Source organism: Macrococcus psychrotolerans, from assembly GCF_038095555.1.
Taxonomy (GTDB): domain Bacteria; phylum Bacillota; class Bacilli; order Staphylococcales; family Staphylococcaceae; genus Macrococcoides; species Macrococcoides psychrotolerans.
Map to the genome: position 1 here is coordinate 1960833 of NZ_CP124591.1, position 57671 is coordinate 2018503.

Here is a 57671-nt window from a genome sequence, read left to right on the forward strand (position 1 = left end):
GTCAGAACCCAGCTGATACCTTTTTCTTTTGCAGTCCACTCAAAAAAAGCATAGCGGAGTTTCCTCGCTTTGTGCTGAATACTTTTGCTTAAATCGAAAGTTCCTTGTGGTATCGTATAGACGATAAGTTCGAGTCCATGTAATGTACAATATCGTTGCAACATCTCTTGTTCTTCTTGCGATATATCACGTAACTGATGATTAACATGCAGTACATATAACTGCTTAAAGCACCCTGATTGTCTTATTTTATCGAGTAATACCATACTATCAACACCGCCCGAAACAGCAACGCCAATGTTCTCATCTTTTTTCCAGAAACGTTCCATTTCATCACCTTTTATCAATAAAATAAAACAATCTCACTAAAGTAATATTTAAGTGAGATTGTTTAATGCTAAAAAATAATATTAGCGTTTTGATCCACGACCACCACGACGAGATTCTGATTGTCGCTTAATTGAAGTTTGTCTGTCTTCACTGTCTTTTAGGAAGTTTGATAATTGTTTCTCAAAATCTTCCGGTTTTTTTTCAACTTTAGGGGCTACAGGTTTTTTAGGACGCTCTTTTGCTTTCTTAATAGAAAGACTAATTTTACCATCCTGACCAATCGTCAATACTTTAACTTCTACTTCATCGCCGACTTTTAAATGATCTGCAACATTCTCTACATAGCTATCTGCAACTTCACTGATGTGTACAAGACCACTTTTTCCTTCAGGTAATTCAACGAAAGCACCGAAATTTTTAACACCTGTAACTTTACCTTTTAATTTGTTTCCAACTTCAATTGACATAAGATTAATAAATCCTCCTGATAAAATTCTTCATAATATACCATTATATGCTTACTCACTACTTTTTACAACGCTATAAATCTAAATAGTCAGTGAATTCTTTATTGCCCTTCACTATCTGACTTCGAATCTTTATTATCCGGTAACTTAAAGATTACTTCTCCATCATTGCTCAGGAAATATTCACTTCTTGCTATTTTCTCAATATATTCTTTACTATTGAGTTGTTTTAGCTTTTCTCTAAGTACAATCTCTTTTTCCTGCAATTGCTTATATTCTGCACGTTGCTTAGCATGCTCTTCTTTTAGGTGGTTATTGACACTTATCTGATATAACAACACTCCCGTTAGAAGTAGCAAGATACTCAATAATCCTCCACCGAATACGAACAACCTTTTCTTTATTACTCGATTATTTTTTCTTTTCCTTCGTTCTCGCAACGCTTTTTCTGAAATATAGTCATTGTCCAGATTACTCACTTTTTTTGCCACGCATAACACCTCTATTCATCAGCGTGTATTTTTTCTTCTGACACCACTTCAAACATACCTTTTGCATTATCTTTTGTTGCATGCTCTTTTAAATCAGTCACTTTAACCGTGATAACACGTTGTCCAAGCCTTACTTCCAATACGTCATCAATCGTTACATTGCTTGAGGCCTTAGCCACATTGCCATTGATTTTAATGCGTCCCTGGTCACTGACTTCCTTTGCTAAAGTACGTCTTTTTATCAACCGTGATACTTTTAAATATTTATCGAGTCTCATTCTCTTCACCTACCAATACTTTAAGTGCTTGCTGAACTGTCATTTTCTGATTGTTAACCAAATCATATAATTTTAAATATAAATCTGCAAAAATTTTCTCTTGTTTTATCTGTTTTTCTTCTTTACCTTCTGATTGCTTTGCATTTTTCCACACTTGATTTAATTCTTCAATGCTGTTTACTTCTACTCCTTCTCCAAATATATGCGGATGACGTCTAATCATCTTTTCGCTAATAGCCTGGACAATTTCACGTGTATCAAACATCATTGACTTCTTGCCAATCGCACCATGGAACACTACTTGAAGAAGTATATCTCCTAACTCTTCAAGTATATGGTCGATATCATCATTATCAATCGCTTCAAATAATTCATATGCCTCTTCCAAAAGGTAACGTTTCAAGCTAGAATGGGTTTGAACTTTATCAAATGGACATCCGTCATCTGCAACTAATCTATCCATAATGGATGTTAAATATTCAAAATCTCCAGCATAATGTTCTTGACTTAACGCAGGTACAAAAAGCGAAGTTAAATTAGATAGCTCAAAGTCATGATCCATCTCATATAAAGGGCACCACTTAACTGCTGATCCTTGCCCTCTGGCACCTGTAACTATAGCAACTTTGTGATCGTCAGGGTATTTCTCCATCAATGTAACTTTCACATCTCCTGCTATCATCTGATCGTATACTTGCGTGATGATTAATGCATTTCTAATATTAATCGCTTCACTTGTCATCATCGTCCCGTCCAGCATTTGAAATCCATTATTAGGATCAAATGATACTGCCTGGAATAAGTCATCGATAAAGCTTTTCCCACCTAACACTTCTATATCGATAGCTTTATCCTGTAATAATAACTCCGTTGTAGATTCTGCCACCATTGGATGTCCAGGAACTGCATAAACAATATCATCATCCATCGCTTTTTCTTTTAAAGTCTGAACAATTTCTGCATATACTTCGCTAAATTGATCATGCTTTTCATACACTTCATCGAAACTGATCCACTCGATATCTTCTAAATCTTCTACTACCGGATGCGTTAATGTACGAACATATACTTTATCTACTTTATTTAAAAAGCGATAAATACCAAACGGTAGTTCATCTAACCCATAGTTCCCTAATCCTACCACTGTTATCTTACCCATCAAATCATCCTTTCATTAATTTTATCATTATATTTCCAAACGGTAGATGATACCACTCTTGTACACTGATAATCTTCCATTTCACCATAGCATACAATACAACAGTCAATCCTATAACCACACCCATAATAGATACACCCATAGCTGTAAGTCTTGTACTATAAGGAATCACTAATATGCATTGAATGGCGATACTCATTACAGTAAGTGCTAGCAACCAGCGTTTTATAAAGGTATTTAATTTTAGTTCATATATTTTTTGTACTTTGTAATAAAGACATAGTGTATACATTACAAGTCCAGCCACAGTAGCTATTGATGCCCCTGTGATGTCGAACTGTGGTATTAACAACAAGTTAAGCAGAAACTTCGTCATGATTCCGGCTATGACAGCTACCAACTGAATACGAAATGCGTTATAGATTTGTAGCATGGCTGTAAACATAATAATCAGTGATACGAATATTACAGATAACATATATATGGCTAACGCTTCATATCCCGTTATCGTTTCAAATAAAAATAAATTTAGAGGACGAATTAAATTCATCAATCCTACAGCAGCTGCACTACTGAAAACGATCGTTATCTTCAAAGCACTATCCGCATAAGATTTCATTTCAGTTAATGCATTCTTAGCTCTGCACTCTGCTAATACTGGAATGAGCACGAGCGAAAATGACGTTGTTACTATAAGCCCCACTTGAATTAACGAGCTGCCTCGGTCATAAACTCCTTTTAGTTCTTTTGCTCCATCTAAACTCATTATTTGTTTCAGTTGATTAATCATCGTAAAACTGTCAACCAGCTGCCATAAAATGAGTACTAAATAACTTAAGCTATAAAAAAATATTAAAGTAAAGAAATCGAGATAATAGGTTCGTACCTCATTGTTTTGATAATTACTTTCAAGATGCGTAAATCCTTTTACCTTTAAATAGATATAAGCAGCACTCAAACCTAAAAACGATCCGAATATACTGATGCTACCACTTTCATACACTGAAAAATCAGCTTTTACAAACAAGGTAATTGCAAACAATATCGTTGTAACCCTAACAATCTGTTCAATAACCTGACTGACAGCAATATGCTCCATTTGATGTTTTCTTTGAAGCTGTCCACGCGCCAAAGCCACAAATGGAAATGGTAGGAGTACTAATGCAGATACTTGCAACATGCGCTCAAGCTCTGTATCTCCCATAAGAAATGCAATATGTTTACTAAATACAACAATTAACACTAAACTCAGTAAACTAACCATCGCCAGTATACTTCTTAACTGTTTCATAAATAAAGTGTCATACTGCGACTGACTGACAACGGAGGGAATCGCATTTAAAGATAGCACTGAGACAATTGCAATTAGCGGATACACTTGTTGATAAGCATATAACCCGGTATCCCCTAATACATTTTGGTATGGCACTCTATATATTGCACTTAATACCTTTACGAATAGCATTGTAAGCGTTAAGATAATTACGCTATTAAAGACTGGCTTATTCTCCATCCATCATAATTCCTTCCTGAATTCGATGAGATAGCTGCACAAGTGCAGATAACCAATTTGATTGTTTCTTTAATATAAATGTCAGTTTATTATCTTTATATTCAATCTTCAAATCTCTGCCAAAAGATTCTGTCGCTTTAAATAAACGCTCACCATTAACTTTAGTCGTTGTTGCTTCTGAAGCTTCCAGTTCAATCGATTTTCCTGTGTCTCTCACTTGTACAATACCGAAGCTTAATGCATTTACTTTAATTTCAACAATTTTCATGAGGTGATCTACGGCTTCTGGATATTCCCCGTAACGATCGGTCATTTCGTCTTGGACATCGATCAGTTCCTGCTCTGTCGTAACACTACGTAATTTCTTATAAAATTCAATCTTTGCCTGTTCTTCTCTTATATATTCTGCCGGAATATATGCATCTATTTCTACATCAATCTCTAATTGTGGCACCGCTTCTTCCTCTTTAATCCCCCGTTTTTCATTCACTGCTTGCTGTAGCATTTCTGAATACAGGTCATATCCCACTGAATCAATGAATCCGTGCTGTTGTTTTCCTAGTAGATTCCCTGCACCACGAATATTTAGATCACGCATCGCAATTTTAAAACCTGAACCAAGTTCAGTAAATTCCTTAATCGCTTGTAGTCTTTGCTCTGCAACTTCAGTGAGTACTTTATTCGGCGCATGAAGGAAGTATGCATAACTAATTCTATTACTACGACCAACACGTCCGCGCAGTTGGTACAGCTGACTTAATCCGAAACGATCTGCATCTTCAATTATCAATGTATTTGCATTCGGCACATCCACCCCTGTTTCGATAATCGTAGTTGTAACAAGAATATCATATTCGCCATTAATAAAGCCGAGCATCGTTTCTTCCAATTCTCTTTCAGACATTTGTCCATGTGCTACCGCAATCCTCGCATCAGGCATCATCATCTCGAGCTGTTCTGCCTTTTGATAAATGGTAGCAACGCGATTATAAAGGTAAAACACTTGTCCATTCCTTGATAATTCTCTTTCCATCGCTTCTTTTATGAAGTTATGCTGGTACTCAAGTACGTAAGTCTGCACTGGGAATCTATTTTCTGGCGGCGTCTCAATCACCGATAAATCTCGTACACCTAACAAACTCATATGCAATGTTCTTGGAATTGGTGTCGCTGTTAGAGTTAATACATCTACATTCGTCTTTAATGCTTTAATCTTTTCTTTATGCGTCACGCCGAAACGTTGCTCTTCATCTACAATCAGCAATCCCAGATCTTTGTATACGATATCTTTCCCGAGTAATTTATGTGTTCCGACAACGATATCTACAAACCCTGATTTGAGTCCTTTCTTTGTTTCATTAACTTCTTTCGTCGTTCTAAAACGACTCATCATCTGCACTTCTACCGGATAATCCTGCATACGCTCAATAATTGTTTCATAATGTTGTTGGGCTAAGATTGTTGTAGGTACCAAGAACGCAACTTGTTTCCCATCCATAACAGCTTTAAATGCCGCGCGAATTGCAACTTCCGTTTTACCGTATCCAACATCTCCACATAACAGACGATCCATCGGCTTACTTTTTTCCATATCACCTTTAATTTCGATAAGACTTTGCTTTTGATCATGCGTCGGTTCATACGGAAAGTCCATTTCAAAGTTTTCTTGTTCTTCAGTATCCGGACCAAATTGATACCCTTCTATGCGTTCGCGTTCTTGGTAGAGCTTTAATAATTCTTCCGCAATATCCTCAACGTTCTTTTGAACACGCGCTTTCGTTTTTTTCCACTCTGTTCCGCCAAGTTTATTGAGCTTTGGATCCTTATCTTCTGAACCAACGAATTTTTGTACTTGGCTCATCTGATCAACAGGGACAAACAGTTGATCCGTACCTTTATATTGAATCTTAATATAGTCTTTATGCAGTTTATTAACGAGCAATGTCTCTACACCAAGATAACGGCCAACACCGTGATGTGTATGAACAACATAATCACCTATATTTAGTTCTTGATACGATTTTATTTTCTCAGCATTTGATAATTTTTTTTGAGTACGTTTTGGTTTTTCTTTACGTAACTTAAACAGTTCTCGCTCCGTTATAACAACTAGTTTCATATAAGGAAGTTCGAGCCCTTCTGAAAGATCCCCTTGTACAATTGTAGATATACCAGGCTTGCTTTCATCGATATTAAATGTTACTGGAAGATTCATATCAGTGAGCATCGACTTAATCTTTTCTTTTCGCGTATCATTTGTTGCTAACACCACTATATTAAAGTCATTCTTACGATAACGATCAAACTCTGAGAACATTAAGTCATATTGACCATAAAATTGTTGCACAGGTTTACATGAAAACTTAAAAACCTCATCGATCACTGCAGTCATACTTGCAGTAAATAAAGTGAAGTACGCAACTTTATGTTTATTCGTAAGTGCTTCTAAACTACCTTCTTTGATAAACGTCTGACCAATAAATCCACGACCAGATTCGATCAGTGATTCCATAAATTCGCTGTTTTCTCGAATCGCCGCATCTTTAGCCTCTATCACACGATTATATTCATCAATCACAATGATGGCATCCTCTTTAAAATAATCTGCAATTGTCGTCTCTTCACGATAGGCAAATTTAACCATGCGACGCAGAATATTATGACTAAACAACTCCGTCATATTAAGTTTTACCGTTTCATAAGTTTCTCTTAAATCATCTCGGACATTCGTCTTAATCTTCGTACGTGTGTTCTCAAATGCTTCGCTGAGATTATCTGACATCAACTTTAAATCTTCAGCAGAAAAAATAAATTCACTTGCAGTCGATAACTCCACCTTATCTATATTATGCAACGAACGTTGACTATCAATATCAAATGCACGAATCGAGTCTACTTCGGTGTCAAATAGTTCGATACGTACAGGTTCACCAATCATTGGGTATATGTCAATGAGTCCTCCACGAACGGAAAATTCTCCTAATGTTGTTACACGTTCTGTCTTTTGATATCCCATATCAATGAGTCGTTGCTGCAATTCCACTAAGTCTATATCAATACCTAACGTAATTTCTAAATGATATTTTAGGAATGTTTCTTTTTGACTAATTAATTTCTCAAGCCCATTCACCGGAATGAGAAATAGCCCATTTTGGCCTTTTGCCAAATGGGTGAGGGTTCTTATACGCTCTTGCATAAGGTCCGGACTCTTTGTAGAGAATTCTTCAATCATGATATCTTGTACAGGAAATTTGAAGACATCTTCTTCATTGACGAGCTGTACGAGATCTCTTTCTAACCTTTCAGCCTGATAAAGGTTGCTTGTAACAACAACCATCTGTTTTTGATGATGCATATAACTTTCAGCGAGCATCATTGCTTTTGCAGATGGGTTTAATCCAGTGATTAGTATATTTTTATTACCGATTGCATTGTTATAATCTTGAAATCGCTCATCTTTATATATGAGTTTATCTATTATTTGTTTCATACATCACCATTATACTGATTCATAATATTTTCAAATCTTTCACCTGCGATGAATGCCTCTACCGCCTTAATAGTCTGATCTATTACTTTATCCATAATAATCATTTCATCATGGGTAAATTTCTGTAAAACAAAGTCAACGACCTTTAAATGGCCCGTCGGTCTACCAATACCGATTCTAATTCTTTTAAACTGATCTGTTCCTAGATGCTGAATCAATGATCTAATACCATTATGTCCCCCAGCAGATCCTTTTTGGCGTAAGCGTAGTCTACCAGGCGGCATATCTAAATCATCATATAATACAAGTAAATCTTCTGTTGAAACATTAAAGTAATCCATCAATGGCCTCACTGCTTCGCCAGACAAGTTCATATATGTCATTGGTTCAATTAGCAGGACTTTTTCACCATTTATCATCGCAATTGTATAGAGTCCTTTAAATTTCTGTTGATTGAGCTCTAAATTATATGATTCAACCAAACGATCAACTACCATAAAACCTATATTATGTCTTGTTAATTCATACTTCTTTCCAATATTCCCTAAACCAACAATGCACTTCATAAATTATTCCTCCGAATTAATAATACTTCCATTATAGACAAATTATAATAATAATTCATTAAAGACACAAAAAGAGATGAGACTATAAGCCTCATCCCTAAAAACTAACGTATTATTCAGCTTTTTCTTCGCCTTGAGCGTCCTCTTCAGAAGCTTCTTCACCTTCAGTAGCTTCGCCTTCTTCTGACTCTACTTCGACTGTTGGTGGAACTACAGATACAATCGCTTCATCGTCTTCATTATTAATTGTATAAGCTTTACCTGATTTCAAATCTCCTACCATAATTGAGTCTCCGATATTTAATTCAGTTACATCAACTTCAATCGTTTCAGGAATTTCATCTGGTGTAGCTGTTACAGATAACTGGAACAGTGGCTGTTGAACTACGCCACCTTCTTTAACACCTTGAGCTTCGCCTGTTAAGTTTATAACAACATCTACCGTTAATTCAGATTTCATATTAATTGCTAAGAAGTCAATATGCGTAACCTTATTTTTAAGAGGATCGACTTGATAATCTGAAACCATAACTTTAATAGTTTTTGCACCCACTCCTAGTTCAATAACTCCGTTGCGCCCAACTTCACGAATAACTTTAACGAATTCAGGCTCATCTACTTTAACTGAAGTATTTGATGCACCGTAGCCATAAACAACTGCAGGAATCTTACCTTCATTTCTAATCTTGTTTAGTTCACCTTTAGTTTGTTTACCTTGTCTAATAATTGCTTTTAATGAAGTCATAATATAATCTCCTTTTTGCGCACCATCGCGCTCCTACGTTTACCCATCAGTTGTGAAAACCTGCTTGTAAAACGTTTATTGTGTTCATCGATATATTATAAGTACCCATTATTTTTAACTAATAAACATAATTTTTAATTTTTACTTCGAAAGATGCAACAAAACCCTTTTTACTATTATGATTGACGGCCTAGACGACTGAATGCTCCTACCCAATTTCTTCTTGTTACTAATCAAATAAAATACTTACAGACTCTTGTTCATATACACGCACAATTGCCTGTGCTAAAAGTTCTCCTACAGATAATTGCTTAATCTTAGCTGGCTTATTCTCTTCTGGTAGAATAATGGAATTTGTTACAACCAGCTCTTTAATAGCCGAGTCCTCGATACGTTGATATGCTGGCCCTGATAGTACAGGGTGCGTACAACATGCATATACCTCTTTAGCACCTTTATCAATCAGCGCTTGAGCAGCAAGTGTAATTGTACCAGCAGTATCAATAATATCATCGATGATAATCGCCGTCTTACCATTGATATCTCCTACAATATTCATAACTTCTGCTACATTCGGTTTTGGACGACGTTTATCAATAATCGCAATCGGCGCTTTTAATCGATCTGCCATCTTACGTGCACGTGTCACCCCACCATGGTCAGGTGATACAACTACGATAGACTCTTTGTCAATCCCTTCTTTCGCATCGAAATAATCTGAAAGAATCGGAACACCCATGAGGTGGTCAATTGGAATATTGAAGAATCCTTGAATTTGCGGCGCATGTAAATCAAGAGCAATTACACGGTCTGCTCCTGCTTTTTCCATCATATCTGCAACAAGTTTTGCCGTAATTGGTTCCCGACTTCTTGCTTTACGATCTTGTCTTGCATAGCCATAATATGGCATAACGATGTTAATAGTTTCTGCTGAAGCACGCTTTAGTGCGTCAATCATAATTAATAGTTCCATTAAGCGTTCGTTAACAGGATTTGAAGTAGGTTGAACGATGAATACATCACAACCTCGAATACTTTCTTCAATATTAATTTGAACTTCCCCATCACTAAAACGTTTAACACTTGATTTTCCTAAAGGAATACCTACGACTTTAGCAATTTCCTCTGCTAAAGGTTTATTACCATTTAATGCAAAGATTTTTAAAGACGTATTCTTATATTCGCTGTTCATCATTTTTTAAGCCTCCGTTTTGAAATATGAATATTTATTTATCATAATAGCCATCTTTAGTTGTCTGACGCGCACGACCTAGTGCCAGACTTTTTTCAGGTACATCATCAGTAATGGTAGAACCTGCTGCGATAAAGGATTCATCGCCAATTGTAACAGGTGCAACTAGATTCGAGTTGCAACCGATAAACGCATCTTTCCCAACAATTGTTTTAAATTTATTTATACCATCATAATTGACAGTAATGGCTCCACAGCCTATATTCGTTCTAGCACCGATCTGTGCATCTCCTATATAGCTTAGATGTGACACTTTTGCTTCATCATCCAACTTTGCTTTTTTGATCTCTACAAAATTTCCAACCTTTACATCCGTTCCCAAGAGACTTCCCGGTCTTAATTGAGCAAACGGTCCAATTGTCGTAGAGTCACCCACCTCAGATTCAGCGATTACAGAATGCTTTATTGTTACGTTGTCGGCAATCTTACTATCTGAAATAGTACTACCGGAAGTAATGATGACATCATTACCAATCTGCGTGCTTCCCTTTAACATCACATTCGGTTCAATAATTGTATCGCTACCGATGACTACATCCGATTCTATGTATGTCGTTAATGGATCAATAATGGTTACACCATTCATCATATGTTGTTTGTTAATTCTTAAACGTAGCGTTTGTTCTGCTATTGATAAATTATATCTATCATTAATCCCTAATGTTTCACTAAAATCTTCAGTGACATATGCTTCAACAAGTTCATTTCTTTCACGTAGTAATTTGATTACATCCGGAAGATAGTACTCGCCTTGTGCGTTGTTGTTATCGACTTGTCCAAGCAGTTCGAATAACAATGCGTTATCAAAGCAGAATGTTCCCGAACTCACTTCATTTACTAGTCGCTCTTCTATCGAAGCATCCTTCTCTTCAACAATGCGCTCTACTGCACCATGTGTATCGCGAATAATTCTACCGTAGCCAAATGGTGTATTTGTCTTAGCGGAAAGAATCGTCGCTTTTGCACCTGTTAATTCATGATGCGCAATAAATCCGGCAATTGTTTCTTCAGAGATTAATGGCGTATCTCCACAAATGACAATTGTTGTTCCTTGTTTACCTTCTAAATGTTCTGCAGCCATTTGTACAGCATGCGCAGTACCAAGTTGCTCACTTTGCATACTGAATAATGATTGATCTCGTAAAGCAGCCTTTACATCTTCGGCACCGTATCCCACAATCGTTACGATTTCAGTAACGTCTGCTTTCTTAATATTATCTATGACATGTTTCACCATCGGCTTACCACAGACAGGATGCAACACTTTGTGAAGTTTCGACTTCATTCTCGTCCCTTTACCTGCAGCGAGAATAACAGCTTGTCTTGTCATCATATGTCCTCCATTTTGAGTGATATTATAGTTTATGATAGAGCATCTTTTCTTAAGTACCCAGTCTATAATATTTTAACATATTTTTTATCTATTTAGGGCAATTTTCGGAAGGCATTGAAAGCAAATTTCGAAAGTGCCAACAATCCATTAAAAAAAAAGATAGGCATCTGCCTACCTTTTTTATGCTTTTAAATCTTCTGATAACGCCGTATCTGAATCAGACTCTTCTAATTGTGATGATACTTCACTTGTAGCACTATCAGCGATATCTATAGCACTTGTACTAGGTTCAACCGCTTCTGTTTCATCGTAAACTTTCATAACTGCTTCTTGAATTTCTTGTCGCATTTCGCTGTTAATAGGATGTGCGATATCACGGAATTCTCCATCAGATGTTCGTTTACTTGGCATCGCTACAAAAAGACCATTATTTCCGTCAATCACTCTCAAATCATGTATTACAAACGCTTCATCCAACGTAATGGATGCTAAAGCTTTCATCCTACTATCCGTAACTAACTTCCTCATTCTTACATCTGTGACCTTCATTCTGAATAGCCTCCTAATATAAATGTAAGTTAATGATCGTTTATAGTTTCAGGGCCACCGCTTCAATTTCAACTTTTACGTCTTTTGGTAATCTACTCACTTCAACACAGCTTCTTGCTGGTAAATGGGTATTAAAATATTCACCGTAAACTTCATTAATTAACGGAAAGTCATTCATATCACTAATAAAGATTGTCGTTTTTACCACACTATCCAAATGAGCACCGCTATCTACAAGAACGGCAGATAAGTTGTCCAGCACTTGCTTTGTTTGTTCCTGAACATCTTCACTGACTAATTCACCTTGTAATGTCAAAGGAATTTGACCGCTTGTATAAACCATATTGTTTACAACAACAGCATGACAATATGGCCCGATTGCTTCTGGCGCATTTTTAGAATAAATATTTTTCATGTTAATTTCTCCCTGCTTCAGAAAATTTGTCTAAGCAATTACCTTCTTCAACAGTAAAAGATTGATTATATTCATCTACATTAGATAATTTAACCAAAGAGGTATAGTCCTGAATTAAACGATTCTTAACTTCTTTCGATTCTACTAATACTGTTACCCCTTTTACTGTTGCTTTAAACTCATTCATTAAATTCATGACCCCTGTTATAGAGCCTCCTGCACGCATGAAATCATCAACAACCAAAACTTTCGAACCTTCAGGAAGCGTGCGCTTTGATAATACCATCGTCTCTATCTTTCTCGAAGAACCAGATACATAGTTGATAGAAACCGTAGAACCTTCCGTTACTTTGTTATCTTTTCTTATTACTACAACCGGTAAGTTTAAAATGCTGGCTACTGCATTCGCCAATGAGATTCCTTTTGTCGCTATGGTAACTACTGCATCTATTTCTTCATTCATATACATTGTAGCAATCAGTTTTCCCACTTGCCCAAGCAATCTCGGATTACCCACAACATCTGACATGAATAAATAACCTCCAGGAAGCAGTCTTTCCTCCTCCTGCAACATATTACACAATGTTCTGATCAGTCCTTCGGCTTCATCATAATACATTCTATGTCTGAACGTTACTCCACCACTCGCTCCAGCTGTTGTTGTGATAATTCCAATCTCTTCTTTTTCAAAAGTATCTTTAATAATTTGTACGTCCTCGCTAATTGAAGACTTAGCCTGTCCAAACTTTTCTACAAAGTAGGTTAATGGCACAAGCTCATTTGGATGGCTTAGCAAATAACTCGTCATGTAGACGATACGTTCACTCCTCTTAAATTTCATAAAATCCCTCATTTACGCATGATGTATGTTTAATATACCACAAATGTTCGGTTTTCCCTACCCCAGCATCCTTACCATATATACTTCTTTACAACATCCTTTTAATGCATTGACTACGCTTTTAGCTTGGCGTTCTTTTGCTGCTAATCCATATACAGTAGGTCCACTGCCGCTCATCATAGCAGCATCTGCTCCGGCTTTCATCATCGTTTCTTTAAGCATTTGAATAACAGGATGCATTTCTATCGTTACAGCTTCTAGCCTATTCCCTAAAGCGCTTATCATCTCCAGGTAATCTCCTGCTTCAATGGCACGTCTGCATTTCTCATTTTCAATCTGTTCATGTGCTTGTGATAGATCAAGTGCACTATAAACCTCTTGCGTCGATACACTGATCTCAGGTTTAGCTAAGATTACCCAGCATGAAGGTGGCTTCGGTAAATGTTCAAGTACTTCACCACGGCCTGTACATAGTGTCGTTCTTCCGTATATACAAAATGGAATATCTGACCCAATTTCACTTGACAGTTCTGCTAAAGTTTCAAGTGATAGGTTCAATTCAAACAGTTTGTTCATTCCACGAAATGTGGCAGCAGCATCACTAGAACCTCCTGCTAGACCTGCCGCTATCGGAATTGTTTTATCGAGCGTAATCGTTACTCCGCATTTTATATTGTAACGCTCTATCATAAGTTCTGCAGCCTTATAAGCTAAGTTTCTATGATCGTTTGGCACGTATCGATGCTCTATTTTGAGTACAATTTTTTTATCTTTTCTCTTCTCAAAAGTCAGTCGATCATATAAGTCTACTGTTGTCATTATCATTTCTACTTCATGATAGCCATCATTTCTTTTATATAGTGTATCTAGTGTCAAATTTATTTTAGCTGGTGCATTCTCATAAATCATATCTCGTCCTCGCTCAATTAATTAATACAGTTATTTTATCACAATTCGATTTCTAAATTGTAGATTGATAAAGAAAATAAAAAATAAAGCATATTCTCTACGTAGAGAATATGCTTCACTAATTATTGTACAAGAAATTCTTCTTGTTGATCATTTACAAATGTAACTTGCACGTTTTCTGTTAAAACGTCCGTGTATGTATAAGACACACGCTCAAAATTATGTTGCTCCTGGTCTAGTTCGACCACGAAAACTGATGGATAAGTTTCTTTAAGCACACCACGACGCTCAATTAACTTTTTACGTCCTCCATTAGCTCTTAATACAATTCGATTACCCAACTGACAGTCAAGAATTTTTTTGATGTCTACTAATGTTTTTGGCATAATGACCCACCTCGCTATGCCCTTCATTTTAGCATTATAATGAAAAATAGTCAATAAAATTTTTAATTTTAACAATTTTATTTTCCGTTGTCAATGTTTTAAATCACCAACTCTGGATACTTTTTCATATTATTTGAAAGTTGTGCATAATCATTTAAATTAAGGCTCTCTCCACGACGTGAAGGTGCTACGCCACTTGCCTCAAGCCATTCAATAATACGTTCTTTGTGCTCCTTACTATCTTGTATCAAGCTCATATAGTTATTTAAGATTGTCTTCCTGCGCTGGACGAAAGCACCTCTAGTTAACTTAAAGAACAACGTTTCGTCTTCAACATCTACACGAGGGCTCTCTAATGTTGTCAGCTTAACTACGAGAGAGTCTACATTCGGCGGGGGCATAAAGACACCTTTAGGAACAACCATAATACGTTTCACATCCGTATAGTACTGCACTGCAATGGATAATGAACCATACGCTTTTGTTGAAGGGACTGCAGACAAACGCTCTCCTACTTCTTTTTGCATCATCACCACGTAACTGTTAATATTCAAGTTTTTTTCCAGTAAGCCCATTAATATCGGCGTTGTAATATAATAAGGTAAATTGGCCACAACGAAAATTTCATCGCAATGATGTAGATACGTTTCTATAGCAGAAGCTACATCTGCTTTTAATATATCCTCGTTGATTACAGTTACATTATCATAAGGACTTAACGTTTCTCCTAGTATCGGTATAAGTCGCTGGTCTATTTCAAATGCTAAGACTTGTTTCGCGTGTTTTGCTAATTGTTCAGTTAAACTCCCCATTCCAGGACCAATTTCAATTACACCTGACGTCTTATCTATACCTGCAGCCTCAATTATATTTCTGATGACATTTGTATCCACAAGAAAATTCTGGCCAAGACTTTTCTTAAACTTAAACCCGTATTGATCTAATAACTGTTTCGTTCTTGTTGGTGTTGCAATATCGTTATATTCCATTATTCCTCTCCTTTATCATATAGTGCTTGCTTTACATCCTGCTCAGTTATACCGAAAGCATTGAGTCTATGAAATAATTGCTTTCCATTGCAATAACCGATTCTTAAGTACTTGCATACTTGCTTCCTTTTTTCCTTCGCATAAGGACCGATAATTAAGCCGTTATCTACTAAAAACGCTTTACTTACCGTTTCAGAAGTATAATCAAACGGCGTTGATACATGCATTAATGCATCTTGAATTGCTTCAATGGGTGCATGTTCGATACCAATCTTACCACGTTTACTTACAGCAATATCAGCATCAATAAACGCATGCTTTACTGCAGGTACCTGACTTTCAATCGTCTTCCTGATTTTATTTCCTGGGTAATCAGGATCTGTAAGTACAATAACACCTCTCACTTCGGCTGCATGTCTAATCGCTTCAATGGTCTCTTCGTTAATAGCAGAACCATTCGTTTCAAGCGTATCACATTCTACTGCAAGCTTTACACGTGTTGTATCATCTTTACCTTCCACTACAATAATTTCGTTAATTTTCATATATATCTATCCTTTACTTTTATACAACTAAATATTATACGTTATATATATATAAAAGACCACGTGAGTAATACGTGGTCTTTATCGCTAAAGTTATTTAATCCCTATTTGCCATTTTAAATAATCTCTCAGCGTTAGCTGTTGTTTGTAGTGCCACCTCTTCTAATGTGATACCGCGTAGTTCCGCAATCTCTTCTGCCACCAACTTTACGTGCATCGGTTCATTACGCTTTCCACGATAAGGATGTGGTGTTAAATACGGCGCATCTGTTTCAACAAGTAGTTTATCGAGTGGTACATGCTTCGCAACTTCTTTAGGCTGTTTGGCATTTTTAAACGTTACAGGTCCCCCTAAAGAAATAACAAAGTTTAGTTTTAATACTTCATCGCAAGTTTCTGGGCTGCCACTGAAGCTATGCATTACGCCGCCAACTTCTTGGGCATTTTCTGATTTCAATATTTCAATTACATCATGAGTTGCTTCACGATTATGAATAACAATTGGAAGTTTCACTTCTTTTGCAAGTTGAATTTGTCGCTTAAATACTTCTTTTTGTATATCTTTTGGAGACTTATCCCAGTGATAATCAAGACCCATTTCACCAATCGCAACAATTTTAGGATGTTTTGAAAGTTCTTTTATCCATTCGTAATACTCATCAGTGAAATCGATAGCATCAACTGGATGCCACCCAATAACACCGTATACGAAATCATAATCCTCTATTAATTTCATTGTCCGTTTAATCGTTTTTTCATCAAATCCCACGACAATCATACGGTCTATTCCATTTTTACGTGCTCTATCAATAACTTCCTGTAAATCTTCATCATATTGGTCTGCGTTTAAATGTACATGTGTATCGATTAACACAAAATCACTCCTATTTATTTAACGATAGAACCATTTTCAATCGTGCTTGGTAAGCTTACAAGTGTTAATTGTCCATCTTTCTCAGCAGAAAGAATCATACCTTCTGATTTCTCACCACGTAGTTCTACCGCCTTTAGATTTGTAACGACTACTACTTTTTTGCCAATGATATCCTCTGGATTATAGAATTCTGCAATACCTGATACAATTTGGCGTTTTTCATTACCTAAGTCTACTTGAATTTTCAGCAGTTTCTTAGCCTTCTTCACGTAATCTGCATCAATAATTGTTGCTGCCTTTAATTCTATTTTATCGAATACATCAATTGTGATTTCACTTTTACCTTCAGCTTCATTTTTCTTAGATACAGGTGGTTGCATTGTACCTTTAATAAATTCCACTTCTGCTTCTACATCTAATCTCGGAAAAATCGGTGTCGCTTTTTCCACTACTTTAAGTTCCGTAATGTGTCCATAAGTGTTTAAACTATCAAATTCATAAAGTGCATTATCTTTTAAATTTAACTGTTCAAAGATTTTATATGGTGCTTCTGTTAAGAATGGACGTAATAATACCGCTGCAAAGCGAATATTCTCAACAAGATGATACATTACGCTCTCTAAGAGTTCTTTTTGGGACGTATCTTTAATAAGAATCCACGGTGTTGTTTCATCAATATATTTATTAGTACGTGAAATTAATTTCCATACTTCTTGTAAAGCAACTGAATACTGCATATTTTCCATCGCATTATCATAAGCTTTCTTAGTTGCTACTGCTAGATCTTCAATTTCTGCATCAACTGTATGCATTTGCCCTTTGTATCCGGTAAGGTTACCGTCAAAATATTTGTTAATCATGGCTATCGTACGGTTTACCAGATTACCGAGATCGTTGGCTAAATCAAAGTTTGTACGATCTACGAAAGCTTCCGGAGTAAATACACCATCTGATCCAAATGGCAGCTCTCTCATTAAATAATAACGAACGGCATCTAGGCCATAACGATCGATTAATATATGAGGATCCACGACATTTCCTTTAGATTTACTCATCTTGCCATCCTTCATAAGAATCCAGCCATGAGCAAAAATTTTCTTAGGAAGAGGTAAATCTAACGCCATTAATAACGCTGGCCAGATAATTGTATGGAAACGCACAATTTCTTTTGCCATAATATGTACATCAGCAGGCCAGTACTTATTAAATTCTGTCTCATCTTCAGATAAATATCCAAGCGCCGAGATATAATTCGTTAACGCATCTATCCAGACGTAAACAACATGCCTCGGATTAGATGGAACTTTAATTCCCCAATCAAATGAAGTTCGTGATACTGCTAAGTCTTCAAGACCTGGTTTAATGAAATTATTCAGCATTTCATTTTTACGTGAAACAGGCTGGATGAAGTCTGGATGTGCATCATAGTATTCAATTAAACGATCTGTATATTTACTCAACTTAAAGAAATAACTTTCCTCCTTGACAAGTTGCACCGGATGCCCAGAATCTGGACTCTTACCCCCAACAATTTTTTCTCCTTCATAAATAGGATCTACAAGTTGCGTTTCAGTATAGAACGTCTCATCAGGTACAGAGTACCAACCTTCATAGTCGCCTAGATAAATATCCCCTTGCTCCAGTAATCTCTCAAATACTTTTTCTACCACAACTTTATGTCTATCTTCTGTCGTTCTAATGAAGTCATCATTAGAGATATCTAATTTTTTCCATAGTGCTTGAATATCTGCGATGATTTCATCTAAATATTCAATTTCAGATTTACCAGCAGCTTGAGCTTTTTCTTGAATCTTTTGACCATGTTCATCTGTACCCGTTAAGTATTTAACATCATAGCCTTGCATTCTTTTATAGCGTGCAATTGCATCTCCAGCTACCGTTGAATATGCATGTCCTATATGTAACTTCCCACTTGGATAATAAATAGGGGTCGTAACGTAAAAAGTATTGTTCGTCATATGAAATCCTCCTCGTCTTTACTTATTAAATATACATAAAATAAAGGTTTTTTTCAATATTACTAATACTTACAATTCGACATGTTTTAAAAAAACATACAAATAATAAACATCAAATAATATTAATTATAATTAATAAACATTACTATTTCATTACAAATTATATATATAACCTTATTCCATTGACTTTGTAAAAAAAAGGTAGTACACTCTAATTAAGACAAATGTCGAACAATTTAATTCGAGTGTCGAATTTACTGATATTATCAAATATACAATTATATGGAGGAAATAAAATGAAATCTACAGGTATTGTAAGAAAAGTTGATGAATTAGGACGTGTTGTTATTCCGATCGAATTACGACGTATTTTAGATATTGCTGAGAAAGATGCTTTAGAAATTTATACAGACGCCGATAAAATTATTTTAAAGAAATATAAACCTAGCATGACTTGTGCCGTGACAGGCGATGTTTCTGAAGATAACTATCTATTAGCTGGCGGTAAACTTGTGTTAAGTAAAGAAGGTATTGCACAATTACTTAAAGAAATCGAAGAAAAAGAAGCGCAAGAAGAAAAATAAATACTATATCCATTAAAAAAGGTGCCGCAGGGCACCTTTTTTAATGTTCAATATGATAAATTTCATATACTTCATTCTTCTTTATATCTCTATCGACTGCGACTTGTTTGATTGCCTCTTTAGATCGCATACCTGTTTCAATATAATGTATCACATGCTCATATACCGTAAGCTCTGCCCACCAATGTACTTTATCCGCTTCGCTTACTGCATCGATTATGATTACAAATTCACCCTTCAAGTTGATTTCATTGTCTAACTTGTTATAAATTTCTTTGACATTAGCTGTTTCTACTTGTTCGAATTTCTTAGTTAATTCTCTTGCAATAGATACTTTTCTTGTTGCATCAATTTCCATTATTGTTTCAATCGTGTGTTTCACACGAAATGGTGATTCGTATATAATCGCCGTATGAGGGAGTTCCATTAAAGTTTGTAACCTCTTTTTCTTCTCCTTATCTTTACGTGGCAAAAAACCATCAAAAATAAATGAATATGAAGCAATGCCACTTGTCATAAGTGCTGAGAGTGCAGCATTTGGACCAGGTATTGTTTCTATTCTAATTCCTTTATCACGACATTCTACTACGAGTTCATAACCTGGGTCACTAATTAGTGGTAACCCTGCATCTGATACAAGTGCGATATGATTGCCGGATACCAATGTTTCAATCAGCTGATCGGTGACTTTATTTTTATTATGTTCATGGTAACTCTTCAGAGGCGTATCAATATTATAATGCATCGTCAAAGTTCTTGTGACACGCGTGTCTTCACAGTAAATACAATCTACTTCTTTTAATATTCTAACCGCTCGAAATGTGATATCCTCTAGATTTCCTATTGGTGTACCTACTAAGTATAATACCCCGGTCATGCTAAGTCTCCTTTTATGAGCTTAAGTTTCTGAGCTCTTGTCATTTGTTTTATCGCATATTCTCTTTGCATAGCTTCTCGTTTTGAATCAAAGCTTTCCTCATATACGCGTTCAACAGGTAACCTTACCCTTGTATATTTTGCACCTTTTCCGCTACTATGTACAGCTAACCTTCTATCTAAATGTGTTGTATATCCTGTATAAAGGGAATCATCTGCGCATTTTAGGATATAGATATAGTGTTTATCCATAATAAACGCCATTCATCTCTGAACTATAAGTTCCGTCATCGTTATATATATAAAATGGCGGTTGTAATTTCAAATCTGGTTTACCACCTTTAATCCCCTCAACAATAACAGTAATCGCTTGAGTTTTAGATTTTTTGGAGTAAATAGGAATGAGTCGCTTCGGTTCAATGCCTCCGGTTCTCATATCCACAATAACATCTGCTAATCGATCTGCACGTTGAACAATTACCATCTTGCCACCTTGCTTAAGTAGGTGGGTTGCAGCACGTACACAATCCATGAATGTACACATTACTTCATGACGTGCAATACGATGCGCTTCCTTTAAATGTTGATAAGATTGATTCTCCCTGAAATAAGGTGGGTTGCATGTAACGACATCAAATTGACTTGGTAAGAATGTACTACCAACATCTTTAAGATCCATATGATGCATTTTTATTCGAGATATCAAATCATTATACTGGATTGTACGTACTGCCATATCAACTAATGCATCTTGAATCTCTATCGCTTCTATAGTCATTTTTGTACGAGACGACAAGAGTAAAGGTATAACCCCATTACCCGAACAGAGATCAATTATTTGATCCTTCGCACGTAATTGTGTGAAATGGGCTAGCAATAACGCATCTGTTGAGAACGAAAATACATCATCATTTTGAATGATAGATAGATTTTCTTTCAAAAGCTGATCGAATCGTTCGTTTTCTTTTAACATTTTTCCCTCCCTAATAAAAAAAGGCACTTCGCCCTCTTTTATTTGTGATCAGATAATAAATTTAAGCAGAAAATACAGCCTTCTCCCCCACGGTGTTTTCCGAATAAGTCAGTGGGGCATATATGAAAACCCTCTGCGTAAAGCATTGCAAGATTGTCTTTACTTTGCAGTACTTTATGTTTCTTTGGTACTTTAGCCTCTTCTTGTTTTGGTTCATGTATAAACATCTGTAAGTTATCGTTTTCTAAATTTAACGTGACATTTTCCTCAATGAGTTCTACAACCATTGTTTTTAAATGATCATAGCTTTCATTAATTTGATTAATGTCTTTTTCAAGTTGCGAAAGTCTCATCAACATTTCGTCTCGATTCAATCCTAGCCCCCCTAAACTTCTACTTCGTCAATATGGAATTCAATTGGTGCTTCAATTTCCGGTACTTTTATCTGCATAGTAACATCTAAGATATTAAGTCCGATAACTTTTCCTTTACCATGCGGTGTATCAATAATTGCGCCGATATCCGGTAGTTTATTTCTTGTTTCTTCATAATAATCATTTTCATATTTTAGACAGCACATCAACCGCCCACATGCGCCTGAAATTTTCGTGGGATTTAATGACAAATTTTGATCTTTCGCCATCTTAATAGATACAGGTTCAAAGTCTCCAAGATATGTTGCACAACATAGACTTCTACCACAAGGTCCTATGCCACCCAAAATCTTTGCCTCATCTCTAACACCAATTTGTCTAAGCTCTATACGTGTTTTCAAATCATATGCTAAACTTTTTACAAGTTCTCTAAAGTCCACACGTTCGCTTGCAGTAAAATTAAATATAATCTTCCCTTTATCTAATGTGTAAGCTGCATTGACGAGGCGCATATCGAGTTCATGATTTTTAACGTGTTTTTTGCATATTTCAAGTGCAATATCCGCATCTACCATGTTCTGTTCATACTTTATAAGATCTTCTTCAGTCGCTCTTCTATGAATAACCGCAACTGGCATCACAACTTCATCTTCATTAACTTCCTTATTAGGTATTACGACGCGTGCTAATTCCATACCACGTTTCTTATGATTGATTACGACATACTCATTCTTATTAAATTGTTCCTGCCCTGGACTATAATATTCTGTACGCCCAGCTCTGTGAAACTTGACACCTATAATTTCTATCATGCTCTAACCTCACCTACAATTTTTATTGCCATCTGCTCAAACACTAATGTTGCATTTACATATTGTAATAATTTTTGCTTTGCGTTAAGCGCTGCTTCTATCATATTAATTGATTGTTGAATCGTAATTTTTTGACTGATACGTTGTATGGCAACTTCATAATCAGGATAGCTTCTTACTGACTGTTCATTCAGTTGAAGATATAGTATATCCTGCAGAAATAATTGCACCATATCCAATGCAATTTGTTGATATACGCGTTCTGAGATGTGTGATTGTAATTGTGAAACTTGAATAAGCCCCATCATATCCCCATTTAATAATGTCTGTAGCCAAGTTACAACCTGGCTTCGAACTTCTCCAAAATTTTTCTCTGTATACCAAGAAATTGCCTCGTCCTCACTCATCATTAATTTAGATAATGTCATTAGTAAAGGCGTAGGGACTTGCCCACTTAACGTTAATGAGATATCCTGTCTGTTCTGTACTGAAATATGCTGGCATCGCGAATGAATTGTTGGCAATATTTCATTTGGTGCACTTGTTAACAATAATGCAATTGTATTCCCTGGTGGCTCTTCCAGGAATTTAAGAATGCTGTTCTCCCCTTGTGTTGTCACTTTGTCAAAATCAACGATAATATATACTTTATATGATCCTTCAATCGGCTTTTGGTTCATTTTATGAAGTACTTCTTCAATCATCTCTTTTTTTATCGTAGCTTCATCAGTTTCCATAATAATAAAATCCGAGTGATTATGGGCAGCTATTCTAGAATGACAAACTTCATCATCGCCACAAATAATTGCTGAAGCGAAAATGATTGCTTCTTCTTTTAATGCCTGCTTATTAGAACCTTCAAACAAATATGCATGACTGAGCTTATCATTTTTTATTGCTTGCATTAATTGTTGTTGCATCTTAAACTCCTTTAAATATATTGAAAAAGCCGCTTAGCGCAGCTTAATTAAAACTGATGAAATTGTTCAATCGGCATAACAAATACAGTTGCTCCACCAACTTCTACTTCGACTGGGAAAGGAATATATGCATCGGCGTTTCCACCCATTGGCGTAACTGGCGTAATCGTCTGCTCTCTATTTCTGCATTTCATATTGATAAGATTCAATAATTCATCAACACGTTCATCTTCTACACCACATAAGAATGTCGTATTCCCTGCACGCAGAAAACCACCTGTTGATGCTAATTTAGTAGTTCTAAAGTTATGCTTAGTTAGTTCATCAGATAACGTCTGGCTATCTTGGTCCTGTACGATTGCTATTACCATTTTCATATTAAACACCTCTTTATTAAATTATATCATAAATTAATTCAATAACTGATTAATCCATTTCATACTTTCTGATACCACTTGCTCCGGTGACTGTTCAGCATCAATAATACGAATACGATCGGGATACTGTGCGGCTAATATATCATATCCTTCAACTACTTGTTCATGAAAATCAATCGCTTCTTTATCTAGACGATTTGTTTCACGTGAATTATCTTTAATACGATTTAAACCGATTTCTGCACTTACTTTAAGATACAATGTTAAATCTGGATATTTACCTTCAATCGCAAATTCATTAATAGAGCGAATTTCATCCATTCCAATCCCTCTAGCATAGCCTTGATATGCTAATGAACTATCTATAAAACGATCACAAATTACAATTTCCCCTTTTTGAATTGCTGGCAACACCTTTTCAACAAGATGTTGCCGTCTGCTTGCAGCAAATAATAATGCTTCCGTACGATAATCCATTACATTCGCTTCATCTAGCAATATCTTTCGAATGTCCTCACTAATTTTTATACCTCCAGGTTCTCTTGTGCAAACCACATCAAAGCGCGCTATTAATTGATCAGCGATCGCTTTGATTACCGTTGTTTTTCCAGAACCTTCTGGCCCTTCGATTGTTATAAAATAAGACATAATCTTCTCCTAACTATTGATAAACTAAAATATTTCCTTCTTTAATGCCGTGTACCTTTCCACCATTAGATATATACTGTGCTAAGCCCTCAATCGCAGCTTTTTTAATCTCTTCTCCTTGCATAATTAAAGGTATCCCTGGTGGATATGGCACGATTGGCTGGACCGAAAAATATCCCTCACTTTCACTTATAGGAATCCATTTTTTTAAATCAGATTGCGTTCGATAATTAATAACACCATCTGAACTATTTTTGTTTAATAAAATATCATTTTCTTTTATGATAATATCCTTTAAAGCAACATGTTCAATCTTTAATTGTTTTATTCTTTCCAATAACGTTTTAAATGGATATCTATCCCCATTATGCCATAAAGGGAGGATAATCAGTGAAAATTTTCCGTTGCTTAACTCCGTGTATATATGATGCTGTGCTAATAATTCAGCAATTTGAAACCCTGAGAATTCTTGATGGGTTATCATTAATTTTAAAGGATCACTAGGAGTAATCACCTGAAATCCCTTTTTTCTAAACGTATCAATCAATTCTTGACGCCTATGGAAAAACAGCATCTCATCATAATCCAAGTAGAATTGATGCGCGTGCTCTAATCCTAACATTAACATATAAGATGGACTAGAAGATTGAAGTATCGAACACATACGCCACACATCTTCAATATATAGGTTATCTTTTCTAATATGCATCACTGAACTCATCGTAAAGGCTGGTAATGTTTTGTGATATGACTGCACAATGATATCTGCGCCATAGTTAATAGATGAACTTGGAAAAGAAGTAGAAATATCAAAATGTGCACCGTGAGCTTCATCTATTATAGTAACAATATTTCTTGATCGAAAAAATTCTATAACTTTTTTTATATGATATGTTTCTCCAAAATAGTTAGGATAAGTTAATACAACTACTTCTACATTTTTTAGAATATCATGATTAACTTGATCTAAGTCTACACCTGAATATTCATTTGTAGCCTCAGAAATTTTTGTAGGAAGTATATAAGTATTTGCTTTTGCTATATTGATAGCATTAATTATAGATTTATGTGCATTCCTCATAATCGCAATACGATACCCATCTACATGCTGAGATTTATGTAAGAATCCTAATATTGCTGACAAAATACCACTCGTTGTACCTCCAACTAAGTATTTAGATTCGTATAATTGATTTCTCGTTAATTTCTTTTCACTTTCAAGAATTATCGATTCAGGATGATGATAATCATCCATCCCTTCTATCTCCGTCACATCATATTTAAATTGGACTTCACTCAGATGACCAATCGTATTATAATGATGACCCGGTACATGCAATGAAATAGGCTCCAAATTTTCAAAGTGCGTTTTCATTTGATTCAATATAGGAGTATTCAAGTTCATCATCCCTCTTTTGGTTATCTCTATCTATACTATTATATCTCACAATAAAATTGACTTCGAATATAAAGAAGCAAATAATTTCACTTAAATTAAGACATAAAAAAAAGAGACCTAACAGGTCCCCAATGTGCGGCTCATCGCATCCATTTATATATTGCCCGGCAACGTCCTACTCTCGCGGATCGTAAGACCAACTACCATCGGCGCTAGAGAGCTTAACTTCTGTGTTCGGTATGGGAACAGGTGTGACCTCTCTGCCATCGTCACCAGACAAATGAAAGAATAAATAGTTTATACTTTCAAAACTAGATAAAGTAAGTAAGATATATTAGATTCTACCCGGCAATCCCGAATAAAAAATCTATAAAATTGATTAAGTCTTCGATCGATTAGTATTCGTCAGCTCCATACATCACTGTACTTCCACCTCGAACCTATTAACCTCATCATCTTTGAGGGATCTTATAACCGAAGTTGGGAAATCTCATCTTGAGGGGGGCTTCATGCTTAGATGCTTTCAGCACTTATCCCGTCCATACATAGCTACCCAGCTATGCCGCTGGCGCGACAACTGGTACACCAGAGGTATGTCCATCCCGGTCCTCTCGTACTAAGGACAGCTCCTCTCAAATTTCCTACGCCCACGACGGATAGGGACCGAACTGTCTCACGACGTTCTGAACCCAGCTCGCGTACCGCTTTAATGGGCGAACAGCCCAACCCTTGGGACCGACTACAGCCCCAGGATGCGATGAGCCGACATCGAGGTGCCAAACCTCCCCGTCGATGTGAACTCTTGGGGGAGATAAGCCTGTTATCCCCGGGGTAGCTTTTATCCGTTGAGCGATGGCCCTTCCATGCGGAACCACCGGATCACTAAGTCCGTCTTTCGACCCTGCTCGACTTGTAGGTCTCGCAGTCAAGCTCCCTTGTGCCTTTACACTCTGCGAATGATTTCCAACCATTCTGAGGGAACCTTTGAGCGCCTCCGTTACTCTTTAGGAGGCGACCGCCCCAGTCAAACTGCCCGCCTGACACTGTCTCCCGCCACGATAAGTGGCGCGGGTTAGAAAGTCAACACAGCCAGGGTAGTATCCCACCAGCGCCTCCACGTAAGCTGACGCTCACGCTTCAAAGGCTCCTACCTATCCTGTACAAGCTGTGCCGAATTTCAATATCAGGCTGCAGTAAAGCTCCACGGGGTCTTTCCGTCCTGTCGCGGGTAACCTCGCATCTTCACAGGTACTATGATTTCACCGAGTCTCTCGTTGAGACAGTGCCCAAATCGTTACGCCTTTCGTGCGGGTCGGAACTTACCCGACAAGGAATTTCGCTACCTTAGGACCGTTATAGTTACGGCCGCCGTTTACTGGGGCTTCAATTCGTAGCTTCGCATACGCTAACCACTCCTTTTAACCTTCCGAAGACCGGGCAGGCGTCAGCCCCTATACTTCACCTTACGGTTTTGCAGAGACCTGTGTTTTTGATAAACAGTCGCTTGGGCCTATTCACTGCGGCTCTTCAAGGCTTGCACCCTAAAAAGCACCCCTTCTCCCGAAGTTACGGGGTCATTTTGCCGAGTTCCTTAACGAGAGTTCGCTCGCTCACCTTAGAATTCTCATCTTGACTACCTGTGTCGGTTTGCGGTACGGGCACCTAATTTCTAACTAGAGGCTTTTCTTGGCAGTGTGAAATCAACGACTTCGCTACTATAATTTCGCTCCCCATCACACCTTGATCTTGGTGAGTACCGGATTTGCCCGATACTCAATCTCAGTGCTTGGACGTACATAACCAACAGTACGCTTCGCCTATCCTACTGCGTCCCCCCATCGTTCAAACAATCTTAGGTGGTACAGGAATATCTACCTGTTGTCCATCGCCTACGCCATTCGGCCTCGGCTTAGGTCCCGACTAACCCAGAGCGGACGAGCCTTCCTCTGGAAACCTTAGTCAATCGGTGGACGGGATTCTCACCCGTCTTTCGCTACTCACACCGGCATTCTCACTTCTAAGCGCTCCACATGTCCTTACGATCATGCTTCGACGCCCTTAGAACGCTCTCCTACCATTGTCCTACGGACAATCCACAGCTTCGGTAATATGTTTAGCCCCGGTACATTTTCGGCGCAGCGTCACTCGACTAGTGAGCTATTACGCACTCTTTAAATGATGGCTGCTTCTAAGCCAACATCCTAGTTGTCTGGGCAACGCCACATCCTTTTCCACTTAACATATATTTTGGGACCTTAGCTGGTGGTCTGGGCTGTTTCCCTCTCGACTACGGACCTTATCACCCGCAGTCTGACTCCCGCATTAAATTATCTGGCATTCGGAGTTTGTCTGAATTCGGTAACCCGAGGGGGGCCCCTAGTCCAAACAGTGCTCTACCTCCAGTAATCATCATGCGAGGCTAGCCCTAAAGCTATTTCGGAGAGAACCAGCTATCTCCAGGTTCGATTGGAATTTCTCCGCTACCCACACCTCATCCGCTCACTTTTCAACGTAAGTCGGTTCGGTCCTCCATTCAGTGTTACCTGAACTTCAACCTGGACATGGGTAGATCACCTGGTTTCGGGTCTACGACCTGATACTCATTCGCCCTATTCAGACTCGCTTTCGCTACGGCTCCACATATACTGCTTAACCTTGCATCAAATCGTAACTCGCCGGTTCATTCTACAAAAGGCACGCCATCACCCATTAACGGGCTCTGACTACTTGTAAGCACACGGTTTCAGGTTCTATTTCACTCCCCTTCCGGGGTGCTTTTCACCTTTCCCTCACGGTACTGGTTCACTATCGGTCACTAGAGAGTATTTAGCCTTGGGAGATGGTCCTCCCGGATTCCGACGGAATTCCACGTGTTCCGCCGTACTCGGGATCCACTCAGGAGAGAATAACTTTTCGACTACAGGGCCTTTACCTTCTATGGCTGACTTTTCCAAAGTCATTCGTCTAAACTATTCCTTTGTAACTCCGTATTGAGTGTCCTACAACCCCAGAGTGCAAGCACTCTGGTTTGGGCTCTTCCCGTTTCGCTCGCCGCTACTAAGGGAATCGAATTTTCTTTCTCTTCCTCCGGGTACTTAGATGTTTCAGTTCTCCGGGTGTGCCTTCTCATATGCTATGTATTCACATATGGATAACATGACATAACTCATGCTGGGTTTCCCCATTCGGAAATCTCTGGATCAAAGCTTACTTACAGCTCCCCAGAGCATATCGTCGTTAGTAACGTCCTTCTTCGGCTTCTAGTGCCAAGGCATCCACCGTGCGCCCTTAATAACTTAATCTGTTATTAATATTGTGATGTCTGCATAAATGCAGACGCGCGATTTTTTCAAGAATTCAAATATGAACTCACTCGGTTTTGCTTGGTAAAATCTTTATATCTTCTTACTTTATCTAGTTTTCAAAGTACAATCTGAATGTATAAACATTCAAAACTGAATACAATATGTCAATGTCAATTCCTACAGACCTGAGGGTCTGTTTCCGTAATTATCCTTAGAAAGGAGGTGATCCAGCCGCACCTTCCGATACGGCTACCTTGTTACGACTTCACCCCAATCATCTGTCCCACCTTCGACGGCTAGCTCCTAAAAGGTTACTCCACCGGCTTCGGGTGTTACAAACTCTCGTGGTGTGACGGGCGGTGTGTACAAGACCCGGGAACGTATTCACCGTAGCATGCTGATCTACGATTACTAGCGATTCCAGCTTCATGTAGTCGAGTTGCAGACTACAATCCGAACTGAGAATGGTTTTATGGGATTTGCTTGACCTCGCGGTTTTGCTGCCCTTTGTACCATCCATTGTAGCACGTGTGTAGCCCAAATCATAAGGGGCATGATGATTTGACGTCATCCCCACCTTCCTCCGGTTTGTCACCGGCAGTCTCTCTAGAGTGCCCAACTTAATGATGGCAACTAAAGATAAGGGTTGCGCTCGTTGCGGGACTTAACCCAACATCTCACGACACGAGCTGACGACAACCATGCACCACCTGTCACTTTGTCCCCCGAAGGGGAAAGCTCTATCTCTAGAGTTGTCAAAGGATGTCAAGATTTGGTAAGGTTCTTCGCGTTGCTTCGAATTAAACCACATGCTCCACCGCTTGTGCGGGTCCCCGTCAATTCCTTTGAGTTTCAGTCTTGCGACCGTACTCCCCAGGCGGAGTGCTTAATGCGTTAGCTGCAGCACTGAGGGGCGGAAACCCCCCAACACTTAGCACTCATCGTTTACGGCGTGGACTACCAGGGTATCTAATCCTGTTTGATCCCCACGCTTTCGCACCTCAGCGTCAGTTACAGACCAGAGAGCCGCCTTCGCCACTGGTGTTCCTCCATATCTCTGCGCATTTCACCGCTACACATGGAATTCCACTCTCCTCTTCTGCACTCAAGTCTCCCAGTTTCCAATGACCCTCCCCGGTTGAGCCGGGGGCTTTCACATCAGACTTAAGAGACCGCCTACGCGCGCTTTACGCCCAATAATTCCGGATAACGCTTGCCACCTACGTATTACCGCGGCTGCGGGCACGTAGTTAGCCGTGGCTTTCTGGTAAGGTACCGTCAAGGTACGTTCAGTTACTAACGTACTTGTTCTTCCCTTACAACAGAGTTTTACGATCCGAAAACCTTCTTCACTCACGCGGCGTTGCTCCGTCAGACTTTCGTCCATTGCGGAAGATTCCCTACTGCTGCCTCCCGTAGGAGTCTGGGCCGTGTCTCAGTCCCAGTGTGGCCGATCACCCTCTCAGGTCGGCTATGTATCGTTGCCTTGGTGAGCCGTTACCTCACCAACTAGCTAATACACCGCGGGTCCATCTATAAGTGACAGCAGAACCGTCTTTCACTATCGCTTCATGCGAAGCTAGATATTATCCGGTATTAGCTCCGGTTTCCCGAAGTTATCCCAGTCTTATAGGTAGGTTACCCACGTGTTACTCACCCGTCCGCCGCTAACGTCAGAGAGTGCAAGCACTCTCGTCTGTTCGCTCGACTTGCATGTATTAGGCACGCCGCCAGCGTTCATCCTGAGCCAGGATCAAACTCTCCATAATAGATTGCTTGATAAAGCTCTTTGATTGCTTGAGGCAATCACTCTTGGGAGTGAACTTAATCACTCAAATTATTGGAATTAACGTTGACATATTGTCATTCAGTTTTCAATGTTCATTGCGTTATTCTTTGCGTCTCACAAGATCTAATTATACTCTCTTGTTTTTCGAAAGTCAACAACTTTTTTAAAAAGTTTTTTGTTGTCTTTCGAAGCGCTTGTCCTGTATGAATTATCTCTGCCGGACAAGATATAACTATACAGGGTTTTAAGCACTATAACAAGCATAAAAATTACACTTTCACTACTTTTTTTAAAAAGTTTTTACTTTTCTTTTGGGTCGAGCCATCCTTTTATCTTAGGAAGTTGTTCTAGAGCATCATGATAGCCTAATTCGTACATTGCTGAAAGCTTATCGCGATTCTTTTCCATACGATCTACTTTTAAATCTTTAGATGGACGAATTACTATTGCATGCCCGCTTTTTTCCTGATTGTCTATATATTGCAACGTCTCATTATAAACTGCGGGGCGTTTCTGCATCGCTTCATCCACTTTCTTATACCCCTTTACTTTAAAGTATTTAGAAAGTCGGCTGGAACGTTTTACATATCCTTTCGGCCTAGTGAGTACGACTACATTATTGATCATGCCATCGCGCTGTGCCTTTCTTAAAGGTATCGGGTCTGTTACTCCACCATCTAATAGTTTCTTACCATCGTACTCTACTATTGGTGCCATTAGTGGCAAAGAACTTGAAGCTCGAAGAATCGTCATTAAGTCTTTTTTTAAATATGCTTTATTAAAATATTCCGTTTCTCCGGTTTCACAGTTAGTACATGCGATGACATATTCTCCTTTATATCGAAGAAACTCTTCCATATTGAACGGTACATATTCTCTTGGTATTTCATCAAAGATAAAATCCATTCCAAACATCTCTTTATTCTTTATATAGTTAGAAAGTGATAAGTAACGTTTGTCATCTAAAAAATCTAATGATACTTTCTTATTTCTTCCTTTCTGCTTTGAAAGATAAGATGCTGCCATATTCCCACCTGCTGAAACACCGATTACATAATTAAATTGAATACCATGCTCTAAAAAACAATCCAGGACTCCTGCAGTATATATACCTCTCATACCGCCGCCTTCTAATACTAATCCAGTTGTCATTTTATTCACCTCATTATAATTATTAATTATAACAGCCCATATGCAAAATTACTTATTGTAGTATCTATAATCTTTTAATATATTTGTCTTGTAATGCAAATACATCAATCTTTACTTCATAATAACGTCTATATTGGGATGTTTAACGATATATCTAACATGGTTATTATCACTGATACTTAGGCACTATTCGAAAAAGCATCCCCAATCATTGATTGAGGATGCTTGTTCATGATTTCTCTAGATTTCCGTTCTTCCTGTTATTGCTTTGGATAACGTCACTTCATCCGCATACTCTAAATCTCCACCTACAGGTAAACCGTGCGCTAGACGTGTCACTTTAATTCCAATCGGTTTCACGAGTCTTGCAATATACATCGCCGTTGACTCACCTTCAATATTTGGGTTTGTTGCTAATATTAATTCCTGTACATGCTCATCACGCAATCTCGTGAGCAATGAAGGGACATTAATATCTTCAGGTCCAACGCCTTCCATCGGAGAAATCGCACCGTGCAGAACATGATACAGTCCTTTATACTCTCGCATCTTCTCCATGGCGATAACGTCTTTAGTTTCTTCTACTACACATATCATAGACTGATCACGCGTCTTATCTTCACATATATAACATGGATCTGTATCCGTAATATGTCCGCAGACTGAACAATACGTTAATTCACGCTTCACATCTACAAGTGCCTTCGCAAAACCTACTACATCGTCTTCTTTCATATCTAACACATGAAAGGCCAGACGACTTGCAGTTTTCGGGCCGATTCCAGGTAATTTCATAAAACTATCAATTAATTTAGAAATTGGTGCAGGATAATGCATATTACATCATTCCCGGAATGTTTAATCCTTTAGTATGTTGTCCTAAACGTTGCGCTGTGACATCATCCGCTTTAGATAATGCATCGTTTGTCGCAGCTAATACTAAGTCTTGTAACATTTCGATATCTTCTGGATCTACTACTTCTTCTTTGATAATTACATCAAGTACTTCTTTATGGCCTGAAACGACAACAGTAACCATGCCGCCACCAGCTGTTCCTTCAATTCTTTCTTCTTTTAATTTCTCTTGCTCTTCAGCCATCTTCTTTTGCATTTTTTGCATTTGTTTCATCATTTGTTGCATATTTCCGCCACCGCGCATAATTTATTCCTCCTAATTAATCTATAATGTTAATTGCATCTTTACCAAACAGGTTTTCTGCCTGAGTAACAATATCATCTTCCACAGGCTGCGTTTCCTGCTTTGGTTGCTTTTTATTCTCCAGATAATTATGTCTGACTTGCAGCCACTGAGAACCTGGCACTCCTACCATTTTAACTTGTTTTTCAATAATTGTGTATACTATTGACTCAATCTGTTCCCTTTTTGCGTCATCATTATTAACCATATCGCAATGAATTTCTTCGTCAAATTTAATTAATACGTGCGTGCTGCTTGCAGCAACAGGCTCAGAATTTTTTAGAAGGCTTACTAGCGCTTTCTTCCCCTCGTTTTCCACGTGCTGAATCAATGTATGCCAATTCTGCTTCAAATAGTTTAAATCCTGTCGATTTGCATGATCCAGCACCGTTTCAATTTGACGCATTGAAAATGCATTTTTCGAACGTTTTTGTTCTTTTTTTGGTCTGGACGCTTGCACGGGAGCACTTTGAATTCCACTTGCGACTTGCTTTTCAAGTTGTTGTAGACGCTTTTCTAAGTGCGAAGTATCAACTTGAACAACACTTTGTGTAGCACCTTGTCTACGTTTAATAAGTTCCGACAGTTTAACAATCAGCACCTCAAAGTGAACATTCGTATTTACTGCAAAACGCATAGATACTAATGTATCGTTTATTTTATCTATCATCTCATACAGTAATCCTATATCAAGCTGATAAATACTTTCGTCTCCTTTATTGTCTGCTGCATAATCCATAATAATATCTCTTAAAAAATAAATTAAATCATTTACTAAACGTGTCGTTTCCTTTCCTTCAGACAATAAGCGATGAAATTGTTTGAACGCTTCTTTAACGTCATGTGTGATTATATAATCCGTAAGTTCAAAGAAGTCTTCACGCCCTACACTTCCAGTGACACTATGGACATGTTCTAAAGTCAATGCCTCAGTTCCAAATGCAATTGCCTGATCAAGTATACTCAGCGCATCCCGCATACCACCTTCAGCAGTTGTCGCAATAAAATTCAAGGCATCTTCATCATACTTAATCTCTTCTGTTCGACAGACGTAAGCAAGATGTTCAGCGATATCATTAACAGAAATTGCTTTAAAATCAAACCGTTGGCATCTTGAAATAATTGTCGCAGGAATCTTATGTGGTTCCGTTGTAGCAAGAATAAAAACAGCATGAGCAGGTGGTTCTTCTAATGTCTTCAATAATGCATTGAATGCACCTGTTGTCAGCATATGAACTTCGTCGATAATATAGACTTTATATGTAGATTCACCTGGTGCATATTTTACTTTATCTCTTATATTACGAATTTCATCAACACCGTTATTACTCGCAGCATCAATCTCAATGACATCTGAGTTTGTTCCTTTCGTAATTGAGACACACGTATCACAAGAATTACACGGCTCGCCATCTGTACTCACGGTACAATTAATGGCTTTTGCAAATATCTTAGCGATACTTGTCTTGCCTGTTCCTCTCGGGCCATTAAATAAATAGGCGTGGGAAATCTTATTCTTTTGAATTGCATTCTTTAATGTCGTAGTAACATGTTTTTGTCCGACAACCTCTTCGAATGACTGAGATCTGAACACTCTATATAACGCTTGATAACTCAAAAGGGTTCCCTCCAAAAATATAATAATATTAATTATAACATTGAAAATATCAGCATCATATAAAAACGATAATGATATTCTGAGTATATTAAAAAAAGTACCGAAACAATTGTTCCGATACTTTATCTATAATAAATGTATTATTTTAAATTAAAACCGTGCACCTTCACTTCGAATAACAAGCACAAGCGTTACCTAAATCGACAGCTCAAGAACGGCTGCCCTAGCCACATACAAATGACCACTTAATGCTGCTTCCTTCCGGACCTGACATGATTCGTGGGTTTATATTGACTAGGACCGCTCTCTCAACACTACGTGTTCAGGTCAGACCTCACAACTCATTACCCTCAGCAAAGGAATTAGGTCTTACCTAAGCGGATTGTAAGTACAGGGAACCGCTACCTCCCCACTTAGCACGGCAAAGTTAATAATACTATATTTCTCATAGTTATTGCAACTATTTCGTTATACTATTTTCTTATCGTACGTCTTGAGAAGTCTACAAATTTAAACTCACTCGCTCTATGCTTGGATACATTGTATTGGAATGCAGACGCATCTTCCAAGTGTACAACCGAACGAACAACCGCTGCATATGGGGGCATAGTTTCTTTAAACAATTCAAGATCATCGTCTGTCATAGGCTCAAAAGTAATTGCTTTCTTCGAATATGAGATTAAAAGTCCTAGTCGTTTCTCAATATAATCATAGATTGAGTGCTGTGCTATTTCCTCATTTAATCCTGGCATCATCGATTTAATGAAATAATCAGTATCAATAATATTAACACGCTCTTTATCTCTTCTACTTCGTACTACACGATACAACTCTGTATCATCGCCTAAATTCAAAGCTTCTTGAACAGATTTATGATCTTTTGCTCTTACAGTTTCAAAAGATTCTACAACCGTATTATAATCCATATTCAATGAATGCTTAATTTCTTCGAAGCTGATGAGTTGAGAAACAGGGAAATTCATTGCTTGATTATAAATAACTATTGAACCTTTTCCTTTTAACTTTTGTATATAACCATTAGTTTGAAGCAGGCTCAATGCTTTACGTACTGTTTCTCTTGATACACCATAACTTTGTACGAGCAAGTTTTCGGAAGGTAGTTGTGCACCTTCTTTATATTCTCCGTTGATGATCTTTCCGCTTAAGTCCTGATAGATCTTTCTGTACTTATTGCTGTTCAATTCTTTCACCTCTATATCTAAAATATTGTTTTCAGATTAGGGAAATGCATTATCGAAGAATGGCAAATGCTTGATACGGCTTTATTTTATGCGATACATTATCGTTATTTGTTATTAGCACTTCGCCTTCTAGATCAAATGATACTGGTAGTTCTGCAGGTTCTTCACTAAAGTTTGCAACAACAAATAAAATTTGATTACCCAGTGTTCTCTCATAAACAAATAACTGTTTATGTTCTTCTAATAACGGTTTCACTTCTCCATAAGTTATTATATCTCGTTCATGTCTTAATTTTATCAGTTTTTGGTAAGTATAGAAGATAGAATTTTCATCTTTTAAAGCTTTCTCAACGTTTATCTGTTGATAATTATCTGCGACCTTAATCCAAGGTTCATTCGTTGTAAACCCTGCATACTTACTATCATCCCATTGTACCGGAGACCTTGAATTATCTCTTGATTTATCTTGAAGCACCTTTAGAATCTCATTTTCTGAGCGTCCTTCTGCTTTCATGATTTGATAAGCATTTAATGACTCTACATCACGATAATCTTCTATACTATTTAAATAGAGATTTGTCATACCAATCTCTTCTCCTTGGTAGATATAAGGCGTACCTTGAAGCAAGTGCAGAACAATTGCCAGCATTTTTGCAGATTTCACGCGTTCTGCTTCCGTCTTGTCACTACCGAAACGACTTACAACACGAGGTTGATCGTGATTGCACCAGAATATCGCATTCCATCCATTCCCTTTTGAAATCCCCGTCTGCCAGTGAAATAATATACGCTTTAATTCTACAAAATCAAAGGGCATCGTCGTCCATTTTTCACCATTTTTATAATCAACTTTTAAATGATGAAAATTAAAGACACTGCTCAATTCTTGACGATCTGGCCTTGTATAGCGAATACAATGCTCCAATGTCGTGGAACTCATTTCGCCTACTGTCATAAATCCTTCTTTATCACCGAACGTATTGCGATTTAATTCATGCAAAAATTCATGTACTCGAGGGCCATCTGTATAAAATTCTTTACCTATCTTAACAGAATCTTTGAATGTCCCTTTTGAAATCAAATTAATAACATCAAACCTAAAGCCATCCATCCCAAAATCAATCCAGTAGTTAATCATATCGTAAATTTCTTTACGTAGCGATTCATTCTCCCAGTTCAAATCAGCCTGTGTCACATCGAACAGTCGTAAGTAATATTGTCCTGATAATTCATCGTATTGCCATGCATTACCCCCAAACTTGGATTCCCAGTTCGTTGGAGGGTTGTCTTTCGACCCATCTTTCCAAATATAATAATCTCGGTAAGGATTATCTTTAGATTTGCGTGATTCTACAAACCAATTATGATGGGTAGATGTATGATTGATGACAATATCAGACATGATCTTGATACCACGTGCATGGGCTTCATCTAACAAGCGCCTGAAATCCTCCTTAGTTCCAAATTCAGGATTAATCTCATAATAATCGCTAATATCGTAACCGTTATCGTTCATCGGGGAATGATAAACCGGAGTAAGCCATATATAATCAATACCTAGATGCTTTAAATAATCCAGTTTCTCGATAATTCCATTGATATCTCCTTGTCCATCTCCTGTTGTGTCGTTAAATGATTTAGGATAAATCTGATAGACAACCGACTTTCTCCAATCTGTTACCGCCATTGTATTACCCCTAACTTAAAGTATTTATATAATTTTATACCGAACAACATGTATTTACAAGTTGTTCGGTATAATGTAAGTCCTATAACTTTTTATCTGCAACAATCGGTTCTGCAATATCATCGCCCATCTTCTTCTTCGCAAAGTTTGAGAATACTAATGTTAAAATCATCGGCAATACCATCGCGATAAGCATACCGATTAAGAACGTGCCTTTAAACCCGCTATTAATACTCATAATACCAGGGACACCACCAACACCGACTTTACCCAATAGTTGCTGAGAACCAAATAATGCACCAACAAGACCCGTAGTTATTACTGCCGCAATAAATGGATATTTCAGTGGGATGTTTACACCAAACATTGCAGGCTCTGTTACACCTAACCATCCAGAAATACCTGAAGTAAATGCTAAACCTTGTTCTTTAACCATCTTCTTACGTTTATATAAGAACCATGCTGCAAACGCTGCAGACCCTTGAGAAATATTAGAAATTGCTAAGATTGGCCATAAATATGTTCCATCTAATTTAGAACTCATCAGCTGGAAGTCTACCGCTAAGAACATGTGATGTAACCCCGTGATAACAAGCGGAGCATAAACTAGTCCATAAATTAATCCGCCTAACCATCCAGCTTGTTCAAAGATAAATTGAATTGCGCCAGTAATTTGGTTACCTAACCAGAATGCAACTGGCCCAATGATTATAAATGATAAGAAACCTACTAACAATAATGCAACAGGTCCTACGACTAACATCTTAATTGAATCATGTGCACGTTTATTTAAGAAACGCTCAACTTGTGCTAAACACCACGTTGCAATTAAGATTGGTAATACTTGGGCTGCATAGTTTAATTGTTGAACTTTCAATCCAAATACATCCCAAGTTGGAATTTCAACAAGTTTACCTGTTTTCGCATCCGCTAATCCGTATTGTGAAGCAAGTGCAGGGTTAACTAACACTAAACCTAATACTAATCCAAGAATCGGACTGCCCCCAAACACACGCATCGCACTCCAACCGATTAATGCAGGTAAGAAGTGGAATGGAGTTACAGCTATCAACTTGATGATTTCTGCAATACCTTTTATTTGTGGGTATACATCAACTACAGCTTTCCCTTTATAAATTGCACCAGCTTCTAATAATAAATTTGATAAACCAAGTAATAGACCCGCTGTTACGATCGCAGGAAGTAATGGAATAAATACATCACCTAATGTTTTTATCAACTTTTGAATCGGACTCATCTTCTCTGCTGCTGCTGTTTTAACTTCTTCTTTTGAACTCTCGCCGACACCCGTCTCATCTACAAATACTTTATATGCCTCGTCTACAGTACCAGGGCCGATAACAATTTGGAACTGGTTATTTGCTGCGAACGATCCTTTAACTAAACTAATTTTATCTAGAGCTGACTTATCTACTTTATTATCATCATCTAATACTAATCTTAATCTCGTAACACAATGCGTTGCGGCATTAACATTTTCTTTTCCACCAATGGCTTTTATAATATCTTTTACATCTTGTCTGTTGACTGCCATATGTTCCATCCCCTTTTCTTAATATGCTAACATTGTACTCTGTCTATACAAGTATGTAAAGGTTTTATGAAAGGGTTTTCAAAATACATTGACGATAGATATAAGTAAAAAAAGACCTTAACATAATGTTAAGGTCTTCAATATATAAAAGTTTAATTGTCAAAATAATGGCGGAGGAAGAGGGATTCGAACCCCCGCGAGCCGTTAAGCCCCTGTCGGTTTTCAAGACCGATCCCTTCAGCCGGACTTGGGTATTCCTCCAAATAAGACAATATCAATAATATAATATATCAAGGATGCTGTCAATAATTCACGATCAATATTTTAATACATTTTAGTCTCTATGTTACTAATCATCCATTCTTTTCCGAATTTCGCTAAAAATATCGTCAGTTCCAATGGCCAAACAATGCGATAGCCATCAGTTCTTGCATCCACTAAATTACGCGCAATAACACGTGCCGTTTTTTCTCTATAAATGATTTCCAGGAACTCTTCACGAACACTATAATATTTCATCGTTTCCGATTGAACAGCATGGAGCCATTCGCATTTCTTCTGCTTATACCCGGTAATATGTATAATATGACTGCCATCCATCATAATCCTATCGATTGAATGCGTATCCTTTTCAATCATACCATCGACCAACATTCTATAAATCTCATGTAACTTTTTCTCCGTCATCGGCATAATATCGCTCCTATACAATATAAAAAATATTATAAATAAAGAGGCCAATTATGGCCTCTTTGTTATTCTTCTGACTTAATATCGGCAGCAACCTCTGTTACTGCTTCAGCACAAGATATATGCCTATTATAATCATTCATCTAATTAATATAACGATTAGCTGAAACTACTTTTACTCACTGCAGTAATTGTTGACTGTAATACGTTAATACCCTTCACATTAAAAATGAAACTACGTAAATTCTTAAATAAATCTTAATAATTCATTAAAATGATTTATATTCATCTTTTATACAAAGACATGTCAGTCTAGGATCATTAAGAAAAGAAACGTTTCACATGAAATAAACTATATCCCACCTTTTGTTATAATAAAGAAAACAGGAGGTGCCAAATGGAAATATTATTATTCGGACTCATGATCTTCATTATCTGTATCACAGCAAGTTATGTCACAGCTTTGTTAATCAATCGCTTCTCAAAGAATGAATATCGTTTTAATTTTAAATTTGCCGTGACAAATGCGTTGTTCTTTACAATCGCTTATTTGTTTATCATGTATTTTATGAAATAAAAGAATCCTTTAATCTTTATGATTAAAGGATTCTTTCTAATCTATTCCCACTCAATCCAAAACGTCTTTTCACTTTGGTTCAATTTAATTCAAACACTAGTGAAATCAACGGTTGTCCGATAGTTATGTAATTTTGAGATAAATTGGACTTCCCCTTTTCACTAAAAGTCTGCCCTTTTTTTGCCCTCAATTATTTATTTCGTCTATTGTTCGTTTTATTTACAAGCTTAGCTAATCTATTATCTAAATTACTTTTTTTAGTTTCTTTAAATTCTTCTCTTTTTCGATTGAATTCTTCTTTCTTAATTTGGATAGTTTTATTCTTCATCATTCTATCATCATCATCGATAGAAATCTCATCACAAATTTCATTCCAAGTTTTCATTTCAATTCCAGGCAATATCCCTGCTTCTTCTTCTATGAAGCTAAGGTCAGTTGTATGTATATATGGTATCTTCATATGGAAAGCAAAATAAAGAGATGCATATTCTCCTAAATTTTTAATAGTTTTATTACTATTATCAATATCATCAAAATTTCTCTGCCTTAACTGATGTAGAAACTGTACTTCTAGTTCTTTTAAATCTGATACTTTTAAAACTTGATATAAATGCTGATTTTCTTGATATTTTGTATAGATATATCTAAATTTATCTTTATTTTTTTCAAATTTAACAATTTCGTTATGAACTTGTTCTACAAAGCCTACTACAGAGTAATTTCTAAGATAATCTACTTCTGAATCACAGTGACAGGCATCTACCCAGACATTAGCGTCACAAACACAACTAACCTTCATTTAAATTCAGCTCCTCATCTATGAGGTTTAAAACTGACTCTAAATAACTATCTAATAATTGACCGTTTTTATAATTTTCATTTAAATCATCAATAAACGAAGGTGAGATATAATCGGTTGCAGGAATATCATAAATAGAGTAATCCAAATTATTCTTTTTACATTCCTCTATAAGTCTGTCGTGTTGTGACTGTAAACCTAGATTTAATCTATTTGGGTTTAATGTATTAGGATATATCTCTAATAAAGCTCTCGCAACATTCATATATGAAGCCGAAAAATAATTTTGCAATTTAATGATGTTAACTTTAGATATGAACTTCACATTAATATTATCATCAATTATTTTCTTTCTTAATTCATTTCTATCTATCAATATTTTAGAAGCAAAATTCTCCGCCTTAAATTCCATTTCATTATATTCATTTTCTGCACGAGAACTTATATGTCCGGTATCTCCTGTGTACCAATGATAAACTTCGTGCCAAAGAGATTGGTTTTGACGAGCATAATGATGGGATCTATTTACAAATATACACTTGAATTCTCCTATATTAATATGAAACCCTGAAATATCTTCATCTATATGTTTACCTATAATAAAAAACCCTAATCCCTCTATTGTTGCGTAAGAGTCAGAAATAGGGCCTTTTATGTGTGGAAATTCTCTTTTAAAATTTCTAACTGTTTCATCAACCTCAAGCGATAATTCTTTTTGTCTTTCATCACTCAATATTTTAGGCATTAACATTACCTCTCAATTTCCTTTGTTCTACCATGATACTAAATAGCTTCAAAGTACTTTTGATACTTTCTTCTGCTCCGCTACCTCTAAAACTTATTTCAGATACTTCCTCTGCTTTAAATATCTCATCTTTTGGAATGTTTAAAATTTCTGCACATTCCAAGAATCTTTCCCTATTAAAAACATATCCGTGATTTATCGACTCATGTAAATCATTGTATCCTTGTTTCTTTAAATCAATACCTTTTTGATTTAACAAACGTATTAACTCAGACTGTGTGTACTTTGGAATCTTTAAAAAGTTCATAATATTCCCCTCCTAAACATTACCTATTTGCTAGGTAATACTCTTAACTTCTATTTATATTATACCCTCTTTACAGTGATGTAAATAGCTATGCCAGTAAGCGTCAAAACTATACAACCTCTAAATCGAAAAGCAAATACTGACGTCTAAACATACTCGTGATTTGAACGTAGAGGGGGCTATTTTAACCGTTTCACACCAAAACGACCAAACATCAGTAATTTTCGTTCTTTTACATTCTAGAAGCTCTATACGACTTAAAAAATATTTTTTAGTTACATCCAAATATGGACTTATTGAATTAATGCGCTCAGATTTGAGCGCATTAACCAACCAGCTACCCACTAACTAAAATTTAACGTGCTTAGAATGGCAATGAGAAGCGGGCAGTTACAGACAATTTAGTCCTTAACTCGATATCTAAGGCTGGACTCAAACATCCTTACCTCAGATCATAACGTAAAATTGCGTTCTCAAAAAAACTGAACACGTTAATATCGCGCTCAGATCAAAAACGTAACATTTGGTTTTTAACCGAAGATGATTTGTACGAATTTTTAATGTAAGAATTTCACGACATACTACAGCCGAGATATCGTCTCTATATGATTACACCTGAATAATTGGGCGTACACAAAAAGGACACCCCAAACCTGGGGCACCCTTTAATTTTTCCGCATCCTTTTTAGGGACTGTATGAACTCACTGAAAATCATGACTTAAAATCATACAAAACCTTTAGTGAAGCCATTCTTATATGAATTCATTCCGTGTTCGTTATTTCTCATAAATATTTTACAGGACTTATCGAAAATGTACGCGTAAAAGAAGCATTTTCTAACTCGCTATTTATATCTTTTCTGCTACGAAAAACTACTTCATACTGCGATATATCAATAATCTCTTCTAACTTATCACGTCTAATATAGACGTTACCTAATGCATCAATCAATGCTAAATCTCTTCGCATTTTATGCACAAGTCTTTCAAGCACAACACAATAACGCTGCGTCTCCCCGTCGAGATAAGAAGCTGCACCAACTACATGGCCATATTTCATAGCGTTAGCATTTCCTTTTTTAGTTTCACTCTTGGTATTTCCTTTGTTACCAAGAGCGATTTTATTATTTTTAGCAAACCTGCCATCTTCATTTCTCATTAGGATCATCTCCCTACAGCTTATATTTGCGCTTTAAGTCTTCAATTTTCATATCGATGCTGATTTTTGATGACACACTCGGTGATGAATAATTAAGACCTACCGAGTGATCTATTCCTTTGTATACACATGAATCATTACCAAACATCACCTTGTCTAATTCTTCTTTTACGTACTTAATCTCAGCAAGTACAACACTCTTATCTGTTTCACTCATTCCGTTAGCTTTCTCTATAAACAGGGGTAGATTGCGCTTAAATGCGTGTGCCTTATTAGTGTCTTTTCTCGCTTCATTCAACTTGTTGCTCATTTAAATCACTAACTTGTAGCGCTCATCAATGCTTAATAAGTCGATACTGATATCATTTCTAAGGTTTTCAGTTAGATAATTCCTTCTTGTAATCTCGTCAGTACTTATACTTTCTGATTTGCTCAATTCATCTTCTGCAATTTTTAATAAAGTATTTGCCTGTGATTCGATGCGACTATCACTACGCTCAATTTCAGCATTAGAATGAGCGACCTCTTTCTCAATTAAATCGTTCAACTTTTGATTGAATACTTCTGGTTTATAAACATCTTCGTAATCTTCCACAAATTCTTGCACCTTTGGTCAATCTTACTATGGAAGATAGTAGCAATCGCCATAGGCTGGGGTTCCTGCAGCTTACTGCATACTGATTTCACCTTTTGATTATCAAATTCACTATTCATATTAATTCGTTGATTTCGTTTGTCATTTTAAATGATCTCCATTTTAATTTATTTGACCGTGTACGGTCGTTTTATATTTACAAGCTTTTTATCGAATGATATTAATATTGAGCTAACTACCCTCTTAAAATCGAAATGACGACCAATCGTGATGTTTAGTTACTCTTTCAAATAACTTTTTCTCGAAGATCTGGTCGGCTCTATCAATTAAAAAAAAGCTGCCATCTTTAATTAATTCGTTAAGTTCAAGACCAAGACAGAGCCAATAGCCTTTAAGTATGAGGTTACGCTCACTTCTGTATAAATCTCGTAACACCTCTCGATAATTCTCAATAGAATCTGTCGTCTTTTCCATAAAACACTCCGATATTCTTGTAGAACTCTAATTCAGCACTACCAGTGCTACCATCTTTATTTTTTGCTATTAAAAGTTCTACAATTGATTTATTTATATCCGCTTCGGTTTGTTCTTCTTCTGCCCGGCGATAGTAATCATCTCGATGTAAAAATGCAATGATATCTGCATCCTGCTCAATTGAGCCTGATTCACGAATATCACTCATCATTGGACGTTTGTCTTGACGATGTTCTATACCACGAGAAAGCTGCGATAGTGCTATAATTACGCAATTGTATTGTTTCGCGAATATTTTAAGTTTACGTGAGATATCTTCAACCTCGATCCTTCTGTCTCTGAAACTACCGTCAGACTTCATGAGTGTGAGGTAATCAATCACTATGATATTCTTCTTATTTTCGGTTTGTTGTAAGTACTGTGCTTCTTTTGCGATATCTGACGGCTTAATCAACGAATCGTCTATAATTCTGAAATTCGAATCTTTAAACTGCTGCAAAGCTTCGGTTATCTTTAATCGCTCAGCTGAAGTAATAGAGTCAGGATATTTAAACTTTGTAGAGTTTATCCTTTTAGTCGCTGATATATATCTTTGTAAAACCTTCTTGTATGTGGTTTCTAAGGAGAAGAAGGACACGTTACAGCCACTTTCTAAAAAATTGAGAGCAAGATTAATGGCAAATGCTGTTTTGCCGACAGATGGCCTCGCTGCAATAATTACAAGCTGTCCTGGTTCAAAGCCAGCTATCAAACTATCTACCTGATCGTAACTCGTCTTAATGAGCTGTGGCTTTAGTTCAAGGTTAACCTCTTCCAAGATTTCTGTTATTGCTTCAGCTTTTCTGTTAGACTTGTCTATAGCAAGTGATGCTAGATAATTTAACCGCTCTGTAAATTCAATTAAGTTATCTCTTTTTGGAGAGTTCAGATAGTCGTGTGCAGCGATTAGGGACTCTCTCTTTTTATATTCTTCCAACACTTGAATCTGAAAGTTCGTAAAGAATGACTTTTTTATGAACTCGTCATTTCTCAAATCAAACAGTAGTTTGCTCGGAAAGAATTCATTACCTTTTTGTTTTGCCATTACATAAATAGCGTTTAAATCAATACCTTTTGAAGTAATATAACTAATAAAATTCTTGCAGTGATAGTCACTGAGCATCTCCGGTTTAAGTTTCAATTCACTAAGTAATTCAGGGTATTTCATCAGTGATCCAACTACAAAACGCTCGTTGATTACAACTTCTTCATTCATTTTGGAGTTCCTCCTTCAATTGAGCCGTGATACGCTCAATTTCAGCTAACACTGCTGCATCCTCAGGCTCTTCTTTGTTTTTCTCGATATCCTTCTGAATTTTCTCGTATTCGATTAGTGCCTGGTTCACTTCGACTTTAGGTAGAATATCTGAAATATGAGGTGCGAATTTAGACACTTTGTAAAAATCAGTTATTTTCTGATTAGTAAATTCATAATCATATTTCAAAAGTGTTTCAATCCATATCTTCGCTGCTTCTTTAGAAAGTGAACTCTTTATATAGAGTCCATTTACACGCTTAACTATCTTTACAGCTTGCTCTTTATTCATTTAACCATCTCCTAATAATTCATCGTAATACTGCAATTCAGTATTATCGATTTTCACAACATCACTATAATCATCATTGAAGTGTTCTCCATTCAAAAACGTATATGGATGCTTCTGATACTGTTTATCTGTGATTGTCTTTAAGTATTCTTTAGTACCTTTCACAATTACATCTAGTTCATAAGAATTTCGTAATGATTTGAATTTCGTTTCAGATTTCTTCCTACCTAATTTTTTGTTGTACAATCTCCACCAATCATTAAATTCAGCTTCAATATTACTATCGTTCGATTTTGAATCGGACATATTATCTTTTAATTCTTGTCTTAATTCTTTATGTTCTTGTATATAGTGTCCGGTGTTTGTCGTTTTCGCTGTCGTTTTCGCTGCCGTTTTCGTATCGTTCTCATTGCCGTTTTCATAATTTTTTGGGTCTTGATAAAAGCCGTATCCATGCACTTTTACGAACATTCCGCGTGTCGTTTTCGTACTCGTAATCATTGGTGCTTTCGTACCGTTTTCGTCTGTAGCTTCGTAAGTTTTTCGCAGCCACCTTAAAACGTTATCAATTTGATGCTTCGTTGGTCTCTCTTTTCTGTAACCAACGTTATAACTACATGTATCTTGTAGTTCTGAAATAGTGACTAAACAGACACCTCGCTCATATTTATCATTGGTTACGTGACTCGCTTTATTGACTAGGTACGTATAGACTTTGAAGTGAAGCGGTGACATCATCCAAATTTCTTGTTCTAAAATGATACGTGGCAAAATTGTATAGCCTTTAGGTATTTTAGGTTCGGGCATTTCCTCCCCCTCCTTTTCAATTAACAAAGCCTAAACATACCCATTTTATAGAAATTTAGAATCAATCGATTTCAAGTAATTTTCAAAGCTTTCAATATGGTAAATTGTTTGGGTCATGGACACTCTAATAGCGATGTTATCTATACCATCTTTTCTCGCACGCTCAACAAGACGACTAACAGTTGAACCAGACATTCCATACATACGCGCTAATACATCCTTTTTCGCATATATTGGCGTGATTATAACTGAATCAGGGTTATGTAGTGTATTCTCAGGCGTGGGAATATTAAAATTAACTACATTGATCATACTTATTCCTCCTCCATATCAATTTCAAATAAGTCTTCGATTTTTCTACCAAAACTATCTGCAATTTTTAACGCCAATTTAGGGCTAGGGTTTTTCTTCCCATTAACCACAAGATTGATATATTCCTTATTGTTTCCGATAGTCTCTGCATAACCTTTTACTGACATTCCACTTAAAACGATTTCTTTCTTTATCTCTCTAGTAATGGGTATTAGTTTCATAATATCCCTCCTGTACAATGTATTAATTTATTAAATTTTTATATAATTTGTATAATAAATTTACACAAATTATAACTTGAATATTGAAATGACGTCAATGTGTTTTGTCTATAATTTATTGAATATATTAAAATATTTTGATATAATTCAGCAAATACTAAACAAAAGGAGATAATAATGGAAAAAAGAACATTAGGGAGATTAATAAAAGAACTCAGAAAAAAATATGGTTATACCTCATTAGAATTAGCTAAAGAAATAGAAAAATCGCGTTCGTATATGTCTTTGATAGAAAATGATAAAGAAATACCTACCGCTAAGGTAATCGGTGACATCGGAGAAGCTTTAGGAAGAAAACATCTTAATGTAAAAAAAGAGGATAAGTTAAACTTAAATCAAAAAAGACTAATAACCAGAATTAAAAACGAGTTATACGAAGTTGCTGGCCATAAACCAATTCTTGATGAAAACTCATTAGATGTATATAAAAACAGTGGTCGTATTGGTATTGAAGGTAGCGAAAGAATATTATTAGAACACCCATACTACGATCTATCTTGGTTGCTAACTCAACAAGAAGATGTCTTCTTTAACATGAGCGATACACGGGATGAAGAAAATATAAAACTCACAATGGCTGAAAGACATTTTATTCTAGACACCATAAAATTAATGATACAGATGAAGAAAAACGAGAATTACCTAAAAGAGATCGAGCGAGGTGATTAGTCATGTGGTCAGTAGAGTTCATCAATAAAGAAGGTAAAACGCAGTATCGATTTTATGAGAAGTATAAAGACCCAATAACCGAGAAGTGGAAGCGAGTATCTGTCGTAATGAACAAAGATACCAAACCCTCACAAAAAGAAGCGCAGCTACGCTTAAATGAGCGAATAAAGGCAAAGATAAACGACAAGACTCCTCAAAGTCTAAAGACGTTAACATTCCATCAACTATGCGACGAATGGTATGAGAACTATAAAGTTACGTCTGGAAGTAAACAATCAACTATAAGCACGACTTATTATAAGGTGCAGCACATCAAAAGAAATATACACCCTGACAACCTGGTAAAAAATATGAGTGCAGCTATCGTCCAGGAACTCATAGACAGCGCATCTAAAGACAATCTAAGTCAAAAAGTAATAAGAGATGCAATGAGCCGTATCAGGAACATCATGAAATATGGCCAAAAGAAGTACAAAATTGCTGACATCAATTATTTAGATGATGTGAACATACCTAAGAAAGCTAAAACTCGAGATGAGATTAAAGCAAAAAGAGAAAACTACCTGGAAATGAGCGAAATAAAGCTGATAATCGACAAACTTAATGAGATTGCCCAAAGCAAGTGCTCTGGCTACATGAAACTATCCTACTTTATGACAGCATACATAGTAGAGTTCATGTCACTTAACGGTATGCGTGTCGGTGAACTACTGGCCATACAACCAAACAATATCGACTTTGAAAACAAAACACTCGAGATAGACGGCACTATACATTGGATAGACGACCCTTCAGGCAAAGGACATGGTGTTAAAGACTCTACTAAGACTGAAGCATCTTATAGAAAAATATCACTGACAAATAGAAGTATTGAGATACTGAGAAAAGTGATGTTAGAAAACAAGAAATCAACACAATGGGAGCGCATGTATCACGACAGAGGGTTCATATTTACAAACCACTATGGTAATCCTATGGCGCTATCATCAATAAACAGAAACATTAAGACAGCAATAGAAGAAATAAAAGATTCAGAGGGCAAACGAGTGATAACAAAGCATGTAACAACGCATACCTTACGACACAGCCACATTTCACTACTTAGCCAACTTGGAGTTTCACTCAAAGCAATCATGGAACGTGTCGGCCATACTGACCACAAAACGACACTACAAATATATAGCCATGTAACAGAACAAATGGATAAAGAGATGATGGCCAAACTTGAACAGGTCAGCAGCTGATTAAAAGGGTGGGATAGCAATGAACAAAGCTGAAAGAGATAAAAAAGCGAATGAGTTAAAAAAGCAGCTGGAAGCGGAACTTAAAAAAGATGAACCTGATGCAAAGGTAACAATGAAAATTAAAGGTGAGCTTTCCAAACTGATTTACTCTTGATATCAACTAAGAAAGGACTGATAAAGAATGAAATTTATCAAAGTTAACGATGCGTTAAGTCAGGACATCAAATCTATTAAAAATAGTCCAGAAGAATACATTAATTTTAAAAATAATTTATTAAAATTGATATCACAAAATGAGATAAACGAAAGCGAAGAATTCACTAAAAATAATATTAAGACCTTTCTTCATTCATCGTTAAAACAAAAGTACGAAATCAATACCAAGCAAAGAATTGATCTAGCAATCTATAGTGAAAATGAATATTCATCACCTATCTCGACTATTATAGAAGTTAAAAAGAAGAGCAATAAGTTCGAAATGATGTCACAACAACGAATTAATACAAAATCTCTTCAAGAACTTATACTGTATTATTTAAACGAAAGAATAGATAAGAAAAACATACAATTAAAAAAATTAATTATTACTGATACTGATAATTGGTATATTTTTGACGCAGTCGATTTTGAAAAAATTGTTTACGGAAATAAAGAATTAGTCAATTTGTATAAACAATTTATAAACAAAGAACTAAGTGGTACAGGTACTGACTTTTTCTATAAACATATCGCAGCAGCTTTTATAGAAGATAATCTCTCTAACGGGGAAATCAATTGTTTATGTATTAAAATCAAAGACTATGAAAAATATTTAAAGTCTGAAAAATATAGTCGTAATTTAGACAACTTACGAAAGATATTCTCTAACTACTTTTTACTAAAAACGAAAGTGCCGAAACCACAAAACAAAATCGATAAAACCTTTTATAATGAATTACTTTATATATTGGGATTAGAAGAGAAAAAAATTAAAAAAGAAAAATTAATTAAAAGACTACCAGAAAACGAAAGACAACCTGCTAGTTTGATTGAAAATACTATTACTCAGCTAATAGTATCTGGAAAATTTGAATCTATGAGTCATTCTAGTAAGTATGGAAATAATGAAGAAGAACAGCTATTTAATATCTCATTACAATTGATAATTCCCTGGATAAATAGAATACTTTTTATCAAATTGCTAGAGGGATATTTAAAATCAATTAAAAATTACACATTAAATACCAATATATTAGATAGCAAAAAAGTTGATGATACACACGACTTACAAGAATTATTCTTCTTGGTACTGGCTGTACCAATTCCACAAAGACAAGAGTACATAAAAGAAAAATATAAAGATGTACCATACTTAAACAGTTCATTGTTTGAACTAACTGAATTAGAGAAACAATTTTTTTCTATTAATGCATTAAACAATATACCTATTCAACTCTACAAAAAAACAAAATTGAGAGAAAAAAACAAAGGTTTAAACATAGTTTCATATATAGTAAAATTCTTTGAAAACTATTCATTTTCAAACAATGACTTAGATTTTAATCACGAACAACTTATAAATCCATCAATACTGGGGTTAGTTTTCGAAAAACTAAATGGGTACAAAGATGGATCGTACTATACACCGACCAATATAACTTCCCTCATGACCTCAAAAGTTATAGAGCAAACAGTCATTGATAAATTCAATACTAATAAAAAATGGAATTGTAAAAATTTAATCGATTTATACAATAAAATCGAAGATATTCCCGAAGCTAACAACATCGTTGAATCTATTAAAATATGTGACCCTACAGTTGGATCTGGACATTTTTTGATATCAGCATTAAATAAACTTATATCTATAAAATATGATTTAGGTATTTTAGTTGATGAAGATGGTAAAAGAATTAAAGACTACGAAATCAAAAATTTCGAAGATGAATTAATAATTTTGGATGACCATTCAGAATTCATTTATAACCCAAAAAACCAAGAAAATCATAGACTACAAAAAACACTATTTATTGAAAAAAGAAAGCTAATTGAAAAAACTTTATTTGGTGTAGATATCAATCCAAACTCAGTAAACATTTGTCGCCTCAGATTATGGATTGAACTCTTAAAATCTTCATATATTAATGATGTGGATACTGACTTTCCACAATTTGAAACATTACCTAATATAGATATAAATATAAAACAGGGTGATTCACTATTGAGTCTTTACACCACTGAAAGTAATTTAGGGGAAATCACAAAAGATTCTAACTACAAGGTTCAGGACTATAAAGATGCGATAACGCAATATATTAATTCTAAAAGTAAAAGTGAAAAAAACAACTTAATATTATTAATAAACAATATTAAAAAATCATTTAAAAATAGAATAAAGACCGAACAAAATAAGCTTAGAAAAAAGAGAGAGATAACCGCTGAAATATTTGAAATAGATAATCAACTACAATTATTTGAAACCTCTACAAAGAGAGAGACTAATAAAAAAAGAAAATTATTAGTGGCTGAACTTAAGAATATTAATAGTGAACTGGAATATATAGAGAGTAGAAAGAATATAGATAATATATTTGAATGGAGATTTGAGTTTCCAGAGATATTGAATGAAAATGCCGATTTCATCGGATTTGATATCATTATAGGAAACCCACCCTATTTCAATTTAAATGCTGTTCAAAAAGAATTGTATAAACTTGGCGATATATATGAACATGTTAACAGCAGAGTAACCAATATTACCTCACTATTTATATATCTAAGTTTATTTAAACTACTAAAAGAAGATGGATATTTTGCTTTTATTGTTCCTAAATCAATAACCTATGTTGACTCATGGTCTAGAATTAGAAATGACATACTTACAAATAGTACTGTCAAAGAAGTATATGATGTTGGAAAAGCATTTGATGGTGTTGGTTTAGAACAAGTTATATTAATTTGTAAACATAAAAAACCAGTGTCTAATATTGTAGAAGTATACAAAGGCTTTAATCCTACAAATAAAATCAATCAGAATTATTTTAGAGATAACGATGTGATTTTGACTTCTTCAAACATTAAAACTTTAAAAATACTTGATATTATAGATACAAATACTACCAAGTTGAGTGATATTGCTATATTTCCTCGTGGAGAAACAATCTCTAGTAAATATTTGACTTCTGTAATAAATGAAGAAAAGACCCTATATTTAGGTGGTTCTAATATTAATCAATTTTCTTTTAAGGACGGTTCTTCAAGAAAACCAAATCAGTATGTAGATAAAATTTTAATAAGAGATTCTCAAAAATCTGTATTAAACAATCGAGATAAAAAAATAATATATCAAAATATTATGTCAAGTAAAGCAAAGATAGTTGCAGCATTAGATCTTAAAAAACAATACACCGGCGATACAGTAAATAATTTGATATTAACCAATGAAACATTCTCATATGAATATCTTCTGGCATATTTAAACTCGCCCATAGCAACATACTATTTAAAATACAAAATAATAAATAATGCTACCCTAACAGTACATTTAGATAAACCATATATAGGTAAACTACCTATAAAGAAAATTGATGAAGCTACTAATCTTAAAATCTCATCATTAATAAAAAGAATACAATTAGATTATAGTAGCGAACTTCATAGTGAACTAAATAACATAATTTATTCAATTTATAATATTGACAATGATGAGATAACGCTTATAGAAAATGATTTAAACTGGTAGTTTGCCCTTTTTCTGCCCTTTTTTCTACTTTCCAAACATAAAAACAACCCTCTAACCACTATGGTTAAAGGGTTGTTCTTATTTTTAGTGCTATTCCCACTCAATCGTGCTTGGTGGCTTAGATGTAATGTCATAGACAACGCGGTTAACGTGGTCTACTTCGTTTACGATACGGCTTGATACTTTCTGCAATACTTCCCAGTCGATTCTAGCGAAGTCACTTGTCATACCATCGATACTTGTTACGGCACGTACACCTACTGTATAGTCGTATGTTCTGTAGTCACCCATAACACCGACCGAACGGATATCAGGTAATACAGTGAAATACTGCCAGATGTCGCGTTCAAGACCTTCTTCGGCAATCACTTCTCTTAAAATCGCATCAGATTCACGTACGATTTCTAATTTTTCCTCGGTAATCTCACCTAATACACGAATTCCAAGTCCAGGACCTGGGAACGGCTGACGCCATACTAAGTGTTCAGGAATGCCTAATTCAATTCCTAACGCACGTACTTCATCTTTGAATAATGTATTCACAGGCTCGATTAATTCAAACTGCATATCTTCTGGTAGTCCACCAACGTTATGGTGTGATTTAATCGTTTGTGCAGTCTTTGTACCTGATTCAATAATATCTGTATAAAGAGTTCCTTGTGCTAAGAAATCAGCATCTTTTAATTTCGTTGCTTCTTCATCGAATAAGTATACGAACTCATTACCGATAATCTTACGTTTCTTCTCAGGATCAGATACCCCTGCTAATTTGCTCATGAAACGTTCTTTCGCATCAACGCGAATAATATTCATGTTAAATCCTTCACCGAACTGTTTCATCACCATATCGCCTTCACCTTTACGGAGTAAACCATGGTCAACGAAGATACATGTTAACTGATCGCCGATTGCTTTATGGATTAATACTGCAACAACTGATGAATCTACGCCACCACTCATCGCACAGATAACTTTTCTATCTCCAACTTTTTCGCGAATCTTCTCGATTTCGATTTCGATGAAGTTTTCCATTGTCCATTCGCCTGTACACTTACAGATTTCACGGATGAAGTTACGTAATAAATCATTTCCGTATTCAGAATGACGTACTTCAGGATGGAATTGAACTCCATATAAATTACGTTCAGGGTTCTCAATCGCTGCATATTTACAGCTTGGTGAATGTGCAATGACATTAAAACCTTCAGGTAGGTTGATGACTTTATCGCTGTGACTCATCCATACTGTTTGTTCTTCTGGAAGTTTTGTAAATAATGAATGTGTCTCTGCTTTAATGACTGCTTTACCGTACTCACGTTCATTTGCACGCTCTACTGAACCTCCTAGTAATTTCGTCATTAACTGCATACCATAGCAAATCCCCATTACAGGTACACCTAAATTAAAGATTTCAGGATCTACCGTAAACGAACCTTCTTCATAAACTGAATTTGGCCCCCCTGAAAGAATGATTCCTTTAGGATTCATCTTTTTAATCTCTTCAATTGAAATTTCATGATCGTGAAGTTCTGAATAAACACCCATCTCACGAATACGTCGCGTGATCAACTGGTTATACTGACTTCCAAAATCAAGAACGAGTATGAGCTCTTGTTCAAATGCCATTTCCATAGTTTGTTCTCCTTTTAGTTAAGTTAAATTTATTATAATGTAATTTGCCGTTAGAAGATATTCTTACATTGAATAGTTTGGCGATTCTTTTGTAATTTGAACATCATGTGGATGGCTTTCTATTAAACCTGCACCTGTCATACGAATAAACATTGCTTCTTCACGTAATGCTTCTAAGTCTTTAGAACCTGTATAACCCATACCGCTTCTTAAACCACCCATTAGCTGATACACTGTATCTTGCAATGCGCCTTTGTAAGCAATACGACCTTCAATACCTTCTGGAACAAATTTCTTAGCATCTTTATCTTCTTGGAAGTAACGGTCTTTTGAACCTTTCTCCATAGCTCCAAGTGAACCCATGCCACGGTATACTTTGTACTGACGTCCTTGGAAGATTTCTGTATCTCCAGGTGATTCAGTTGTACCTGCAAGCAATGAACCTAGCATTACTGCATGCCCCCCTGCAGCTAACGCTTTTGCGATGTCACCTGAGAATTTAATACCACCATCTGCAATGATTGCTTTACCATGCTTTTTAGCTTCTGTCGCTGCCTCGTAAATTGCAGTAATTTGAGGTACACCGACACCTGCTACAACACGTGTCGTACAAATTGAACCTGGTCCAATTCCCACTTTAACAACGTCCGCACCTGCTTCAATTAATGCACGTGTACCTTCAGCTGTTGCTACATTACCAGCAATTAATGTCACTTCAGGGAAATGTTTCTTAAGTTCTGATACCATTTCTAATACACCTTTAGAATGACCGTGTGCTGTATCGATAACTAATGCGTCAGTTCCTGCTTCAACAAGTTTTGTGGCACGTGTAATCGTGTCTTTTGCAATACCTACTGCTGCTGCTACTAATAAACGTCCTTGCTCATCTTTTGCAGCATTAGGGAATTCAATGACTTTCTCGATATCTTTAATTGTGATAAGCCCTTTTAGCTGTCCAGATTCATTCACAATCGGTAATTTTTCAATTTTGTGACGTTGTAATATTTCTTCTGCTTGCTCTAATGTAGTACCTACTGGTGCCGTTACGAGTGCTTCACTTGTCATAACATCTGAAATTTTAATTGAATAATCTTCTATGAAACGAAGATCGCGGTTTGTGAGAATCCCTACAAGCTCCATATTTTCTGCACTGTTTACAATTGGCACACCAGAAATACGATATTTGCCCATTAAATGTTCAGCTGCAAATACTTGCTCATCAGGTGTCAGATAGAATGGATTAGTAATAACCCCATTTTCTGAACGCTTAACTTTTTGAACTTCGTCAGCCTGCTGCTCAATACTCATACTTTTATGAATAACACCTAAACCACCTTGGCGTGCCATAGCTATAGCCATTTTAGCTTCTGTAACAGTATCCATACCCGCTGATAATACTGGAATCTTTAAATTTAATCGTTCTGATAATGATACACTTAAATCGACAGTATGCGGTAATACCTCTGAATGACCTGGCACTAATAACACATCATCAAATGTTAAACCTTCTTTTTGAAATTTATTTTCCCACATATTCACTTTTACCTCCAAATATTTTTATAAATTTAGTAGTTCTATTATTTCATATTTTGACGCATTTGTTTATCATTTAATCCATTAAAAAATAAATTAAGGATAATGGCAGTAAAAGTACCAATAACAATCCCATTTTGTGTCAGCCATTCATAGTCGCTACCGAACTTGCTAAACGCTTCTGGAACGGTTGTAATTCCTAATCCAATACCTACAGATACTGCAATAATCAAGAGATTGTCTTGTCTTGTAAAATCAATGGCGCCAAGCATTTTTACACCGTATGCCATGACCATACCAAACATTGCAATCATTGCGCCTCCAAGTACAGATGTAGGGATGATTGTCGCAATTGCACCAAGCTTAGGAATCGATCCACATAGCAATAACAAAGCGACCATGCCATACATAACTTTATTTGATTTCACACCTGATAATGAAACCAACCCTACATTTTGTGAGTATGCTGTATATGGAAATGCATTAAAGATTGATCCTAATACAATTGCAATCCCTTCAGCACGGTAACCTTTAGATATATCTTTTCTATCTATTTTTGTTTTTGTAATCTCACTTAGCGCAGAATATACACCTGTTGATTCGATTAAGCTGACGATTCCTACAATAACAAACAATAGGATAGAACCTATTTCAAACTTAAATCCTGCAAATCTGAATGGTTTCGGTAATTCAAACCAGTTTGATTCATGCACTGCACCTATATTTACTAATCCAAAGAATGAAGCAATTATTGTACCGATGACTAAACCAAGCAATATCGCAATTGAACGTATAAATCCGGAAGATAACCTATGAATAACCAATATGATAATCAATGTGATGAGACCTAATAGAATATTTATCGGCGCACCATAATCTTTGTTTCCTTGACCTCCTGCCAAATTATTCATCGCTACTGGCATTAACGTAATCCCAATAATCGTTACGACGCTACCTGTC

At 36.2% G+C, this 57671-nt stretch carries 58 protein-coding genes, 1 tRNA gene, 3 rRNA genes and 1 other RNA gene (2 of these 63 cut by a window edge); 6 read left to right on the top strand and 57 right to left on the bottom strand.

What is annotated here, in order from left to right; genetic code table 11:
* The 20 genes from tilS to metG form a co-directional block, all read right to left on the bottom strand.
* Nucleotides 1-329, bottom strand: the beginning of a protein-coding gene (gene tilS / locus QA539_RS10305; RefSeq protein WP_419895181.1) for a tRNA lysidine(34) synthetase TilS. Its footprint begins 883 nt before the window's first position; 329 of the gene's 1212 nt are visible here — the first part of the coding sequence; its start codon is at nt 327-329; its stop codon lies beyond the left edge, outside the window.
* A gap of 81 nt (nt 330-410) precedes the next feature.
* Nucleotides 411-797: a S1 domain-containing RNA-binding protein gene (locus QA539_RS10310; protein WP_219493345.1), complete on the bottom strand. Its 387-nt coding sequence runs from the start codon at nt 795-797 to the stop codon at nt 411-413.
* 101 nt (nt 798-898) lie between these two features.
* Nucleotides 899-1288: an FtsB family cell division protein gene (locus QA539_RS10315; RefSeq protein WP_219493346.1), complete on the bottom strand. Its 390-nt coding sequence runs from the start codon at nt 1286-1288 to the stop codon at nt 899-901.
* Nucleotides 1289-1299: 11 nt separating this feature from the next.
* On the bottom strand, nt 1300-1566 hold the full coding sequence (locus QA539_RS10320) for an RNA-binding S4 domain-containing protein (RefSeq protein WP_041636228.1): 267 nt from the start codon (nt 1564-1566) through the stop codon (nt 1300-1302).
* Nucleotides 1553-2728 (bottom strand): MazG nucleotide pyrophosphohydrolase domain-containing protein, encoded by a 1176-nt coding sequence (locus QA539_RS10325; RefSeq protein WP_419895182.1) that lies wholly within the window; start codon nt 2726-2728, stop codon nt 1553-1555. The genes QA539_RS10320 and QA539_RS10325 overlap by 14 nt, the downstream gene beginning before the upstream one ends.
* Before the next feature lies 1 nt (nt 2729).
* The gene (locus tag QA539_RS10330) at nt 2730-4238 is read right to left on the bottom strand and encodes a polysaccharide biosynthesis protein (protein WP_419895183.1); all 1509 of its coding nucleotides are present in this window, start codon (nt 4236-4238) and stop codon (nt 2730-2732) included.
* Nucleotides 4228-7728 carry a transcription-repair coupling factor gene (mfd, locus tag QA539_RS10335; RefSeq protein WP_219493349.1) on the bottom strand — a complete coding sequence of 1167 codons (3501 nt, stop codon included), beginning with the start codon at nt 7726-7728 and terminating at the stop codon, nt 4228-4230. The genes QA539_RS10330 and mfd overlap by 11 nt, the downstream gene beginning before the upstream one ends.
* A complete protein-coding gene (pth, locus tag QA539_RS10340) occupies nt 7725-8294 on the bottom strand; it encodes an aminoacyl-tRNA hydrolase (protein WP_099482377.1) in 570 nt (189 codons plus the stop codon). Before pth ends, mfd begins: the two co-directional genes overlap by 4 nt.
* Before the next feature lie 112 nt (nt 8295-8406).
* On the bottom strand, nt 8407-9039 hold the full coding sequence (locus tag QA539_RS10345) for a 50S ribosomal protein L25/general stress protein Ctc (protein WP_419895184.1): 633 nt from the start codon (nt 9037-9039) through the stop codon (nt 8407-8409).
* Nucleotides 9040-9268: 229 nt separating this feature from the next.
* A complete protein-coding gene (locus tag QA539_RS10350) occupies nt 9269-10234 on the bottom strand; it encodes a ribose-phosphate diphosphokinase (protein ID WP_219493351.1) in 966 nt (321 codons plus the stop codon).
* Nucleotides 10235-10265: 31 nt separating this feature from the next.
* Nucleotides 10266-11621 carry a bifunctional UDP-N-acetylglucosamine diphosphorylase/glucosamine-1-phosphate N-acetyltransferase GlmU gene (gene glmU, locus QA539_RS10355; RefSeq protein WP_419895608.1) on the bottom strand — a complete coding sequence of 452 codons (1356 nt, stop codon included), beginning with the start codon at nt 11619-11621 and terminating at the stop codon, nt 10266-10268.
* Nucleotides 11622-11804: 183 nt separating this feature from the next.
* Complete coding sequence (spoVG, locus tag QA539_RS10360; RefSeq protein WP_419895185.1) at nt 11805-12173, bottom strand: septation regulator SpoVG; 369 nt, start codon at nt 12171-12173, stop codon at nt 11805-11807.
* Nucleotides 12174-12213: 40 nt separating this feature from the next.
* Nucleotides 12214-12588 carry a RidA family protein gene (locus QA539_RS10365; protein WP_219493355.1) on the bottom strand — a complete coding sequence of 125 codons (375 nt, stop codon included), beginning with the start codon at nt 12586-12588 and terminating at the stop codon, nt 12214-12216.
* 1 nt (nt 12589) lies between these two features.
* Nucleotides 12590-13429: a pur operon repressor gene (gene purR, locus QA539_RS10370; RefSeq protein WP_219493357.1), complete on the bottom strand. Its 840-nt coding sequence runs from the start codon at nt 13427-13429 to the stop codon at nt 12590-12592.
* 57 nt (nt 13430-13486) lie between these two features.
* Entirely contained in the window at nt 13487-14338 is an 852-nt protein-coding gene (gene ispE, locus QA539_RS10375) for a 4-(cytidine 5'-diphospho)-2-C-methyl-D-erythritol kinase (protein ID WP_419895186.1), read from the bottom strand.
* A gap of 122 nt (nt 14339-14460) precedes the next feature.
* A complete protein-coding gene (gene veg / locus QA539_RS10380; protein WP_041636232.1) occupies nt 14461-14724 on the bottom strand; it encodes a biofilm formation stimulator Veg in 264 nt (87 codons plus the stop codon).
* Nucleotides 14725-14822: 98 nt separating this feature from the next.
* On the bottom strand, nt 14823-15713 hold the full coding sequence (rsmA, locus tag QA539_RS10385) for a 16S rRNA (adenine(1518)-N(6)/adenine(1519)-N(6))-dimethyltransferase RsmA (protein ID WP_413475493.1): 891 nt from the start codon (nt 15711-15713) through the stop codon (nt 14823-14825).
* Entirely contained in the window at nt 15713-16258 is a 546-nt protein-coding gene (rnmV, locus tag QA539_RS10390) for a ribonuclease M5 (protein WP_419895187.1), read from the bottom strand. Before rnmV ends, rsmA begins: the two co-directional genes overlap by 1 nt.
* 97 nt (nt 16259-16355) lie before the next feature.
* Nucleotides 16356-17132, bottom strand: a complete 777-nt coding sequence (locus tag QA539_RS10395; RefSeq protein WP_219493362.1) for a TatD family hydrolase — start codon at nt 17130-17132, stop codon at nt 16356-16358.
* A 14-nt stretch (nt 17133-17146) separates the two neighbouring features.
* Nucleotides 17147-19111 carry a methionine--tRNA ligase gene (metG, locus tag QA539_RS10400; protein WP_419895188.1) on the bottom strand — a complete coding sequence of 655 codons (1965 nt, stop codon included), beginning with the start codon at nt 19109-19111 and terminating at the stop codon, nt 17147-17149.
* Nucleotides 19112-19407: 296 nt separating this feature from the next.
* Here metG and QA539_RS10405 point away from each other — a divergent pair, with 296 nt between their 5' ends.
* On the top strand, nt 19408-19695 hold the full coding sequence (locus QA539_RS10405; RefSeq protein ID WP_099482735.1) for an AbrB/MazE/SpoVT family DNA-binding domain-containing protein: 288 nt from the start codon (nt 19408-19410) through the stop codon (nt 19693-19695).
* Between the two features lie 40 nt (nt 19696-19735).
* Here the strand turns inward: QA539_RS10405 and rsmI are convergent, their stop codons facing one another.
* From rsmI to QA539_RS10515, 22 genes are all read right to left on the bottom strand, one after another.
* A complete protein-coding gene (gene rsmI, locus QA539_RS10410) occupies nt 19736-20572 on the bottom strand; it encodes a 16S rRNA (cytidine(1402)-2'-O)-methyltransferase (RefSeq protein ID WP_419895189.1) in 837 nt (278 codons plus the stop codon).
* A complete protein-coding gene (locus QA539_RS10415; RefSeq protein WP_219493366.1) occupies nt 20569-20823 on the bottom strand; it encodes a GIY-YIG nuclease family protein in 255 nt (84 codons plus the stop codon). The genes rsmI and QA539_RS10415 overlap by 4 nt, the downstream gene beginning before the upstream one ends.
* The gene (locus QA539_RS10420) at nt 20816-21544 is read right to left on the bottom strand and encodes a tRNA1(Val) (adenine(37)-N6)-methyltransferase (RefSeq protein WP_419895190.1); all 729 of its coding nucleotides are present in this window, start codon (nt 21542-21544) and stop codon (nt 20816-20818) included. The genes QA539_RS10415 and QA539_RS10420 overlap by 8 nt, the downstream gene beginning before the upstream one ends.
* A gap of 38 nt (nt 21545-21582) precedes the next feature.
* On the bottom strand, nt 21583-21918 hold the full coding sequence (yabA, locus tag QA539_RS10425) for a DNA replication initiation control protein YabA (protein WP_219493369.1): 336 nt from the start codon (nt 21916-21918) through the stop codon (nt 21583-21585).
* Nucleotides 21919-21929: 11 nt separating this feature from the next.
* Nucleotides 21930-22730, bottom strand: a complete 801-nt coding sequence (locus tag QA539_RS10430; RefSeq protein WP_419895191.1) for a PSP1 domain-containing protein — start codon at nt 22728-22730, stop codon at nt 21930-21932.
* On the bottom strand, nt 22727-23650 hold the full coding sequence (locus tag QA539_RS10435) for a DNA polymerase III subunit delta' C-terminal domain-containing protein (protein ID WP_219493371.1): 924 nt from the start codon (nt 23648-23650) through the stop codon (nt 22727-22729). The genes QA539_RS10430 and QA539_RS10435 overlap by 4 nt, the downstream gene beginning before the upstream one ends.
* A gap of 47 nt (nt 23651-23697) precedes the next feature.
* Complete coding sequence (locus tag QA539_RS10440) at nt 23698-24027, bottom strand: cyclic-di-AMP receptor (protein WP_086043577.1); 330 nt, start codon at nt 24025-24027, stop codon at nt 23698-23700.
* Between the two features lie 33 nt (nt 24028-24060).
* A complete protein-coding gene (tmk, locus tag QA539_RS10445; protein WP_219493372.1) occupies nt 24061-24675 on the bottom strand; it encodes a dTMP kinase in 615 nt (204 codons plus the stop codon).
* Between the two features lie 13 nt (nt 24676-24688).
* On the bottom strand, nt 24689-26080 hold the full coding sequence (locus QA539_RS10450) for an aminotransferase class I/II-fold pyridoxal phosphate-dependent enzyme (protein ID WP_222111898.1): 1392 nt from the start codon (nt 26078-26080) through the stop codon (nt 24689-24691).
* Nucleotides 26081-26236: 156 nt separating this feature from the next.
* Nucleotides 26237-26351 (bottom strand): 5S ribosomal RNA (gene rrf, locus QA539_RS10455).
* A gap of 98 nt (nt 26352-26449) precedes the next feature.
* Nucleotides 26450-29376, bottom strand: a 23S ribosomal RNA gene (locus tag QA539_RS10460).
* Between the two features lie 218 nt (nt 29377-29594).
* Nucleotides 29595-31148 (bottom strand): 16S ribosomal RNA (locus QA539_RS10465).
* Together the 16S, 23S and 5S rRNA genes form the textbook arrangement of a ribosomal RNA operon.
* A 320-nt stretch (nt 31149-31468) precedes the next feature.
* Nucleotides 31469-32320, bottom strand: coding sequence for a patatin-like phospholipase family protein (locus QA539_RS10470; RefSeq protein ID WP_419895192.1), 852 nt, complete (start codon nt 32318-32320; stop codon nt 31469-31471).
* A 240-nt stretch (nt 32321-32560) separates the two neighbouring features.
* Nucleotides 32561-33157: a recombination mediator RecR gene (gene recR, locus QA539_RS10475; RefSeq protein WP_120786360.1), complete on the bottom strand. Its 597-nt coding sequence runs from the start codon at nt 33155-33157 to the stop codon at nt 32561-32563.
* A gap of 1 nt (nt 33158) precedes the next feature.
* The gene (locus QA539_RS10480; protein ID WP_086043586.1) at nt 33159-33479 is read right to left on the bottom strand and encodes a YbaB/EbfC family nucleoid-associated protein; all 321 of its coding nucleotides are present in this window, start codon (nt 33477-33479) and stop codon (nt 33159-33161) included.
* A 16-nt stretch (nt 33480-33495) separates the two neighbouring features.
* Entirely contained in the window at nt 33496-35136 is a 1641-nt protein-coding gene (gene dnaX / locus QA539_RS10485) for a DNA polymerase III subunit gamma/tau (protein ID WP_419895193.1), read from the bottom strand.
* 156 nt (nt 35137-35292) lie between these two features.
* An RNA gene (gene ffs / locus QA539_RS10490) (signal recognition particle sRNA large type) lies at nt 35293-35558 on the bottom strand.
* Between the two features lie 51 nt (nt 35559-35609).
* Nucleotides 35610-36338, bottom strand: coding sequence for a trehalose operon repressor (treR, locus tag QA539_RS10495; RefSeq protein WP_283722007.1), 729 nt, complete (start codon nt 36336-36338; stop codon nt 35610-35612).
* Nucleotides 36339-36387: 49 nt separating this feature from the next.
* The gene (treC, locus tag QA539_RS10500; protein ID WP_419895194.1) at nt 36388-38025 is read right to left on the bottom strand and encodes an alpha,alpha-phosphotrehalase; all 1638 of its coding nucleotides are present in this window, start codon (nt 38023-38025) and stop codon (nt 36388-36390) included.
* An 82-nt stretch (nt 38026-38107) separates the two neighbouring features.
* Entirely contained in the window at nt 38108-39580 is a 1473-nt protein-coding gene (gene treP / locus QA539_RS10505; protein ID WP_120786356.1) for a PTS system trehalose-specific EIIBC component, read from the bottom strand.
* A 168-nt stretch (nt 39581-39748) separates the two neighbouring features.
* Nucleotides 39749-39841: transfer RNA gene (locus QA539_RS10510), tRNA-Ser, on the bottom strand.
* 63 nt (nt 39842-39904) lie between these two features.
* A complete protein-coding gene (locus QA539_RS10515; RefSeq protein WP_419895195.1) occupies nt 39905-40273 on the bottom strand; it encodes a nuclear transport factor 2 family protein in 369 nt (122 codons plus the stop codon).
* A 394-nt stretch (nt 40274-40667) separates the two neighbouring features.
* Between QA539_RS10515 and QA539_RS10520 the strand changes: the two genes are divergently transcribed.
* Complete coding sequence (locus QA539_RS10520; RefSeq protein ID WP_283722011.1) at nt 40668-40847, top strand: hypothetical protein; 180 nt, start codon at nt 40668-40670, stop codon at nt 40845-40847.
* 190 nt (nt 40848-41037) lie between these two features.
* Here the strand turns inward: QA539_RS10520 and QA539_RS10525 are convergent, their stop codons facing one another.
* From QA539_RS10525 to QA539_RS10580, 12 genes are all read right to left on the bottom strand, one after another.
* Entirely contained in the window at nt 41038-41646 is a 609-nt protein-coding gene (locus tag QA539_RS10525; RefSeq protein WP_419895196.1) for a hypothetical protein, read from the bottom strand.
* Nucleotides 41636-42391, bottom strand: coding sequence for an ImmA/IrrE family metallo-endopeptidase (locus QA539_RS10530; protein WP_419895197.1), 756 nt, complete (start codon nt 42389-42391; stop codon nt 41636-41638). The genes QA539_RS10525 and QA539_RS10530 overlap by 11 nt, the downstream gene beginning before the upstream one ends.
* Nucleotides 42384-42698 carry a hypothetical protein gene (locus QA539_RS10535; RefSeq protein WP_419895198.1) on the bottom strand — a complete coding sequence of 105 codons (315 nt, stop codon included), beginning with the start codon at nt 42696-42698 and terminating at the stop codon, nt 42384-42386. Before QA539_RS10535 ends, QA539_RS10530 begins: the two co-directional genes overlap by 8 nt.
* A gap of 784 nt (nt 42699-43482) precedes the next feature.
* Complete coding sequence (locus QA539_RS10540; protein WP_419895199.1) at nt 43483-43857, bottom strand: hypothetical protein; 375 nt, start codon at nt 43855-43857, stop codon at nt 43483-43485.
* A gap of 13 nt (nt 43858-43870) precedes the next feature.
* Nucleotides 43871-44167, bottom strand: a complete 297-nt coding sequence (locus tag QA539_RS10545; RefSeq protein ID WP_419895200.1) for a hypothetical protein — start codon at nt 44165-44167, stop codon at nt 43871-43873.
* Entirely contained in the window at nt 44168-44452 is a 285-nt protein-coding gene (locus tag QA539_RS10550; RefSeq protein WP_419895201.1) for a hypothetical protein, read from the bottom strand. It abuts the gene before it with no gap.
* 243 nt (nt 44453-44695) lie between these two features.
* Complete coding sequence (locus QA539_RS10555) at nt 44696-44926, bottom strand: hypothetical protein (protein ID WP_419895202.1); 231 nt, start codon at nt 44924-44926, stop codon at nt 44696-44698.
* Complete coding sequence (locus QA539_RS10560) at nt 44901-46181, bottom strand: DnaB helicase C-terminal domain-containing protein (protein WP_419895203.1); 1281 nt, start codon at nt 46179-46181, stop codon at nt 44901-44903. Before QA539_RS10560 ends, QA539_RS10555 begins: the two co-directional genes overlap by 26 nt.
* Complete coding sequence (locus QA539_RS10565) at nt 46174-46512, bottom strand: hypothetical protein (protein WP_419895204.1); 339 nt, start codon at nt 46510-46512, stop codon at nt 46174-46176. Before QA539_RS10565 ends, QA539_RS10560 begins: the two co-directional genes overlap by 8 nt.
* Complete coding sequence (locus tag QA539_RS10570; protein WP_419895205.1) at nt 46513-47319, bottom strand: hypothetical protein; 807 nt, start codon at nt 47317-47319, stop codon at nt 46513-46515.
* Between the two features lie 45 nt (nt 47320-47364).
* Complete coding sequence (locus QA539_RS10575; RefSeq protein WP_419895206.1) at nt 47365-47631, bottom strand: hypothetical protein; 267 nt, start codon at nt 47629-47631, stop codon at nt 47365-47367.
* 2 nt (nt 47632-47633) lie between these two features.
* Nucleotides 47634-47852 carry a helix-turn-helix transcriptional regulator gene (locus QA539_RS10580; protein WP_419895207.1) on the bottom strand — a complete coding sequence of 73 codons (219 nt, stop codon included), beginning with the start codon at nt 47850-47852 and terminating at the stop codon, nt 47634-47636.
* 177 nt (nt 47853-48029) lie between these two features.
* Here QA539_RS10580 and QA539_RS10585 point away from each other — a divergent pair, with 177 nt between their 5' ends.
* The 4 genes from QA539_RS10585 to QA539_RS10600 are packed head-to-tail and all read left to right on the top strand — an operon-like array spanning nt 48030 to nt 53546.
* Nucleotides 48030-48581 carry a helix-turn-helix transcriptional regulator gene (locus QA539_RS10585; RefSeq protein WP_419895208.1) on the top strand — a complete coding sequence of 184 codons (552 nt, stop codon included), beginning with the start codon at nt 48030-48032 and terminating at the stop codon, nt 48579-48581.
* 2 nt (nt 48582-48583) lie between these two features.
* Entirely contained in the window at nt 48584-49825 is a 1242-nt protein-coding gene (locus QA539_RS10590) for a tyrosine-type recombinase/integrase (protein WP_419895209.1), read from the top strand.
* A 19-nt stretch (nt 49826-49844) separates the two neighbouring features.
* Nucleotides 49845-49979: a hypothetical protein gene (locus QA539_RS10595; protein WP_269800605.1), complete on the top strand. Its 135-nt coding sequence runs from the start codon at nt 49845-49847 to the stop codon at nt 49977-49979.
* A 27-nt stretch (nt 49980-50006) separates the two neighbouring features.
* Entirely contained in the window at nt 50007-53546 is a 3540-nt protein-coding gene (locus QA539_RS10600) for a DUF7149 domain-containing protein (protein ID WP_419895210.1), read from the top strand.
* A gap of 90 nt (nt 53547-53636) precedes the next feature.
* On the opposite strand, the gene guaA is transcribed toward QA539_RS10600, so the two are convergent.
* The 3 genes from guaA to QA539_RS10615 form a co-directional block, all read right to left on the bottom strand.
* A complete protein-coding gene (guaA, locus tag QA539_RS10605; protein WP_219493406.1) occupies nt 53637-55178 on the bottom strand; it encodes a glutamine-hydrolyzing GMP synthase in 1542 nt (513 codons plus the stop codon).
* A 63-nt stretch (nt 55179-55241) separates the two neighbouring features.
* Nucleotides 55242-56711, bottom strand: coding sequence for an IMP dehydrogenase (gene guaB, locus QA539_RS10610; RefSeq protein ID WP_219494865.1), 1470 nt, complete (start codon nt 56709-56711; stop codon nt 55242-55244).
* 44 nt (nt 56712-56755) lie between these two features.
* Nucleotides 56756-57671, bottom strand: the 3' portion of a protein-coding gene (locus tag QA539_RS10615) for a nucleobase:cation symporter-2 family protein (protein WP_219493408.1). It continues 353 nt past the right edge of the window; the window shows 916 of its 1269 coding nt (coding positions 354-1269); the start codon falls outside the window, past its right edge; the stop codon is at nt 56756-56758.

Excerpts from the sequence above, each read along its gene's own strand:
- QA539_RS10310 (WP_219493345.1), bottom strand. The coding sequence starts at position 797 with ATGTCAATTGAAGTTGGAAACAAATTAAAAGGTAAAGTTACAGGTGTT.
- QA539_RS10320 (WP_041636228.1), bottom strand. The coding sequence starts at position 1,566 with ATGAGACTCGATAAATATTTAAAAGTATCACGGTTGATAAAAAGACGT.
- QA539_RS10330 (WP_419895183.1), bottom strand. The coding sequence starts at position 4,238 with ATGGAGAATAAGCCAGTCTTTAATAGCGTAATTATCTTAACGCTTACA.
- mfd (WP_219493349.1), bottom strand. The coding sequence starts at position 7,728 with ATGAAACAAATAATAGATAAACTCATATATAAAGATGAGCGATTTCAA.
- pth (WP_099482377.1), bottom strand. The coding sequence starts at position 8,294 with ATGAAGTGCATTGTTGGTTTAGGGAATATTGGAAAGAAGTATGAATTA.
- QA539_RS10345 (WP_419895184.1), bottom strand. The coding sequence starts at position 9,039 with ATGACTTCATTAAAAGCAATTATTAGACAAGGTAAACAAACTAAAGGT.
- QA539_RS10350 (WP_219493351.1), bottom strand. The coding sequence starts at position 10,234 with ATGATGAACAGCGAATATAAGAATACGTCTTTAAAAATCTTTGCATTA.
- glmU (WP_419895608.1), bottom strand. The coding sequence starts at position 11,621 with ATGACAAGACAAGCTGTTATTCTCGCTGCAGGTAAAGGGACGAGAATG.
- spoVG (WP_419895185.1), bottom strand. The coding sequence starts at position 12,173 with ATGAAGGTCACAGATGTAAGAATGAGGAAGTTAGTTACGGATAGTAGG.
- QA539_RS10365 (WP_219493355.1), bottom strand. The coding sequence starts at position 12,588 with ATGAAAAATATTTATTCTAAAAATGCGCCAGAAGCAATCGGGCCATAT.
- purR (WP_219493357.1), bottom strand. The coding sequence starts at position 13,429 with ATGAAATTTAAGAGGAGTGAACGTATCGTCTACATGACGAGTTATTTG.
- ispE (WP_419895186.1), bottom strand. The coding sequence starts at position 14,338 with ATGATTTATGAGAATGCACCAGCTAAAATAAATTTGACACTAGATACA.
- veg (WP_041636232.1), bottom strand. The coding sequence starts at position 14,724 with ATGCCAAAAACATTAGTAGACATCAAAAAAATTCTTGACTGTCAGTTG.
- rsmA (WP_413475493.1), bottom strand. The coding sequence starts at position 15,713 with ATGGAATATAACGATATTGCAACACCAACAAGAACGAAACAGTTATTA.
- rnmV (WP_419895187.1), bottom strand. The coding sequence starts at position 16,258 with ATGAAAATTAACGAAATTATTGTAGTGGAAGGTAAAGATGATACAACA.
- metG (WP_419895188.1), bottom strand. The coding sequence starts at position 19,111 with ATGACGAACAATACTTTTTACGTTACGACCCCTATTTATTATCCAAGT.
- QA539_RS10405 (WP_099482735.1), top strand. The coding sequence starts at position 19,408 with ATGAAATCTACAGGTATTGTAAGAAAAGTTGATGAATTAGGACGTGTT.
- rsmI (WP_419895189.1), bottom strand. The coding sequence starts at position 20,572 with ATGACCGGGGTATTATACTTAGTAGGTACACCAATAGGAAATCTAGAG.
- QA539_RS10415 (WP_219493366.1), bottom strand. The coding sequence starts at position 20,823 with ATGGATAAACACTATATCTATATCCTAAAATGCGCAGATGATTCCCTT.
- QA539_RS10420 (WP_419895190.1), bottom strand. The coding sequence starts at position 21,544 with ATGTTAAAAGAAAACGAACGATTCGATCAGCTTTTGAAAGAAAATCTA.
- QA539_RS10430 (WP_419895191.1), bottom strand. The coding sequence starts at position 22,730 with ATGATAGAAATTATAGGTGTCAAGTTTCACAGAGCTGGGCGTACAGAA.
- QA539_RS10435 (WP_219493371.1), bottom strand. The coding sequence starts at position 23,650 with ATGCAACAACAATTAATGCAAGCAATAAAAAATGATAAGCTCAGTCAT.
- QA539_RS10440 (WP_086043577.1), bottom strand. The coding sequence starts at position 24,027 with ATGAAAATGGTAATAGCAATCGTACAGGACCAAGATAGCCAGACGTTA.
- tmk (WP_219493372.1), bottom strand. The coding sequence starts at position 24,675 with ATGTCTTATTTTATAACAATCGAAGGGCCAGAAGGTTCTGGAAAAACA.
- QA539_RS10450 (WP_222111898.1), bottom strand. The coding sequence starts at position 26,080 with ATGAACTTGAATACTCCTATATTGAATCAAATGAAAACGCACTTTGAA.
- QA539_RS10470 (WP_419895192.1), bottom strand. The coding sequence starts at position 32,320 with ATGACAACTGGATTAGTATTAGAAGGCGGCGGTATGAGAGGTATATAT.
- recR (WP_120786360.1), bottom strand. The coding sequence starts at position 33,157 with ATGCATTATCCTGCACCAATTTCTAAATTAATTGATAGTTTTATGAAA.
- QA539_RS10480 (WP_086043586.1), bottom strand. The coding sequence starts at position 33,479 with ATGCGCGGTGGCGGAAATATGCAACAAATGATGAAACAAATGCAAAAA.
- treC (WP_419895194.1), bottom strand. The coding sequence starts at position 38,025 with ATGGCGGTAACAGATTGGAGAAAGTCGGTTGTCTATCAGATTTATCCT.
- treP (WP_120786356.1), bottom strand. The coding sequence starts at position 39,580 with ATGGCAGTCAACAGACAAGATGTAAAAGATATTATAAAAGCCATTGGT.
- QA539_RS10515 (WP_419895195.1), bottom strand. The coding sequence starts at position 40,273 with ATGCCGATGACGGAGAAAAAGTTACATGAGATTTATAGAATGTTGGTC.
- QA539_RS10520 (WP_283722011.1), top strand. The coding sequence starts at position 40,668 with ATGGAAATATTATTATTCGGACTCATGATCTTCATTATCTGTATCACA.
- QA539_RS10525 (WP_419895196.1), bottom strand. The coding sequence starts at position 41,646 with ATGAAGGTTAGTTGTGTTTGTGACGCTAATGTCTGGGTAGATGCCTGT.
- QA539_RS10530 (WP_419895197.1), bottom strand. The coding sequence starts at position 42,391 with ATGCCTAAAATATTGAGTGATGAAAGACAAAAAGAATTATCGCTTGAG.
- QA539_RS10535 (WP_419895198.1), bottom strand. The coding sequence starts at position 42,698 with ATGAACTTTTTAAAGATTCCAAAGTACACACAGTCTGAGTTAATACGT.
- QA539_RS10540 (WP_419895199.1), bottom strand. The coding sequence starts at position 43,857 with ATGAGAAATGAAGATGGCAGGTTTGCTAAAAATAATAAAATCGCTCTT.
- QA539_RS10545 (WP_419895200.1), bottom strand. The coding sequence starts at position 44,167 with ATGAGCAACAAGTTGAATGAAGCGAGAAAAGACACTAATAAGGCACAC.
- QA539_RS10555 (WP_419895202.1), bottom strand. The coding sequence starts at position 44,926 with ATGGAAAAGACGACAGATTCTATTGAGAATTATCGAGAGGTGTTACGA.
- QA539_RS10560 (WP_419895203.1), bottom strand. The coding sequence starts at position 46,181 with ATGAATGAAGAAGTTGTAATCAACGAGCGTTTTGTAGTTGGATCACTG.
- QA539_RS10565 (WP_419895204.1), bottom strand. The coding sequence starts at position 46,512 with ATGAATAAAGAGCAAGCTGTAAAGATAGTTAAGCGTGTAAATGGACTC.
- QA539_RS10570 (WP_419895205.1), bottom strand. The coding sequence starts at position 47,319 with ATGCCCGAACCTAAAATACCTAAAGGCTATACAATTTTGCCACGTATC.
- QA539_RS10575 (WP_419895206.1), bottom strand. The coding sequence starts at position 47,631 with ATGATCAATGTAGTTAATTTTAATATTCCCACGCCTGAGAATACACTA.
- QA539_RS10580 (WP_419895207.1), bottom strand. The coding sequence starts at position 47,852 with ATGAAACTAATACCCATTACTAGAGAGATAAAGAAAGAAATCGTTTTA.
- QA539_RS10585 (WP_419895208.1), top strand. The coding sequence starts at position 48,030 with ATGGAAAAAAGAACATTAGGGAGATTAATAAAAGAACTCAGAAAAAAA.
- QA539_RS10590 (WP_419895209.1), top strand. The coding sequence starts at position 48,584 with ATGTGGTCAGTAGAGTTCATCAATAAAGAAGGTAAAACGCAGTATCGA.
- QA539_RS10595 (WP_269800605.1), top strand. The coding sequence starts at position 49,845 with ATGAACAAAGCTGAAAGAGATAAAAAAGCGAATGAGTTAAAAAAGCAG.
- QA539_RS10600 (WP_419895210.1), top strand. The coding sequence starts at position 50,007 with ATGAAATTTATCAAAGTTAACGATGCGTTAAGTCAGGACATCAAATCT.
- guaA (WP_219493406.1), bottom strand. The coding sequence starts at position 55,178 with ATGGAAATGGCATTTGAACAAGAGCTCATACTCGTTCTTGATTTTGGA.
- guaB (WP_219494865.1), bottom strand. The coding sequence starts at position 56,711 with ATGTGGGAAAATAAATTTCAAAAAGAAGGTTTAACATTTGATGATGTG.